Origin of the sequence: Halorarum halophilum (assembly GCF_013401515.1) — an archaeon.
Classification (GTDB): domain Archaea; phylum Halobacteriota; class Halobacteria; order Halobacteriales; family Haloferacaceae; genus Halorarum; species Halorarum halophilum.
This window is the reverse complement of record NZ_CP058529.1, coordinates 2779814-2834963: the sequence shown is the minus strand read 5'-3', so window position 1 is coordinate 2834963 and position 55150 is coordinate 2779814. Positions and strand designations below refer to the sequence as shown.

The 55150-nt window shown below is 67.5% G+C and carries 61 protein-coding genes (2 of these 61 cut by a window edge); 29 read left to right on the top strand and 32 right to left on the bottom strand.

Going from position 1 to position 55150, the window contains the following annotated elements:
- From HUG10_RS14315 to HUG10_RS14300, 4 genes are all read right to left on the bottom strand, one after another.
- Positions 1–494, bottom strand: partial view of an MFS transporter gene (locus tag HUG10_RS14315; RefSeq protein WP_179170220.1) — the beginning only. The gene continues 745 nt to the left of window position 1, outside the view; the window shows 494 of its 1239 coding nt (coding positions 1–494); it begins with the start codon at positions 492–494; its stop codon lies off the left edge, out of view.
- Between the two features lie 285 nt (positions 495–779).
- Positions 780–1178: a hypothetical protein gene (locus HUG10_RS14310; RefSeq protein ID WP_179170219.1), complete on the bottom strand. Its 399-nt coding sequence runs from the start codon at positions 1176–1178 to the stop codon at positions 780–782.
- 457 nt (positions 1179–1635) lie between these two features.
- Entirely contained in the window at positions 1636–2652 is a 1017-nt protein-coding gene (locus HUG10_RS14305; protein WP_179170218.1) for a hypothetical protein, read from the bottom strand.
- Between the two features lie 329 nt (positions 2653–2981).
- Positions 2982–3194, bottom strand: a complete 213-nt coding sequence (locus tag HUG10_RS14300; RefSeq protein ID WP_179170217.1) for a hypothetical protein — start codon at positions 3192–3194, stop codon at positions 2982–2984.
- A gap of 15 nt (positions 3195–3209) precedes the next feature.
- On the opposite strand from HUG10_RS14300, the gene HUG10_RS14295 reads away from it, so the two are divergent.
- Positions 3210–3389, top strand: a complete 180-nt coding sequence (locus tag HUG10_RS14295) for a hypothetical protein (RefSeq protein ID WP_179170216.1) — start codon at positions 3210–3212, stop codon at positions 3387–3389.
- 111 nt (positions 3390–3500) lie between these two features.
- Positions 3501–3701, top strand: a complete 201-nt coding sequence (locus tag HUG10_RS14290; RefSeq protein ID WP_179170215.1) for a hypothetical protein — start codon at positions 3501–3503, stop codon at positions 3699–3701.
- A 289-nt stretch (positions 3702–3990) separates the two neighbouring features.
- On the opposite strand, the gene HUG10_RS14285 is transcribed toward HUG10_RS14290, so the two are convergent.
- Positions 3991–4803, bottom strand: a complete 813-nt coding sequence (locus HUG10_RS14285) for an undecaprenyl-diphosphate phosphatase (RefSeq protein WP_179170214.1) — start codon at positions 4801–4803, stop codon at positions 3991–3993.
- A gap of 150 nt (positions 4804–4953) precedes the next feature.
- Here HUG10_RS14285 and HUG10_RS14280 point away from each other — a divergent pair, with 150 nt between their 5' ends.
- Together HUG10_RS14280 and fer are read left to right on the top strand one after the other, a co-directional pair.
- Positions 4954–6054, top strand: a complete 1101-nt coding sequence (locus tag HUG10_RS14280; protein WP_179170213.1) for an NAD(P)-dependent alcohol dehydrogenase — start codon at positions 4954–4956, stop codon at positions 6052–6054.
- A 74-nt stretch (positions 6055–6128) separates the two neighbouring features.
- Positions 6129–6779, top strand: a complete 651-nt coding sequence (fer, locus tag HUG10_RS14275) for a ferredoxin Fer (RefSeq protein ID WP_179170212.1) — start codon at positions 6129–6131, stop codon at positions 6777–6779.
- A gap of 4 nt (positions 6780–6783) precedes the next feature.
- Here fer and HUG10_RS14270 read toward each other — a convergent pair whose 3' ends face one another.
- Positions 6784–8043: an FG-GAP-like repeat-containing protein gene (locus tag HUG10_RS14270; protein ID WP_179170211.1), complete on the bottom strand. Its 1260-nt coding sequence runs from the start codon at positions 8041–8043 to the stop codon at positions 6784–6786.
- Positions 8044–8145: 102 nt separating this feature from the next.
- Here HUG10_RS14270 and HUG10_RS14265 point away from each other — a divergent pair, with 102 nt between their 5' ends.
- Positions 8146–9597, top strand: a complete 1452-nt coding sequence (locus HUG10_RS14265; protein WP_246310150.1) for a hypothetical protein — start codon at positions 8146–8148, stop codon at positions 9595–9597.
- A gap of 414 nt (positions 9598–10011) precedes the next feature.
- On the opposite strand, the gene HUG10_RS14260 is transcribed toward HUG10_RS14265, so the two are convergent.
- Entirely contained in the window at positions 10012–10761 is a 750-nt protein-coding gene (locus HUG10_RS14260) for a VOC family protein (RefSeq protein WP_179170210.1), read from the bottom strand.
- A gap of 264 nt (positions 10762–11025) precedes the next feature.
- Between HUG10_RS14260 and HUG10_RS14255 the strand changes: the two genes are divergently transcribed.
- On the top strand, positions 11026–11235 hold the full coding sequence (locus tag HUG10_RS14255) for a hypothetical protein (RefSeq protein ID WP_179170209.1): 210 nt from the start codon (positions 11026–11028) through the stop codon (positions 11233–11235).
- Positions 11236–11305: 70 nt separating this feature from the next.
- Here the strand turns inward: HUG10_RS14255 and HUG10_RS14250 are convergent, their stop codons facing one another.
- The 4 genes from HUG10_RS14250 to HUG10_RS14235 form a co-directional block, all read right to left on the bottom strand.
- Entirely contained in the window at positions 11306–12103 is a 798-nt protein-coding gene (locus tag HUG10_RS14250) for a maleate cis-trans isomerase family protein (protein ID WP_246310149.1), read from the bottom strand.
- A 76-nt stretch (positions 12104–12179) separates the two neighbouring features.
- Positions 12180–12353, bottom strand: a complete 174-nt coding sequence (locus HUG10_RS14245) for a hypothetical protein (protein WP_179170208.1) — start codon at positions 12351–12353, stop codon at positions 12180–12182.
- Between the two features lie 333 nt (positions 12354–12686).
- Positions 12687–13190: a TIGR04206 family protein gene (locus tag HUG10_RS14240; RefSeq protein WP_179170207.1), complete on the bottom strand. Its 504-nt coding sequence runs from the start codon at positions 13188–13190 to the stop codon at positions 12687–12689.
- Positions 13187–14296 (bottom strand): OBG GTPase family GTP-binding protein, encoded by a 1110-nt coding sequence (locus HUG10_RS14235; protein WP_179170206.1) that lies wholly within the window; start codon positions 14294–14296, stop codon positions 13187–13189. Before HUG10_RS14235 ends, HUG10_RS14240 begins: the two co-directional genes overlap by 4 nt.
- Before the next feature lie 222 nt (positions 14297–14518).
- Between HUG10_RS14235 and HUG10_RS14230 the strand changes: the two genes are divergently transcribed.
- From HUG10_RS14230 to HUG10_RS14210, 5 genes are all read left to right on the top strand, one after another.
- A complete protein-coding gene (locus tag HUG10_RS14230; protein WP_179170205.1) occupies positions 14519–14722 on the top strand; it encodes a VNG_1110C family protein in 204 nt (67 codons plus the stop codon).
- 86 nt (positions 14723–14808) lie between these two features.
- On the top strand, positions 14809–15186 hold the full coding sequence (locus HUG10_RS14225; protein ID WP_179170204.1) for a DUF7541 family protein: 378 nt from the start codon (positions 14809–14811) through the stop codon (positions 15184–15186).
- Positions 15187–15235: 49 nt separating this feature from the next.
- A complete protein-coding gene (locus HUG10_RS14220) occupies positions 15236–15667 on the top strand; it encodes a DUF6684 family protein (protein ID WP_179170203.1) in 432 nt (143 codons plus the stop codon).
- A 95-nt stretch (positions 15668–15762) separates the two neighbouring features.
- On the top strand, positions 15763–17496 hold the full coding sequence (locus HUG10_RS14215) for a cbb3-type cytochrome c oxidase subunit I (protein WP_179171092.1): 1734 nt from the start codon (positions 15763–15765) through the stop codon (positions 17494–17496).
- Between the two features lie 275 nt (positions 17497–17771).
- The gene (locus HUG10_RS14210; RefSeq protein WP_179170202.1) at positions 17772–19169 is read left to right on the top strand and encodes a right-handed parallel beta-helix repeat-containing protein; all 1398 of its coding nucleotides are present in this window, start codon (positions 17772–17774) and stop codon (positions 19167–19169) included.
- Between the two features lie 27 nt (positions 19170–19196).
- On the opposite strand, the gene HUG10_RS14205 is transcribed toward HUG10_RS14210, so the two are convergent.
- Complete coding sequence (locus tag HUG10_RS14205) at positions 19197–19793, bottom strand: hypothetical protein (RefSeq protein ID WP_179170201.1); 597 nt, start codon at positions 19791–19793, stop codon at positions 19197–19199.
- Positions 19794–19944: 151 nt separating this feature from the next.
- Between HUG10_RS14205 and HUG10_RS14200 the strand changes: the two genes are divergently transcribed.
- The 3 genes from HUG10_RS14200 to HUG10_RS14190 all read left to right on the top strand — a co-directional run bounded on the left by HUG10_RS14200 (position 19945) and on the right by HUG10_RS14190 (position 22045).
- Positions 19945–20241, top strand: a complete 297-nt coding sequence (locus tag HUG10_RS14200) for a DUF7520 family protein (protein ID WP_179170200.1) — start codon at positions 19945–19947, stop codon at positions 20239–20241.
- Positions 20242–20326: 85 nt separating this feature from the next.
- A complete protein-coding gene (locus HUG10_RS14195; protein ID WP_179170199.1) occupies positions 20327–20728 on the top strand; it encodes a universal stress protein in 402 nt (133 codons plus the stop codon).
- Positions 20729–20848: 120 nt separating this feature from the next.
- Entirely contained in the window at positions 20849–22045 is a 1197-nt protein-coding gene (locus tag HUG10_RS14190; RefSeq protein WP_179170198.1) for a sensor histidine kinase, read from the top strand.
- Between the two features lie 437 nt (positions 22046–22482).
- On the opposite strand, the gene HUG10_RS14185 is transcribed toward HUG10_RS14190, so the two are convergent.
- The 8 genes from HUG10_RS14185 to HUG10_RS14150 form a co-directional block, all read right to left on the bottom strand.
- A complete protein-coding gene (locus tag HUG10_RS14185; RefSeq protein ID WP_179170197.1) occupies positions 22483–23133 on the bottom strand; it encodes a helix-turn-helix domain-containing protein in 651 nt (216 codons plus the stop codon).
- 261 nt (positions 23134–23394) lie between these two features.
- Positions 23395–24087 carry a thioredoxin family protein gene (locus HUG10_RS14180; protein WP_179170196.1) on the bottom strand — a complete coding sequence of 231 codons (693 nt, stop codon included), beginning with the start codon at positions 24085–24087 and terminating at the stop codon, positions 23395–23397.
- The gene (locus HUG10_RS14175; RefSeq protein WP_246310261.1) at positions 24084–24812 is read right to left on the bottom strand and encodes an ABC transporter ATP-binding protein; all 729 of its coding nucleotides are present in this window, start codon (positions 24810–24812) and stop codon (positions 24084–24086) included. The genes HUG10_RS14180 and HUG10_RS14175 overlap by 4 nt, the downstream gene beginning before the upstream one ends.
- Before the next feature lie 80 nt (positions 24813–24892).
- Positions 24893–25651, bottom strand: a complete 759-nt coding sequence (locus HUG10_RS14170) for an ABC transporter ATP-binding protein (protein ID WP_179170195.1) — start codon at positions 25649–25651, stop codon at positions 24893–24895.
- Complete coding sequence (locus HUG10_RS14165) at positions 25651–26748, bottom strand: branched-chain amino acid ABC transporter permease (protein WP_179170194.1); 1098 nt, start codon at positions 26746–26748, stop codon at positions 25651–25653. Before HUG10_RS14165 ends, HUG10_RS14170 begins: the two co-directional genes overlap by 1 nt.
- Position 26749: 1 nt before the next feature.
- Positions 26750–27721: a branched-chain amino acid ABC transporter permease gene (locus HUG10_RS14160; protein ID WP_179170193.1), complete on the bottom strand. Its 972-nt coding sequence runs from the start codon at positions 27719–27721 to the stop codon at positions 26750–26752.
- Between the two features lie 91 nt (positions 27722–27812).
- Positions 27813–29192, bottom strand: coding sequence for a substrate-binding protein (locus HUG10_RS14155; protein ID WP_179170192.1), 1380 nt, complete (start codon positions 29190–29192; stop codon positions 27813–27815).
- Positions 29193–29434: 242 nt separating this feature from the next.
- The gene (locus tag HUG10_RS14150; protein ID WP_179170191.1) at positions 29435–30109 is read right to left on the bottom strand and encodes a haloacid dehalogenase type II; all 675 of its coding nucleotides are present in this window, start codon (positions 30107–30109) and stop codon (positions 29435–29437) included.
- Positions 30110–30207: 98 nt separating this feature from the next.
- On the opposite strand from HUG10_RS14150, the gene HUG10_RS14145 reads away from it, so the two are divergent.
- Together HUG10_RS14145 and HUG10_RS14140 are read left to right on the top strand one after the other, a co-directional pair.
- Positions 30208–30969, top strand: a complete 762-nt coding sequence (locus HUG10_RS14145) for a GNAT family N-acetyltransferase (protein ID WP_179170190.1) — start codon at positions 30208–30210, stop codon at positions 30967–30969.
- Positions 30970–31031: 62 nt separating this feature from the next.
- On the top strand, positions 31032–31835 hold the full coding sequence (locus tag HUG10_RS14140) for a P-loop NTPase (protein WP_179170189.1): 804 nt from the start codon (positions 31032–31034) through the stop codon (positions 31833–31835).
- Positions 31836–32025: 190 nt separating this feature from the next.
- Here HUG10_RS14140 and HUG10_RS14135 read toward each other — a convergent pair whose 3' ends face one another.
- The 6 genes from HUG10_RS14135 to HUG10_RS14110 form a co-directional block, all read right to left on the bottom strand.
- On the bottom strand, positions 32026–33636 hold the full coding sequence (locus HUG10_RS14135; protein WP_179170188.1) for a long-chain-fatty-acid--CoA ligase: 1611 nt from the start codon (positions 33634–33636) through the stop codon (positions 32026–32028).
- Between the two features lie 153 nt (positions 33637–33789).
- Positions 33790–34005, bottom strand: a complete 216-nt coding sequence (locus HUG10_RS14130) for a hypothetical protein (protein WP_179170187.1) — start codon at positions 34003–34005, stop codon at positions 33790–33792.
- 165 nt (positions 34006–34170) lie between these two features.
- Positions 34171–35847, bottom strand: a complete 1677-nt coding sequence (locus HUG10_RS14125) for a VC_2705 family sodium/solute symporter (protein ID WP_179170186.1) — start codon at positions 35845–35847, stop codon at positions 34171–34173.
- The gene (locus tag HUG10_RS14120; RefSeq protein WP_179170185.1) at positions 35844–36281 is read right to left on the bottom strand and encodes a DUF4212 domain-containing protein; all 438 of its coding nucleotides are present in this window, start codon (positions 36279–36281) and stop codon (positions 35844–35846) included. The genes HUG10_RS14125 and HUG10_RS14120 overlap by 4 nt, the downstream gene beginning before the upstream one ends.
- A 192-nt stretch (positions 36282–36473) precedes the next feature.
- Positions 36474–38471: an acetate--CoA ligase gene (acs, locus tag HUG10_RS14115; RefSeq protein WP_179170184.1), complete on the bottom strand. Its 1998-nt coding sequence runs from the start codon at positions 38469–38471 to the stop codon at positions 36474–36476.
- Between the two features lie 138 nt (positions 38472–38609).
- Positions 38610–40313 (bottom strand): acyl-CoA mutase large subunit family protein, encoded by a 1704-nt coding sequence (locus HUG10_RS14110; RefSeq protein ID WP_179170183.1) that lies wholly within the window; start codon positions 40311–40313, stop codon positions 38610–38612.
- Between the two features lie 752 nt (positions 40314–41065).
- Here HUG10_RS14110 and HUG10_RS14105 point away from each other — a divergent pair.
- From HUG10_RS14105 to HUG10_RS14095, 3 genes are all read left to right on the top strand, one after another.
- Positions 41066–41506 (top strand): DUF5788 family protein, encoded by a 441-nt coding sequence (locus HUG10_RS14105; RefSeq protein ID WP_179170182.1) that lies wholly within the window; start codon positions 41066–41068, stop codon positions 41504–41506.
- Between the two features lie 96 nt (positions 41507–41602).
- The gene (polX, locus tag HUG10_RS14100) at positions 41603–43345 is read left to right on the top strand and encodes a DNA polymerase/3'-5' exonuclease PolX (protein ID WP_179170181.1); all 1743 of its coding nucleotides are present in this window, start codon (positions 41603–41605) and stop codon (positions 43343–43345) included.
- Positions 43345–43809, top strand: a complete 465-nt coding sequence (locus HUG10_RS14095) for a Mut7-C RNAse domain-containing protein (protein ID WP_179170180.1) — start codon at positions 43345–43347, stop codon at positions 43807–43809. The genes polX and HUG10_RS14095 overlap by 1 nt, the downstream gene beginning before the upstream one ends.
- A gap of 12 nt (positions 43810–43821) precedes the next feature.
- On the opposite strand, the gene HUG10_RS14090 is transcribed toward HUG10_RS14095, so the two are convergent.
- Positions 43822–44871 carry a DUF7139 domain-containing protein gene (locus HUG10_RS14090; RefSeq protein WP_179170179.1) on the bottom strand — a complete coding sequence of 350 codons (1050 nt, stop codon included), beginning with the start codon at positions 44869–44871 and terminating at the stop codon, positions 43822–43824.
- A 185-nt stretch (positions 44872–45056) separates the two neighbouring features.
- Between HUG10_RS14090 and HUG10_RS14085 the strand changes: the two genes are divergently transcribed.
- Both HUG10_RS14085 and HUG10_RS14080 read left to right on the top strand, forming a co-directional pair.
- Positions 45057–45347, top strand: coding sequence for a DUF5789 family protein (locus HUG10_RS14085; protein ID WP_179170178.1), 291 nt, complete (start codon positions 45057–45059; stop codon positions 45345–45347).
- A 31-nt stretch (positions 45348–45378) separates the two neighbouring features.
- A complete protein-coding gene (locus HUG10_RS14080; protein ID WP_179170177.1) occupies positions 45379–45828 on the top strand; it encodes a DUF302 domain-containing protein in 450 nt (149 codons plus the stop codon).
- Here the strand turns inward: HUG10_RS14080 and HUG10_RS21820 are convergent.
- From HUG10_RS21820 to HUG10_RS14065, 3 genes are all read right to left on the bottom strand, one after another.
- On the bottom strand, positions 45804–46094 hold the full coding sequence (locus HUG10_RS21820; protein WP_246310148.1) for a preprotein translocase subunit TatA: 291 nt from the start codon (positions 46092–46094) through the stop codon (positions 45804–45806). The two genes, HUG10_RS14080 and HUG10_RS21820, sit on opposite strands and share 25 nt — an antisense overlap.
- 32 nt (positions 46095–46126) lie before the next feature.
- Positions 46127–47392, bottom strand: coding sequence for a DNA repair protein NreA (nreA, locus tag HUG10_RS14070; protein WP_179170176.1), 1266 nt, complete (start codon positions 47390–47392; stop codon positions 46127–46129).
- 303 nt (positions 47393–47695) lie between these two features.
- Positions 47696–48673, bottom strand: a complete 978-nt coding sequence (locus HUG10_RS14065) for a transcription initiation factor IIB (RefSeq protein WP_179170175.1) — start codon at positions 48671–48673, stop codon at positions 47696–47698.
- Positions 48674–48789: 116 nt separating this feature from the next.
- Here HUG10_RS14065 and rnhA point away from each other — a divergent pair, with 116 nt between their 5' ends.
- Together rnhA and HUG10_RS14055 are read left to right on the top strand one after the other, a co-directional pair.
- Positions 48790–49383, top strand: coding sequence for a ribonuclease HI (rnhA, locus tag HUG10_RS14060; RefSeq protein ID WP_179170174.1), 594 nt, complete (start codon positions 48790–48792; stop codon positions 49381–49383).
- The gene (locus HUG10_RS14055) at positions 49373–50011 is read left to right on the top strand and encodes a DUF7108 family protein (protein ID WP_246310147.1); all 639 of its coding nucleotides are present in this window, start codon (positions 49373–49375) and stop codon (positions 50009–50011) included. Before rnhA ends, HUG10_RS14055 begins: the two co-directional genes overlap by 11 nt.
- Positions 50012–50034: 23 nt before the next feature.
- Here the strand turns inward: HUG10_RS14055 and HUG10_RS14050 are convergent, their stop codons facing one another.
- Positions 50035–50391: a PadR family transcriptional regulator gene (locus tag HUG10_RS14050; protein WP_179170173.1), complete on the bottom strand. Its 357-nt coding sequence runs from the start codon at positions 50389–50391 to the stop codon at positions 50035–50037.
- 323 nt (positions 50392–50714) lie between these two features.
- Here HUG10_RS14050 and HUG10_RS14045 point away from each other — a divergent pair, with 323 nt between their 5' ends.
- The 6 genes from HUG10_RS14045 (at position 50715) to HUG10_RS14020 (ending at position 54825) form a co-directional block, all read left to right on the top strand.
- The gene (locus HUG10_RS14045) at positions 50715–51248 is read left to right on the top strand and encodes an inorganic diphosphatase (RefSeq protein WP_179170172.1); all 534 of its coding nucleotides are present in this window, start codon (positions 50715–50717) and stop codon (positions 51246–51248) included.
- A 188-nt stretch (positions 51249–51436) separates the two neighbouring features.
- On the top strand, positions 51437–51595 hold the full coding sequence (locus HUG10_RS14040) for a hypothetical protein (protein ID WP_179170171.1): 159 nt from the start codon (positions 51437–51439) through the stop codon (positions 51593–51595).
- A gap of 100 nt (positions 51596–51695) precedes the next feature.
- Positions 51696–52643, top strand: a complete 948-nt coding sequence (locus HUG10_RS14035) for a rhomboid family intramembrane serine protease (protein WP_179170170.1) — start codon at positions 51696–51698, stop codon at positions 52641–52643.
- Positions 52644–53450 carry an endonuclease V gene (locus HUG10_RS14030; protein WP_179170169.1) on the top strand — a complete coding sequence of 269 codons (807 nt, stop codon included), beginning with the start codon at positions 52644–52646 and terminating at the stop codon, positions 53448–53450.
- 245 nt (positions 53451–53695) lie between these two features.
- The gene (locus HUG10_RS14025) at positions 53696–54520 is read left to right on the top strand and encodes an SDR family oxidoreductase (RefSeq protein WP_179170168.1); all 825 of its coding nucleotides are present in this window, start codon (positions 53696–53698) and stop codon (positions 54518–54520) included.
- Between the two features lie 20 nt (positions 54521–54540).
- The gene (locus HUG10_RS14020; protein ID WP_179170167.1) at positions 54541–54825 is read left to right on the top strand and encodes a hypothetical protein; all 285 of its coding nucleotides are present in this window, start codon (positions 54541–54543) and stop codon (positions 54823–54825) included.
- 28 nt (positions 54826–54853) lie between these two features.
- Here the strand turns inward: HUG10_RS14020 and HUG10_RS14015 are convergent, their stop codons facing one another.
- Positions 54854–55150, bottom strand: the 3' end of a protein-coding gene (locus HUG10_RS14015) for an ArsA family ATPase (protein ID WP_179170166.1). Its footprint extends 864 nt past the window's final position; 297 of the gene's 1161 nt are visible here — the last part of the coding sequence; the start codon falls outside the window, past its right edge — the gene reads right to left on this strand; it ends in the stop codon at positions 54854–54856.

Sequence of the window (55150 nt, the reverse complement as noted above, 5' to 3'; positions counted from 1 at the left end):
CCAAGATACCCACCGAGAATCGCCGCAACGACTCCGACGGCTAACGCCGCCGACTCTCCGCGTCCCCGAACGTGGGCGAACTCGTCTTCCGAGAGGTCGTCGGTGAGCGTGTCGTAGAGCCACGCATCTTCGCTACCGGAGCGGAAGTTGTAGCCCAGCGACCAGCAGACGTAGAGGCCCGCCAGCGGAAGAAACGAGTTCGACAGGCCGATACCGAGGAGCGTCAGAGAGATGAGGGACGTTCCGATGAGGAGACTGTTGCGTCGGCCAACACGGTCGCCGATATACCCTGTCGGGATCTCCCCAAACAGCGTCGTCAGGTTGTAGAGTGCCTCCAGAATCGCGATCTGTGTGAACGATAGCCCCTGCGCCAGAAAGAAGAGGTACATAATCGGTCGATAGAACTCGACCGCTTTCGTCGACTTGTAGAGATAGTACTTCAGGATACTCCCGGAGAGTGTTCCCCGAACACCGTCACCCGTGCCTCCAGCCATACGTGTGCTGGCGAACGGAAAGTCGACGAGTATATCCTGTTATTACGGATTCACCACGGGGCGCATACCTCAGCCTAGCGAGGTGGTACGCTCGCTCGGTCTCTCGTTCTAAGTTGGGACCAGACGACTGGTAAGTGACCGATACGCGCTCTCTATTCAGCAACGCTCGATTGATCTGTCGAGCAGCAGGAACCAACCACCTGCTGCATACAGAGGATGTATGCAGTAGGCGGTCCTCGTTCGTTTCAGGCCATTTGCGATGAAACAGTAGCTACGTGGGCCTGCTTATCGAGTGACCTCACCCTCTACCGAGACCGTTTCCGAGTCTTCAATTTCAATTAGATACTGCCGCCACTCTTGCAAGGTGTGTTCCGTCGTAGACACCTCGTCACCATCGACAGTCACAATAATCGTGAACTGGTGATCGTAGTCAAGCCTCGGAATGAAATTCTCAAATAGAGTGTCCTCATCGGGACCGAGTACTGCTGACTCCGTTCGACTGCCGAAGTCACCGGTGGCGACAACTTTTGCCTCGTGTTGGGCTGTATCACCGTTGTGGAGTCGAACTTCAGGGTTACCGGAATTTCCGAGTCCATTTCCGAGTCCTCCCAGACACCCCGTAGTCAGGAGGGTCAAGGTCGCCACCCCCGAAGCAAGGGCTTCTCGACGCGAGAGCAAGGCCATATTTCACGATGTACTGGCACTCACATAAGTATCTTCTACAGGCTGACGACTTTTCGGGTGAGGTGATCTGCTCCTCACCTATACGGAGCAATGGGTCACGCGGCTGACTCGGGAGAGCCACTTGCTGACTATGCGCCCTGTATGCAGCATGCTCTTGACGATCTACTCAACATCTGTCAAAAGGGGCGTGCTGACTATAGAGTGTCCATCGGTCATTCCAGTGGATTAGGGGCGACGAATCGTTTCGGGCTATATTTTCGATGTTAGAGGCTGCAATGGGGTTGGGGAATTTCCCAAAGGCATTCAACAGCGCCTGTGTCGATCTCCTCGCGGAGGACGGTATTGGAATTGTGGCGGGACGCGAGCAATCGACGCCCGTTCAGAGGGTGACTAACCTCAGTACCTCACGAAGCGTCCACATCCAACCGTGTCTGAGGTTTGAGTTCTGCGTCGGATCTTAGCGTTGTGATTTGCGGAGGATCAGCGGCTCGATGGCAAGTGTCCGTTTTGCTATGGTGACGATGCGAAGGACGTACGAGACGAACAGCATGAATGGAACGAGCGTCACCGCAAACGCACCGCCCACGACGAGGATGATGTGGTCGAGACCGAGTGTGCTTCCTGGGAACGTCCCCGCATCGACGATTCCGACCATGATACCCGCAACGGCCAATGCCGGGACTGCAGCATAGAGAATCATCTGAGACAAGTCAATGAGTGCCCATTGGAAGTACAGCGTCTTGATGTGTTCGCGCGCCGGACCAAACAGAGACAGCGCTGTTTTGAGGTCGTCAAGCAAGCCGCGTTCTTCCTCATTGAGGCTCTCTTCGTATTCGTTCGCGAGACGTTCAACTTGGAAGATTTTCCAGCTATAATTGAAATTTAGTGCAGCGAATAACACATCGAACGAGCCGAACTGCGCATTCTCAAGTTGGTCACGCACCGTGTCAGCGTTCCCAGTGACGCTTTCAGCGAATTCATCGACCTCTTCTCGGAGGTTCTCGTTATCATTCTTGTCAATAGACTCTCGAAGAGCCGTCGTCCGTTGTGCCGTGATTCCGATGATCTGCCGGAGGAATTCGGATGGATCGGCAGGACTCGGAGATCCGATTAATTCTTCAGTATAATCCCGGAAATCCATTGAACTGGACATACGCTCGCGTTGATCGCCGAGCGGGCCGTTCTCTTGGGAGAGGACGAGCTGACCGATCGTGACGACGAGTGTCGTCCCAGTCACGATGACCGTGATCATCGTCGAGAACATCGTGTCGATCATGTCGCCGGACTCGATTTGCTGTGAAAACGGTGGATCGAGGACAGCGACGGCGAAGACGAATGCGACGAACACGGCACTGGTCAGGACGATGGAGACGAGAATGCGGTTCGCGCGCAGCAGCAACCAGAGTTTAATCCGACTCTCGCCTGAGCGCTCACGCATCGTGTTGGCCGTACTGATGTCGGTCTTGTCAGTCATACTGGCTCACCCGATTGGGCAGGTCACTTGAAAACGAGGTACTTGGTGCCGCCTCCCTCGTAGTCGATCGTCTCCACCCACTGTTTGGAGTATTCCTACAAGAGGTAATTACGAAAACTTGGTGACCGATACGCGCTCTGTATTCAGCAGCGCCTCGACAAACTACCAGAGTTCAGCCAGAAGCGGCGTGCGAGATACAGAGAGTGGATTCAGCGTTCCTTCGGAAGCAAGGATTCGTTCGGGCCAACGGGGTTGGCCACGTAATGCGAAACGGGGATTAACTGCCGAGACCTCATTTTCCAGCACCAGTTCAGGTGATGTGGTCGTCGTTATCGGCGAACGCTCCGCCGTTCGGTCTCTGAACGCTCCGGTGATTCCCGGTCTCCCCGATACCATCCGGCGATCCAAACCCCGGCAGCGAGGAGAACGAGAGCGATACCCAGGACCGATGTGATGGGTTCGGGAAAGAGGAAAAACAGCGTTCCAAGGATTAGCAGTTCGGCGACGCCGATCGCGGCCCAGTATTTTCTCCAGTTGACCATGGGAGGTCTCGGGTCGTGAACCGCATAGCGATTAGGCTTGCAAAAGTCGACGGCATCGATCCGGGGCCGGATTTCAGCGAGACATGCGCCCTGTATCTCGTATGGAGGGGGCCGACCTACGTGGCCACTGTCAGATGCAGCGTACTGACTACAGAGGGCGAGTTCAGCACAACGACTTCATCTGTTTCACGCTGAGCCTGGTGAACCGCCTGCTCGGTGGATCTGCGTATTTCGGAGGGCACACGCTGTGGAACGAGTAGTCGGATCACCCGGAACTACTTTATTGCGCTTGTCGAATGTGACAATATGGTTATCTCGACCGAATCACTTTGGGAGGAGTTCGCTGAAAACATCGTACAGGAGTACCAGAACGCGATCGTGTATGCCGACTTCGACCAGGAAACCGTCCTCCACGAAGGAGAACTTCGTGTGCTCGCAAACGGGTGGGTCGAACTCTCAACTGGTCGCCTCCTTTCCCCGGAGGCAGTACACCATATCGACACGTAGATCCCCAGTACTGACCGATTCGCTAACCCAGAAGCTGGAGGAGACACCGTCCAAGATACGCGCTATGTATTCAGCGTGGCTCGACGAACGTCATCTGTACCTGATAGAAATTCCGCCGATCAGTTCGCGGGTCTACGTAGCGACTGGTTCAGTTGGGTATCTCTGAATCAAATACTGGCGCTATGCTGAATACTTCTCTGTATCTACCACACGGTTCGTATCAGGTTCTGAGGGGCTCAACAGGGTAGAGTTTCCCGTTCGTCCTCGTGGGAGTTCGATCGGGTTCGACTCAGACGACCAGCAACCCGCCGAGCACCGCCAGCGCGCCGAGGCCGACACAGACCGCCCAGAAGGACACCCGCTCGACGACCCGCATCAGCGCGTCGATGGTGAGGAAGCCGACGGCGGCGGCGGCCCCCAGCGCGACGATCGCGGCAGTGGGCGAGAGGTCGCCGAGCCCCGCGTCGAGGTACGCGAGCAGCCCTCCACCCACTGCCGCGGGGATGGAGAGGAGGAACGAGAACCGGAACGCGTCGGGGCCGTCGTGACCCCTGAGCAGGAGCGCCCCTGCGGTCGTTCCCGAGCGAGAGACGCCGGGGAGGATGGCGACCCCCTGGGCGACGCCGACGAGAAGCGCGTCGAGGAGATCCGGGTCCTCGCGGCCGCCGAGCGAGACGGCGCTCGAGCGCCGCTGGAACAGGCCCGTGAGGACGAGCAGGACACCGACGAGGACGACGAACAGCCCCCCGGCCAGCTCCGAGACCACTGTAAGGAGCGTCGAGTAGGCGGCGATGCCGACGACGCCCGAGACGAGCGTCCCGACCGCGAGGAACGTGACGGTCGCCTGGTCGCCCTCGAACGCCGAACCTGGGCGCCAGGCGGGGAGGAGCGCCAGCACCTCGCGCAGTTCCGCGCGGTAGTAGACGGTCGCCGAGAGCGCGGTCCCGAGGTGGAGGAAGAGGGCGAACGCGACGGCGTCGGCGGGCGAACGCCCGAGCAGCGAGAGTGCGAGGGCGACGTTCCCCTCGCTGGAGATGGGGAGCCACTCGAAGACGCCCTGGAGGACGCCGACGACGAGCGCGACGACGAGCGACCGGTCCATACCCGGGGTGGGTGGGGCGACCCCGAAGGACCTTCCGATGCGTGTCGGGGCTGTCGGGGGTCGGGTGCCCGGGGGGGGGATGGCGGTCGGAACGCGGCGTTCGGCGACCCGGCACCAGCTATTATGCGGTATGCGGTCACACACTCGGACATGGAGATCGAGGCCGCGGTCGTCCGGGAGGAGGGCGGGCCGTTCGAACTCGAGACGGTGGAACTGGAGCGACCCCGGGCCGGCGAGGTGCTCGTCGAGATGGTCGGCGCGGGCGTCTGTCACACCGACCTCTCGGTGCGCGACCAGCACCTCCCGACCCCGCTTCCGGCGGTACTGGGCCACGAGGGGTCGGGGGTCGTTTGGGAGGTCGGCCCGGGCGTCACCGACGTCGAACCGGGCGACCACGTCGTCTGCTCGTTCGACTACGACGACAGCTGTCGGAACTGCCGGAGCGGCGACGTCGCCTACTGCGAGGAGTTCTTCTCCCACAACTTCGCGGCGAGCCGGACGACCGACGGCTCCTCGCCCCTCTCGAAGGGTGAGGAACGGCTCGGTGGGCTGTTCTTCGGCCAGTCGTCGTTCGCCACCCACGCCATCGCGACCGAGCGGAACGTCGTCCCCGTGTCGAAGGACGCCCCGCTCGAACTGCTCGGCCCCCTCGGCTGCGGCATCCAGACCGGCGCGGGCGGCGTCATCAACTCGCTTGACCCGCAGCCGGGCGCCTCGATCGCCATCTTCGGCGCGGGCTCGGTCGGCCTGAGCGGCCTGCTCGGCGCGGAGATCAAGGGGTGTAGCGACGTCGTCGTCGTCGACCTGCAGGAGAACCGACTGCAGAAGGCGGAGGAACTCGGCGCGACGAAGACGGTCAACCCCGAGAAGGTCGACGACGTGGTCGCGACGATCCGTGAGCACCTCGGCGGCAGGGCCGACTACTCGCTGGAGACGACCGGCAACCCGAAGGTCCTCCGCCAGTGCGCTGACGTGCTCCGGCAGACCGGGACGTGCGGCGTCATCGGCGCGCCGCCGCTCGGCACCGAGGCGAGCTTCGACGTCAACGACCTCCTGTTCGGCCGGTCGATCCGGGGGATCATCGAGGGCGACTCACACCCCAAGGAGTTCGTCCCCGACCTCGTGCGGCTCCACCAGCAGGGGAAACTCCCGTTCGAGGAGTTCGTCACGTTCTACGACTTCGAGGACATCGAGCAGGCCGTCGCCGACTCGGAGAGCGGGGAGGCCATCAAGCCGATCCTGCGGTTCTGAGCGGGGATGCAGTAGGAGGCCGAGCAGGGGCCCGGTCGGAGAAGTTTATCAACCTGAGTCGGTTACCGGTGGTCGTGGACTCCCCGTTCGACGTTCTGCGGATCGATGCGGATGCGGAGGAGTGGGAGGTCGACCAGGCGTACCGACGCCGGGTGCTGGAGACCCACCCCGACCAGGGCGGCTCCGCGGAGGAGTTCAGGCTCGTCAGGGCGGCCTACGAGGAGATCAGGTCGGGCGGCGGGGATGACTGGGACGGTGACGAGATCGAGCCCGAGGACCCGGAGGGCCACCGGGGGAGCGAGCAGTCCCGGGTCGAGTACCTCAACTACGAGGTGCTCGACGACTTCGGGTGGGACCTCGACGACCCGGACCTCTTCGAGAAGGCCTCGGCCGAGAGCCTCGACCCGGGCGACTACGGCCGGTTCGTCGTCGAGCCCCACGAGTCCCTCCTCCAGGCGGCCGAGAACCGCGGGTTCGCGTGGCCGTACGCCTGCCGGGGCGGGGCGTGCGCCAACTGCGCGGTCGCCGTCACGGAGGGGGAGCTGACGCAGCCGATCGACCACATCCTCCCGTCGGAGATGACCGACCGCGGCATCCGACTGTCCTGCAACGGGATGCCGACCACGGACGAGTTGCAGGTCGTCTACAACGTCAAACACCTCGCGGACCTCGACGACCTCCGGTTGCCGCCCCACCCGTTCGAGCGAGCCCACGCCAACGACTGACCGGTCAGAGCGCCCCGCTCGGATCGTCGGCAGTCCCCGCGCCGAGGGCGACGACGCGCCCGTCGCCGTAGATCACGTACGCCTCGACGGCGCCGTCACCGTCGGCGTCCGCGAGCGTCGGGTGCGTGTAGATCGGCTGCTCGCGGCTGTAGGTGGCGAGCACCTCGCCGGTCGACGGGTCCACGACCGACACCAGGCCGTCGTTGGTCGCGGCGACCAGTTCCGGGTCGCCGTCGCCGTCGAGGTCGCCGAGCAGCGGCGGGGGCATCATCTGGGTCCCCTCGGTCGTGAGCGTCGTCGTCCACTCGAGGTCGCCGGTCCGCGCGTCGAACGCCCGGAGGCCGCTGTCCCTGGCGCCGGCGTACACCTCCGGGTCGCCGTCGCCGTCCCCGTCGCCGAACGCGTGGACGGACGCCAGCGTCCCGAGGTCCCGGCGCCACTGCGTCTCGCCGGTCACCCCGTCGAGGACGCCGACCGTGCCGGCCGTCGTCGCGACGACGAACTCGGGGGCCGGGTCGGCGTCGGCCTGGCCGCTCGTTGTCCAGCCCACGGCCTCGTCCCAGGTGCTCCGGTTCCAGACGGTCGTCCCGTCGCCGTCGACCAGGACCGCCTCGCCTGCGCCGGTCCCGACCGCGAGTTCGAGCGTCCCGTCGCCGGTGAAGTCGCCTGCCTGCGGGGCGCCGTTCGTGATGCCGCCGAGGTCGCGCTCCCAGACGAGGGAGCCGTCGGGCGCGTAGACGAACAGCGTGCCGGAGACGTCGACGACCGCGATCTCCGACCGGCCGTCGCCGGTCAGGTCCGCGATCACCGGTTTGGTGTAGCCGTACTCCGAGAGGGTCACGCGGAACTCGACCGCGCCGGTATGGGCGTCGAACCCGAGCAGTTCCTCGGTCGTCGAGGCGGCGAACACCTCGGTCGTCCCGTCCCGGTCGGGGTCGGCGATCGCCGGGTCGGCGACCGCGTGGAGCGTGCAGTTCGCGGGCGGGACGGCGTGTGACCACCGGGTAGAGCCGTTGGACGCGTGGAGCCCGACGAGGCGGCAGTCGCTGGTTCCGCCGGGGGCGCTGACGGGGGCGTACACCATCCCCTCGCCGTCGATCCGGCCGGCCGCGACGGGGTGGTGGTTCCCCCGGATGTCGGTGCCCGTCTCGCTCACCCACCGCTCGGAGAGGGTGACCCCGCCGTCCTGGAGGAACACCGCGCCGACGCCGGCGAGGAGCACCCCGAGGAGCACTACGAGCACGGCGGCGGTCCGCGGGCGCATACCCGGCCGTTCGTGGGGAGACGCATAAGCCGTCCCACCGCGGGGCGACGTTCGAGAGTCGAACCACCGGGGCTTTTCGCGCGGTACGCGAACGCACCCACGATGCCGAACGACGGGGGGACGGAAACGACGTCGCGGGCGGTCGGAGCGACGCCGCCGGACTCGCGAACGGTCCGGGTTGCGGTCGCCGCTTTCGCTGCGGTACTCGCCGTGGCGACGCTGTCGGACCGGGCGGCCGCCCACGACGTCGGCGCCTCGCGGTTCGACGCGCCGCTCCCGTTCCCGCTGCTCGTCGCCGGCGCGGCGGCCACGATCCTCGCGACGGCCGCGCTGCTCTCGCGGTCGGGGGACGTGCCGACCCACGATTCGACCCGACGGGTGCGACTCCCGGAACGGCCAGTCGAAGCGGCCCGACACCTCGCGCGGGTCGGGTTCGCCCTGGCCGTCGCGCTCGCCGTGCTCGACGGCCTCCTCGGCCCCCGCGTCGCCGCGGAGAACGCCGTCACCGTGTTCGTCTGGCCGGTGTGGGTCAGGGGGCTCGCGCTGCTGGCCGTCGTCGTCGGCTCCGTCTGGCCGACGCTCTCCCCGTGGCGGGCCGCCTACGAGGGCCTCTGCCGGCTCGAGGGCGACGCCGTCGCCGTGCTCGGCGGGTACCCCGACCGACTCGCCCACTGGCCGGCGACGGCGGGGTTCGTCGCCGGGATCGGCGTCGTGGCCACGCTGACGCTCGTCCCGCGGTCGCCGCGCGGGACGGCGGGCGTCGTCGCGGGCTACGCCGCCGTCATGCTGGTCGGCGGCGTCTGCTTCGGTCGGGAGTGGTTCCGCCGCGCCGACACGCTCGCCGTGCTCTACCGGCTGTTCGGACGGGTGGCCGTCCTCGACCGCGAGGACGAGGGGCGAACGCTCTCGCTCCGCTTCCCGTGGACTGACTGCGTCCGTCCGGTCGCGGACGGGTCGCTCGTCGCGTTCGTCGTCGCCGCGGTGTACACCGTGAGCTTCGACGGCTTCACGAACACGCCGGAGTTCCAGACGCTCCTGTTCGCCGCGCGGCGGACGCTCGGGCTCGGCCCGGTCGCGAGCGTCGTGCTGTACGGGCTCGGACTGCTCGGCTTCCTCGCCGCCTTCGCCGTCGTCGCCGCGCTCGCCGACCGCCTCGGTCGCGGCGGGACGGCCGGAACCGTCCGGGGCGCGTCGCTCGCGTTCGCGCCGACGGTCCTCCCCATCGCGGCCGCCTACGAGGTGGCCCACAACTACCCGTACGTGGTCCGGAACCTCGGCCTGCTCGTCGCGATGGCGGCCCGGGCGGTCGGCGTCCCCCTCATCGCCCTCGACCCGCTCTGGTGGCTCCCGCTGCCGGCGTTCTGGGCCTCGCAGGTCGCCCTCGTCGTCCTCGGACACGCCGTCGCCGTTGTGGCCGCCCACGGGGTCGCAGTCCGGCGGTACGGCGATTCGAGAGCTTCGCGTCGGGGCCACGCGCCGCTGCTGGTGCTGATGGTCGGCTACACCGTGCTCTCGCTGTGGATCGTCTCTCGGCCGGTGGTTTCGTTCGGGTGACTGTGGAGCGCAGGCGGTTGAGGAGGGTGCATTGGCTGGTTTTCCGGCTGACGACCCCTGTCAAGGTCTGAGGAAGCGGACCACTACTGCCAAGCGTCATGAAAGCCACGCCCTCCCCAACCGCAGGACGTGCTCGCCGGATGGCCGCTAGCGATGCGGCCCGGAATGACACCGGGTGGGACTGAAAGGGGCCGCGACATTCACGGGCGCTTGCGCCCGTGAATTCGGGAGAGCTTGCTCTCCCGTAACTCGACGAACGCGGACGAAGCAAGCACCGCAGCCGAGGGAACGAAGTGACCGAGGCGAGGAGCACAGCGAGGCCCCGGAGTCGAGCGCCGCGGGGGCTTTCGCGGTCGTCACCGCGGTTTCCAACCGAACAACCGAACCATCAGACGCCGAAACGAGGTCGAAGACTCAGACCAGTTCGATCTCGTGCCCGTCCTGGTCCTTCGTGAACGCGTACCGGTTGTCGCACGACTCGGGGTCGCGGTAGTCCTCGGACCCGCGCTCGAGCACCGTCTCCCAGTCCTCCTGGAGGTCGTCGACGCGGGCCGCGAGGTGGCCCCACGCGTCGCCCATCTCGTAGGAGCGGCCGTCGTAGTTGTAGGTGAGTTCGACCGCCATCGCCTCGTCGGCGGCGCCCTCGGGCTTCATGAAGTAGTTCGCGAACGAGTCGGCCTCCCACCGGCCGGTGTGCTCGTACTCGAACGTTCGGAGCCAGTAGCCGAGCGCCTCGGTGGCGTCCTCGACGCGGATCATCGTGTGGTCGAGCGACCAGCGGGCGCCCTGGTCGCGCTCGACGATCTCGATCTCGTGGCCGTCGGGGTCCTTCACGAACGCGTAGCTGCCGCCACAGGAGTCCGGGTCGCGGTAGTCGTCGACGCCGGCGTCCATCAGTTCCTCATAGGCGTCGTACACGTCGTCGACGCGGACGGCGATGTGGCCCCACGCGTCGCCCATGTCGTACGTCCGGTCGTCGTGGTTGTACGTCAGTTCGAGCGTCGCGCTGTCCTCGTGCGCGTCCGCCGGGCCGAGGTGGACGTTGGTGAACGTGTCGGCGTCCCACCGGTCCTTCTCCTCGTAGCCGAAGTGACCGGTGTAGAACTCCATCGCCTCGTCCATGTCCTCGACGCGCATCATCACGTGGTCGAGCGTGAATGCCATACGCGAAGGCAAGGTCGCGCGGTCGAAAAGGGTACCGACGTCGCGTCGGGCGGAGCGGCGGGAACCGCCACCTTGCGGCGAGATGAGGACGATCGCCGGGTGGCGAGGTCGGGGCGACCCGTCGGTCGCCGGCGCCGAGTTGCGTGTGGATCGCGTCGGGCGAGGGCTCGGAATGCTCCCGGTGGGACCGGTTGCCACCGATACTCTGTCACGGTTTTCGGTCCCAAACAAGTCCTATCTTCACGGAGCACGTACCTAGGATCGATGACAGCTACTACCCAGCGAACCGACCAGAACGACGGTCGGCGGAAGACCGTCCTGTTCTGCCCCGAGTGCGGCTACGAGAGCCCGATCGCCGAGAACTGGCTCGAGACGACGACCGACGCGGCGCGCGTCCTCGTCTGTCCCGTCTGCGAAACGATCGTCGACAGGCGCGCGCGGGGGCCGCCGCCCGCCCACGCCGAGGCGGACTAACCAGCGCGAGCACCGGACTGCCACGATCGATAGAGAGACGAACGGATCGACGCGGAACGCCGACGGCGGTTCAGTCGTCCGCCGTCGGAACTGACTTCCCGACCCCTTCTCCCTCGTTCATCCCGCCGGCGAGCAGGCGGCCCGCGCCGGGGACCTGCGTGCTCAGGTCGAGCGCGTCGAGGATCTCGTAGGTCGTCGCCGTCGCGGCCGAGAACACCGGCAGGCCGAGTCGGTCCTCGGCGGACTGGATCGCCGCGAGCGACGGCATCTGGACGCACGATGAGAGGACGACCGCGTCGGCGTCGGCCGTGTCGAGCCCCTCGGCGATGTCGACGAGGTTTCGCTGGTCGAGCCGCGCGACCTCGAGGTTGTCCGGGCACTCGAGCGTCTCGTAGTCGACCACGTCGACGCCGCTACTCTCGAAGTAGTCGATCACCGTCCGCGTGAGTTCCTCCACGTACGGTGCGATGAGCGCGACCCGCTCGGCCTCCAGCCGGTCGAGCGCCCGGACGAGCGCCCCGGCGCTGGTCACGACCGGCGCGTCGCCGTCGTTCTCGACGGTCTTCTCGTGGAGCTTCGCCTCGCTGTCCTCGTGGTAGCCGGGGCCCTGCGCCATGATGCCGATGAGGCAGGCGTACGCGATGACGTCACAGCGCGCGTCCGACAGCAGCGTCGCGCAGTCCTCGGACTGGTCGTCCATCCGCTCCAGTTCCTCCTGGGTGACGCTCTGCATGCGCATCCGGCTGGAGTGGAACGTGAACGACTCGCCGTAGAGCTCCGGCCGCCCGTCCAGCATCGCCGGGATCTCCGTCTCCATTGTCACGTTCGAACTCGGGACGATCATGCCGATCCGGAAGTCGTCGGTCATCCTGGGGGCGTGTACGTCCCCGAGCGCATAGAGCGTTCGGACGGGACGGGTCGGCCCGGTTCGATCGGCCCGGACCTCACCGGCGGGTCGCGCGGCCGGCCAGGAGGCCGAACAGCAGCGCGACCGTCGCCGCGGGGTACGCGGCGGCGAGCAGTGCGGCGAGCGGGAGGGCCGCGAGGGCGAGCGTCGTCGAGAGCGCGGGTGCGTGTCGATACGTCCGGTGGTCGGAGGGGGGATAGTCTGCGTACATGAGTGGGGGGCCGTGTTCGTCAGCGGGAGTCGACGTGCTGTGCTTCGAGGCCGGGCGGCTATCGAGCGTCGAGTCGAGCGGCTGGGAAGGCTCCGCCGTCCGGTCGCTTCAGTCGCGATAAGGTGCGGCGGGCCGCCACGTCGGGATGACGACGCGTGCCTGCCGGGGAGCGTACCCCGCCATCGCGGCGGTCACGCGCCCGACGAGAAGCCGGCGAGTCTGGAGTGGGTTTGGCACGTCGTCGTCACCTCGAACTGATGGTGGATCGGTGACACAAAAAAGCCGGGTAGGGATTGGTACCAATGAACAAAGGACGTGGTCGGGGCGATTCGACTACTGCCGACCGCCCACTCGCCACGACCAGTACCGCCAGCCTGCGACGATCCACAGCGCGAGCGTCCCGACCGGGTACGCCGACCGCTCCGGCTGGACCCCGAACTCCAGCGCGACCGCGAGGTTCGAGACCCCCGCCAGCGCGAGGAGGCCCGCCGTGACGCGCGGGTCCTCGGCGTCGACGAGGCCGGTCGCGGCCGACCCCAGCGCGAGCGCCCAGAACAGCGCTGCGAGCGCCCACTGGAGGAGCAACGGCGGCCCGGCGAACAGCGGGTAGTCGGTGAGCACCGAGACGGAGAGTCGCAGTGCGGCGCTCACGCCGGCAGAGGGAACGAGTCCGCCCCCGGCGCTCACCGCGCCCCAGGGGAACCGCAGGAGCACCGTCCCGCCGACGAACGTCTGGACCGACCACGGTATTAGGCCGCAGAGGAGGACCGCGACGAGGACGCGCCGCCGAGTCGCACGCGGGACGGCTCCGACCGTCCGCGCGGGGGCCCGCGTCACTTCCGGGTGATCAGCCGGAGCACGTCCTCGTCCGCGAGTTCGTGGCCGGTGCCGACCTGCTGGTCGTCGTGTTTCGCGCTCGAGCCGGAGACTCGGGCGAACCGGAAGCGCTCCCCGAGCTCGCCGCCGAGCTTCTCGCAGGCGTCGCCGACCGTGTCGCCCTCGCGGAGCACCAGGGGCTCCTCGTAGTCGACGCCGCGGCCGGGCTTGTCCATGTAGATCCGGATGAGCCCGAGCGTCTCCCAGATGCGGTCCTTCAGGCCGTCGAGCCCCCGGCCCTCCTCGGCGGAGATGAACGTCACCTCGTCCGGGTCGAGGTCGTGTGCGCGGAGGTTCTCCTTCACCGTCGGGAGGTAGTCCTCGTCGATGAGGTCGGCCTTATTGACCGCGACCATCGAGGGGAGGTACACGCGGTTGTCCATCACGCCGTCGATGAGTTCGTCGATGGTGAGGTCGTGGGGGATGGTCACCGCGGCGTTGACGAAGCCGTGCTCCCGGAGGACGCTCTTCACGGTCTGCTCGTCCAGCGAGACGGCGTCGCCCATCGTCACCCGGATGCCGTCCTTGTGCGTCTTCCGGACGGAGATGTTCGGCGGCTCCGCGTCGAGGCGGATCTTGTTCAGGTACAGTTCCTCGCGCAGGCGCTCGTACTGGTCGATCTCGAACACCGAGAGGAGGAAGACGACGAGGTCGGCGGTGCGGACGACTGAGAGCACTTCCTTCCCGCCACCGCGGCCGCCCGCGGCACCCTCGATGAGCCCCGGCACGTCGAGGATCTGGATGTTGGCGCCGCGGTACTGGAGCATCCCCGGGTTCACGTCGAGGGTCGTGAACTCGTAGTCGCCCGTCTCGCTGTCGGCGTTCGTGATGGCGTTGATGAGGGTGGACTTGCCGACGGAGGGGAAGCCGACGAGCGCGACCGTCGCGTCGCCGGTCTTCTCGACGGCGTACCCCTGGCCGCCGCCGGAGGAGGACTGGTTCTCCAGTTTCTCCTTCTTCGCCGCGAGTTTCGCCTTCAGGCGGCCGACGTGCTCCTCGGTCGCCTTGTTGTACGGGGTCTCGGCGATCTCCTCGCGGAGGTCCTCGATCTCCTCCTCAAGTCCCATCACCACCGACTCGGCCGTGCGTGCGCCTAAACGCTTTCCTTCGGGGCGGTCGGCCCGCCGAGGAGGGCGTCGAACGCGGAACCGACCGCCGAACGTGTCCGCGGTCCGATACCAGTCCGAGGTTCCCGGTACGCGATGTATCGGCTCGTTCGGCGGCTGAGCCGCCCGTATTTTACTTCGACACGATTATACGTCACGCTCGTAACCTCCAACCACGACGAGATGCCGGATCCATCGCGTCTCCGTGACAGCACGCAGATCGTCCTCCCATGTGACGCGCTCGACCCCGTTCGTGCCGACGTGGAAGCGGAGTTTACGGTCACGGTGTTCCACGAGAGCGACGCGGAGTGCCGCATCATCGGCAGCCCCGTCGAGATCAAGGAGGTCTCGAACTACCTCACTCGCCACGGCGTCACGCTCCCCTGACGCGGGGGACGCCGTCTTCCCGGCCGTCCACGTTCCCGTCGGGCCGACATCGATAGCCTTTGAACCCGCGACCCCCTACGCCGGGTATGGACGAGAACCCCGGGCTGAGCGACCAGTACCGGATGGCCAGCCCGTGGCCGCTGTTCGTCGCGCTCGGACTCCCGATCGCCGAGCTCGGACTGCTGTTCGGCATCATCCCGCTCGCGGTCGGCGGGGTCATCCTCTTCGGCGGCAGCATCGCCGGGATGCTCGGGGAGTCGGGCTACGTGGAGACACCCTGGCGGGCGCTCGGCGTCATCGCGCTGCTCGCGGTCGTTCTCGGCGGCGCCCTCGTGTACGTCGACCCGATGACACCCGCCCCGCTGTCCCTCCGCGGGTACGCCACCGTCGGCGCCGGGCTGTTCATGCTGCTGGCGGGGATCGCCGGCGAACTGTTCGCCCGCGAGGCCGGCGTCCCCGCGTAGGGCGGACTGAATCGACAATGTATTTTGCCGGGCCGTCCAACGTCCGGCCATGACAACCATCTTCGACAGGGACACCCTGCTGGACCTGACGGTCAACGTCATCCCGCTGGGGATCATCCTGTTCTTCGGCGTCGGGTATGTCATCTTCAACCCGTGGCGGGAACTCGGGCTGTTCGGGGACCTCATCATGATCGGTCTGCACGCGGTCCCGTTCATCGGCCTCGCCATCCTGACGTACGTCTCCGGGAAGGCGATCGCCGGCGACGAGAAGCGCTCGGAGGTGTACTTCCAGGGCCAGGCCGCCGTGGAGGACTCGAGGACGAGGGAGGAAATCGAGGCGGACCTCCACGGCGAAGAGGAGGCTGAGCGGACCGACGACGGGGCGCGTGAGGAGGGAGCGGACGTCGAGGGCGGCGACGAGCGCGAGGAGGAGCCGACCCCCGAGATAGCCGCCGGGGACGACGAAACCGGCAACCCCTGACGCGCGGCCGCCGGACCCGACTCGAATCTTTCTTGTGCCTCCGAAACTGACTCGCTCGTATGCAGCTAACCGGCCAACTGTTGTTGACGGTCCTCATGGGCCTGTTCCTCGTGGGCGTGGCCGCCTTCCTCGCCCGGGTCGAGGACTGGCGGTCCTACACCCCGCTGGGGGCCGGCGGGGGCGTCGGTGAGTCCGGCTACGCGCACCGCGAGAAGCCCGCCGGCCTCATCCGATGGCTCACGACCGTCGACCACAAGGACATCGGCCTCCTGTACGGCCTGTACGGCGTCATCGCGTTCGTCGTCGGCGGACTGATGGCGATGCTCATGCGCGCGGAGCTCAGCACGCCCGACATCGCCCTCCTCGGCGCGCCGACGTTCTACAACTCGCTGATGACGAGCCACGGCATCACGATGCTGTTCCTGTTCGGGACGCCCATCATCGCGGCGTTCGCGAACTACCTCATCCCGCTGATCATCGGCGCGGACGACATGGCGTTCCCGCGCATCAACGCCATCGCGTTCTGGCTGCTCCCGCCGGGCGCGCTGCTCATCTGGGCGGGCTTCTTCCCGCTTCCCGAGGTCATCCCGGCCCAGACCGCCTGGACGATGTACACGCCGCTCTCGGCCGGCGTCGGCAACGGGAACCAGGCGAACGTCGGCGTCGACCTGATGCTGCTCGGTCTCCACCTGACCGGCGTCTCGGCGACGATGGGCGCGGTCAACTTCATCGCGACCATCTTCACCGAGCGCGGCGAGCGGGTGACTTGGGCGAACCTCGACATCTTCTCGTGGACCATCCTCACGCAGTCGGGGCTCATCCTGTTCGCGTTCCCGCTGCTCGGGAGCGCGCTCGTCATGCTGCTGCTCGACCGGAACTTCGGGACGACGTTCTTCGCGGTCGGCGGCGGCGACCCCATCCTCTGGCAGCACCTGTTCTGGTTCTTCGGCCACCCGGAGGTGTACATCCTCGTCCTGCCCCCGATGGGTATCGTCAGCTACGTGCTGCCCCGGTTCGCCGGGCGGAAGCTGTTCGGCTTCAAGTTCGTCGTCTACTCGACGCTGGCGATCGGGGTGCTCTCGTTCGGCGTCTGGGCCCACCACATGTTCGCGACGGGCATCGACCCGCGCCTGCGCGCGAGCTTCATGGCCGTCTCGCTCGCAATCGCCATCCCGAGCGCGGTGAAGACGTTCAACTGGATCACGACGATGTGGAACGGGAAGGTCCGGCTCACCGCGCCGATGCTGTTCTGCATCGGCTTCGTCTCCAACTTCATCATCGGCGGCGTCACCGGCGTGTTCCTCGCGTCGGTCCCCGTCGACCTCGTGCTCCACGACACGTACTACGTCGTCGGCCACTTCCACTACATCGTGATGGGCGCCATCGCGTTCGCCGGCTTCGCCGGGATCTACTACTGGTTCCCGCTCGTCACCGGCCGGTGGTACCAGCGCAGCCTCGCGAAGGCGCACTTCTGGCTGTTCATGATCGGCACCAACATCACGTTCTTCGCGATGGTGCTGCTCGGCTACGGCGGCATGCCGCGCCGGTACGCGACGTACCTGCCCCAGTTCGCCACGCTCCACCAGCTCGCCACGGTGGGCGCGGCGCTGCTGTTCGTCGGCGGGCTCATCTGGGCGTACAACCTGGTCGTCTCCTGGCTCGAGGGGGCGCGCGTCCAGAGCGGCGACCCGTGGAGGCTCGAGGAGCAGAACCTCAACACCGCCGAGTGGGACTGGTTCGACCGCAAGCGCCGGACGGCGATCGTCGACGGCGGCCGCGAGGAGGAGCCTGACGACCTCCGCACCGACGGCGGCGGCGACGAGAACTGACGGCCGCGACCGATTCGACTCACGGTTTTTCGTCCTTCCCGACCCCGAGCATCGCCGATGGGGAGGGAGGGTTCGGACTACACCAGTACCAGAACGAGACCGGTGGCGAACATCATGAACGCGATCCCCCCGAGGATGACGCCGAGGAGGTCCTTGTCGCTCATACTCGAAAACGGATCGCAGGGGGGAAAGACCCGTCGTTCTCGGTCGTCGGCCGGAGAACGGAGACCTTAGGGACCCGATAATAACACGGGGATGGACTAACGATCGTCCGAATGCAGACGAGCAGACAGGTGCTGTCGGTGGTGATGGCCGTCGCGCTCGTCGCGTCGGCTGGGGTAGTCGTGGGCGCACGACAGGCCGCCGCCGAACCGACGGAGATCGATTCGTGTACAGTCATCGACGAGTCCGGTGAGTACGTCCTGACGCGGGACGTCGCCCGCAACGGGACGGCAGGGGACGCGCCGATGCCGTGCATCGAGATCCGCGCGAGCGACGTCACCCTGGACGGCGACGGGTACGCCGTTCGGACGGACGGGGACACCTCCGACGCGGAGCGAACCGGCATCAGCGTCGGGGCGAACTCGACGCTCCATAACGTCAGCCTCCGCGACGTGACGGTCGGCGGCGAGGGCGGGGACAACGTCCGCTACGAGGGCGTGGTCGGGGGACAGCTCGTGAACGTGACGAGTTCCGAATCGGGAGGGACGACCAGCGGCGTCGTCGTGGCCGATTCGCGAGCGGTCCGGATTCGAAACAGCACGTTCTCCACTGACAGTTCGTTCGGGAACGGGATCGTTCTCAGCCGGTCCGAGGGAGTTTCCGTCGTGAACAACACGTTCACGGACGTGTCCACCGAGGGCGGAATCAGCCTGGATCGGACGAATGAATCCACGATACGCGGAAACGAGTTCGACGGAGGGCCCGCAGTGAAGGTCGAGAGCGGGTCGGACAACCTCGTGGCGGGGAACAGTGTCGACGCTCGGTCGTCGTTCGAAGGCGTCATCCAGGTCGGTGGGCACGACAACGTCGTCCGCGACAACTCGATCGACGCGCTCGAGGACGGCATACAGGTCCGGGGGGACAACAATACGATCGAGGGGAACCACGTCGAGGCCTATCCCATCGCAGTCGAACTCAGCGGGACCAATCACACCGTCACGAACAACGACCTCTGGGCCGGCGACGTGTCCTCCTACGAGGGCGGCGCCGTCTTCGTCGAGGGGGGCGGCCACGAGATCGCCCACAACCGGCTCGGATTCGGGCACGGCGTCTCGATCAGCGACCCGACCGCCACCATCTCGATCCACCACAACTACATCGATGCCTTCTACGATGTCAAGGTGGTCGAACACGACGAACAGCGCCTCTGCGGCCCGGACTCGAAGGGGGCAGACGCCGTCGAACTCCACTACAACACGTTCGAACCATGGGACCGACTCGGTGCCGCCAACGGCGTCTGGAACGACGGCGCGAACGGCACCCTCGACGCGACGCATAACTACTGGGGCACGGCCAACGGCCCGGCAGACCTCACCGGCGCGAACGTGTCCGATCCGGTCACCGGAGAACCCGCTGACGGGAGCGGAAGCAGCGTCTCCGAGGGCGTCCGCTTCGACCCGTGGCTCGACCGGCCGGCCAACGGGACCCGATCGTCCGAATCGAGCGACTGAGTCAGGCGAACAGGAATCGGGAGGGGTTCAGCCGTCGATGCTGGTGTCGCGGTAGGACTCCCCGTCCTCGTCGCCGAGCATGACGCCGGCGTCGGGGTGCTGATCGGCGTCCTCGACGAGTTCCCCGCGGTCGTGGAGGTCCTGGAGCACCGCCCTCGCCTCCTGCCGCTCGATCCGGCCGACGACGGAGACGACGTCGAGTAGCTGGTCCTGGGGGATGCCGGGGCCGGCCCCGCCGCGGCCCACGTCCTCTTTGAACTCCGGAGCCTCATCCTGGAGGAACACGACGTACGTCCGGACGTCGGTCTTCCCGCCGAGGCGGTCGTGCCACGTCGCGGGGTACGAACTGATCCGGTCGTCGCCGACGCGGTACAGGCGGTCGTCGTCCACCCAGGTGTCGCTGTCGGTGAGCCGCGAGTCGAGCTCCTCGTGGAACGTCTCCATGTCGAACTGCTGGTCTGGATCGGCCTCGAGCGCGTCCGCGTAGGCCTCGAGCGTCTCCCGCGAGACGCCGGGTCGGTCGTCGAGGTGGTTCCGCTCGATGATGGAGACGACGTCCTCGATGAGCAGGGAGCGCCCGCCGTGCTGGAGCTCCTCCAGGACGTCCTCGTCGAGTTCGACCATGTCCCCGGGTTGGGTCGGGAGCCCAATAAGGAGCAGGCCGGCGGACGAGCGGTCGCAGGCCGTCCCGACGACCAGCGGGCGACACCATCGGGACGCCCCACAACGCACTACCGAACACAAGTCCTATTCGCGGACCGTCCCAAATCCGGCCATGACCGAACCGCGCGACGGAGCCGGCACGCGGGCCGCAACGCAGGGGGCGCGACTCGTGCTGGTGCTGTACGTCCTGCTCGTCGGCGTTGGGGGCGCCGGGGGCGCGCTCGTCGCCGTGTTCGTCGACGATCTCTCCTCGCCGGCGCTGTTCGGGCTGTTCCCGATGCCGGTCTCCGTGCCCGGATTCGCCGCCTACGGCGCGATCACGGTCGCCGTCGTCCTCGGCGTCCCGCTGCTGCTCGTCGTCTACGTCTCCCGGCGAATCGAGGACCCCCACGCGACGGAGCGGCGCTGAGCGGGTCGGACGGCGGTCGATCGCTGGACGGCCCGGAACGGTCGCCGTCGAAAGGACTAATCCCCGTCCGTGAGAGTGTTCACCCATGTACCACGTCGTACTCGCGGTCGACGAGAACGAGGAGCGCGCGGAGTCGGCCGCCCGGGAGGTCGCGAACCTCCCCGGCGACCCCGACGAGAAGCGGGTGACGCTCGTCCACGTGTTCCAGGACAACCCCAGCGGCGCCTCGGCGACGCAGGTGGCGTCCGTGCGGGCGGCAGAAGACGTGCTCGATGCGGCGGGACTCGACGTGGAGATCAGCGAGGCGAGCGGCGATCCCGCGGACGTCATCCTCGACGTCGCGGCGGAGGCGGGGGCGGACCTCCTCGTCGTCGGCGGGCGCAAGCGCTCCCCGGCCGGCAAGGCGCTGTTCGGCAGCGTCACCCAGTCGGTCATCCTCAACGCCGACCGGCCGGTCATGGTTGCCGGCGTGGTCAGGCAAGCCTAGGCGGAACGGCGTCCGTCCGGATGGGGAGTCCTGCGAGGAACGTGCCGGCATCGTCCGCCTTCCCGCTCGGATAGCCGGGACGGGGCAGGCTTATACGCCCTCCCCGAGGTGAGCAGACGAATGGATCGACTCCGGAACGTCCTGGGACCGGCCGAGGAGCGCATCCCGCGCTACGTTCTGGCACTGGGAGCCCTCCTCACGCTCCTGCTCGTGGGGGAGTTCCTCTCGCTCCTCGTCCGCGGGACGGACGAAGTCTACCAGCCGGAGTTCCTGATCGGGGTGGTCAGCGCCGTCCCGTTCATCGTCGGAATCACGTACGGCGGATACTGGCTGCGACGCTCGACGCTCTCCCCGGACCGCTACCCGCGCATCGGGAGGTGGTGTGCCGGCGGCCTGGTCGTCTTCCTCCTCATCAACCTCGCGCTGATCGCCGTTATGGGCGGCGGTTCGCTGCCACTGGTTGTCGGATGGATCCGCTGGGCCGTGAGCCTCGGCGCCGGCGTCGGCCTGCTCGTCGGCATCGTGGAGGCCCGCGCCATCCAGGAGGCGCTCGCCGCCGAACGCGCCGCTCTCCGGGCGGAGAACCTCGAGAGCCAGCGCGACCTGCTCGACTACCTCAACAGCATCCTCCGTCACGAAGTGTTGAACTCCGCGGCCATCATCGGCGGGTACGCGTCGCTGCTCCAGGAGGAACACGACGAAGACGAGCAGGAGTGGCGGTACGCGCGGACCATCGACCGCCAGGCGGCGGACATGACGAAGGTCATCCGGGACGTCCGCGTGCTCCTCTCGACCACCAGCGGCGGTGAGAACCTCGAACGGATGGACCTCGCTCGGGTCCTGCGGGACGAGGTGCGAAAGCTCCACGACAGGTACCGGGTCGTCGAGGTCGAGACCTCGATCCCCGACGACGCGGCCGTCGCGGCCGACGACCTGCTCCCCCGCGTGTTCGCCAACGTCCTCTCGAACGCGGTCGAGCACAACGACGCGACGACCCCGCGGGTGACCGTGACCGTCGAACCCGGTCCCGAAACGGTCGTCGTCGAGATCGCGGACAACGGCCCGGGAATCCCCGAAGAGGACGTCGACACCCTGTTCGACCGAACCGAAGCCACGGGAGGGACCCATGGGATGGGGCTGTACCTCGTCGGGAGGATCCTCGACCGGTACGACGGATCGATCGAACTCGCGTCGACGGGGGCGGACGGGAGCACGTTCGTGATCGAACTCCCTCGCGCGTCCGAGGAGTCCGACGGTCACCACCCTGCCGAAGGGACAGCACCGTCGCTCCCGAACGAGCGGAGTGAGAGAGGGTGAGTGAACGAAACCCCGGGCCCCGTTGAAACCATCAACTGAAGATAGGTTTCAGCAGCCTCGCTGAATACAGGGCGCGTATCGGGCACGAGGGCGAGCTGATGTGCTGGGTGAATGTGTCGCTGAGTACAGGGGTTTCTAGATATCGGTGCATGGGAGAAACTCCGTATTTCCACAATCGCACCTGCCGTCTACCCCAATCGGGCGAAGTCCTCCATGTTCGGTCCTCTGAACCGGGTATATCTCCCCGCAGTCCACGCACCTCCCAACCCCATCGGGGTCCCCACCCGACGTTGGCTCAATCGCTTCGGCTGCGTCCGGCTTTTCGCGTTTCGGTGATTCGAACCCCCGTGCCATGGTCTCATCCGAAACCAATGCGTCGGTTCAGGTTCAGCCTTGGTTTTGGCTATACAACTGGTTTTTATACTGGCAGACTCGGCTCAAGCTTCCAGCGCGGAGAGGGTACTTCCAAGGATTCGATTGGTGCCACGCCTGAGTCGGGAGGCGATCGCCTGCTGTGAGATGCCGAGTTCGTCGCCGAGGTCTTCCATCGTCACCTCCCGTGGTGAATCGAAATACCCTCGCTCGTAGGCCAGGACCAACGCTTCCTGTTGTGCATCGGTGAGTGCCGCTTCGGTCGCGGTTTCGACCGGCGTCAGGGCGTGTAGCGCCGAGAGCGTGATCGGAATGTCCAGCTCGATGCAGCGGCTCTGGAACGCGGCGATGTCGCTTCGGTCGTCACCGCGTATGTCGAACGTCCACTGGTCGTCCGTCCCGACGGCTTCGATCAACGGAACTCGTGTCTCACCCAGCGTACTCAGAACTCCTTCGTATTCCGTGACCCACTCGGCACGCATGAGATACTCATCTTCGACGGAATCGATCTGGTGAATGTTCTGTACGCCCGGATGGTCACTGAACGCTGCGACGATGTCGTCCGAGTGACTTCCACGAACCCAGAAGTACGGAATCACAACGTCGGTGCCCGGAACGATTCGCTCCAATTTGACCATGGCTCCCGGTAGTTGGTTGAATATGGTTCCGAGAGGAAATTCGTCGGAAGGAACGGTAAACGTCGCCTCTGTTGCCATCGCTGGCCGCCACGTCTTCCAGTGGGAAAGGGGTATTCATGGGACCTGGCGTGGCCGGAGTGGAGGAAGCAGGTGATGTGCCGCATCTGCTTGTCTCGACGTGCCACTGCATCGTTTGCAGGACCTCCGTAGCGGCTGCACGTTCAACGAACCGAAGCAGATCGGCTTCCGGAAGGTCATCCATCACCCGAAATTCGTCAGTGAAACCAGTTGCTCTCCGAGGATTTCAATGAGGCCAAACCCCGAAAATCGAACCCGGACTCAGTCCGCGCCGTCGGCGCCCTCGACGAGGTCGGCGAAGCCCGCGACCCGCAGGCGACCCGTCGCGCGGTCGGCGAGTTCGCCGTCACGGAACACCAGCGTCGTCGGCGCCGAGGTCACGTCGTACGCGGCCCGGAACGCCTCGACAGCGTCGCCGTCGACGCCGGCGGTCCCGTAGTCCGCCGGCACGGTCGAGAGGAGCGCCTCGAGGTCGCCCTTCATCCGCTCGCAGGGGAGGCAGTCCCGCTTCCAGATGAACACCACGGCGTCCGGGTGCTCGGCGAGGAACGACTCGTAGCTCCCGTCGTCGAGCTCCGTCTGGGAGTCGGGGACCGGTGACGGCGGCGCCACCTCGACGACCATGGCGGCCATCGTCGCCAGTTCGACGGGAGCGGGGGGGTCATCGAGGAACGATCGGAGCGCGAGGTAGGCGGCGATCTCCGCGCGGGTCACGCCGAGCTCCTCGATGCGGGCGGCCGCCTCGGACTCGTCGATGCCGAACAGCTCCGTGACCGTCCCGCGGAACTCGTCGTCGCCGATCTCGAGGTAGGTGTCCCTGTACACCGCGTGGGTCGACTCGAACGCCTCGGTCGCGACGAGTTCGCCCTCCGCCGTCTCGTCGACGGCGCCCTCCTCGACGAGTCGATCGAGCAGCGACTCGGGGTCGACGTCCGCTGTCGGGTCCGCGCTCATACGCCGAGGTACTGCTCCCGGGTCTCCTCGTCGGCGCGGAGCTCCTCGGCGCCGCCCGCGAAGACGACCTCGCCCTGGTCGAGCACGTACGCCCGGTCCGCGATGTTCATCGCGGCGACGGCGTTCTGTTCGACCAGCAGGATGGTCTTGCCGGAGTCGGCGATGCGCTGGATCGCGCTCTCGACGGACCTGATGATCTGCGGGGCGAGCCCCTCGTAGGGCTCGTCCAGCATCAGCAGGTCAGTATGCTGTTTCAGCGCGCGGGCGATGGCGAGCATCTGCTGTTCGCCGCCCGAGAGCGTGCCGGCCCGCTGGTCGGCCCGCTCCTCGAGTCGGGGGAACTCCTCGTACACCTCCTCGGTGGTCATCCCCCCCTCGCCCATCGTGACGCTCCGCCTGACGCTGTTCGACCAGTTGCGTGCCACGTCCGCGAGGTGGAGGTTCTCCTCGACGGAGAGGTTCGGGAAGATGCGCCGCTCCTCGGGCACCAGGCCGATGCCCATCGAGGAGATGTCCTCGGTGGGCGCGGCCGTGATGTCGTCGTCGCGGAAGCGGATCCGGCCGTCGCGGACGTCCGGCGGGCGGGCGCCCGCGATGCAGCGGAGCGTCGTCGTCTTCCCGGCGCCGTTGCGCCCGAGCAGCGTGCACACCTCGCCCTCCTTCACGTGCATGGAGAGGTCGCGCAGGATGTGGCTCTGGCCGTAGTAGGCGTCGACGTCCTCCAGACTGAGGAGGGCGTCGCCGTTGGTCGCCGCCTCGGTGGCGGCCGCGCTCTCGACGTCCGCGTCGTTCGACTCGGGGGAGCTCACAGCTCCACCCCCCCGAGGTACGCCTCCTGGACGGCGGCGTTGTTCTGGACCTGCGAGGGCGTGCCGTCGGCGATGATCTCGCCCCGATTCAACACGAGGATGCGGTCGGAGATGCTGAAGATGACTTCCATGTCGTGTTCGACGAGGATGAACGTGAGTCCGAGTTCCTCCTTGACCCTCTCGATGAGTTCGACAGTGTCGCTCGTCTCGTCGGGCGACATCCCGGCGGTCGGCTCGTCCATCAGGAGGAGGTCGGGTTCGCTCGCCAGCGCGATGCCGATCTCGAGGCGGCGCTTGTCGCCGTACGGGAGGTCCTCCGCGGTCACGTCACGCTGACCGTGGAGACCCACCGCCTCGAGCGTCTCGCGCGTCCGGTCCTGGACCGCCGGGTAGCGGTCCCGGTGGCGCAGGAAGTTGAACCGGAACGCGCCGTGCTCGGCCGCGAGCGCGGCGATCTCCGCGTTCTCCCGGACGCTGAGCTCCGGGAAGATGGAGGCGGTCTGGAACGACTTGCTGATGCCGCGCTGGACCACCTCGTGGGGCTTCTTCCCGAGGATCGACTCGCCCTTGAACCGGATGTCGCCGCGCGTCGGCTCGAGCCGACGGGTGATGAGGTTGATGAGCGTCGACTTCCCGGCCCCGTTCGGGCCGATGATGGAGACGCGTTCGCCCTGCTCGACGTCGAAGTTCACGTCGTCCGTGGCCACGAGGCCGCCGAACTCCTTGACGAGGCCGTCGAGTTCGAGGAGCGCCATCAGCGATCACCCCCCATGCGGTCGCCGATCAGGTCGCGGACGTCCGAGACGATCCCCCAGATACCCCGGGGGAACAGCCAGATGACGCCGACGAAGATGATCCCGAGGATGAGGTGCCACAGCGTCCCGATGGTCCCGAAGCCACTGACCACGTTCGCGACGTAGAGGTACAGCCCCGCCCCGAGGATCGGCCCGAACAGCGAGCCGGCACCGCCCAGCACGGTGATGATGACGATCTCGCCGCTCTCGGTCCAGTACAGCGACTGGAGCGGCACGTAGTTGCCGTGGATGGTGAACAGGCTGCCGGCGACCCCGGCGAACGCGCCGGAGATGATGAACGCCATCAGCTTGTAGCGCCAGACGTTCAGCCCGACGAACTCCGCGCGCTGCTCGTTCTCGCGGATGGCGTTGAGGACGATGCCGTACGGCGAGTTGAGGATCCGGTAGGCGCCCATCACGGCCAGCACGAAGAACGCCGCGATGAACACGTACAGCATCTCGCCGAGCAGTATCGAGGCCGGCCAGAACACGTGCGCGCCGAGGTCGATGGCGCCGAACAGCGGTTCGACGTTCACGCTCGTGAACCCGTTCTCCCCGTTCGTGAACGAGGACAGCGGCGCGGCCGCCATGTAGTACAGCATCTGGGCGAACGCGAGCGTCAGGATGGAGAAGTAGATGCCACCCCGCCTCAGCGAGAGGAATCCGAGCACCCACGCGAACAGGACCGCGAACACCGTGCCCGCCAGCACGACGAGCAGCGGGAGCCCCGAGACCTCGGCGCTGAAGATGCCGGCCACGTAGGCGCCACCGCCCCAGAAGGCCGCGTGTCCGAACGACAGCAGGCCGGTGTACCCCAGCAGGAGGTCGAAGCCGATGGCGAAGATCCCCCAGATGAGGATGAGCGACGCCAGGCCGCGGTACCCCTGCAGGAAGTCCCCGAGGAACGGTGCGTCGGCGAACAGCCACGGGAAGATCGCGACCGCCACGATGGTGATGACGGCGACCGTGAGCTCGTTGTCCTTGATCGCCAGCCAGCGCTCGTACAGTCCCTCGTCGCCGAACCCCTGCTCCGTGGACGTTCCGACTTCGTCGGCCATTTCAGGACACCTCCTCGCTCCCGAACAGCCCCTCGGGACGCAGGAGCAGGATGAGCGCAGCGAGTGCGTAGATGCCGACCTGCGACCAGGCCGACCAGGAGATGGCGCCGCCGATGACGGGGATGCTCGCCAGCGGTGCACCCACCAGGATGGCGTACACCATCCCGACGAGCACGCCGCCGACGACGGCCCCACGGATGGAGCCGACACCGCCGATGACGACCACGAGGAACGCCGGGACCAGCGTCTCCATCCCGATGCTCGGGTTGACGTTCTCGAGCGGCGCGCCGACGACGCCCGCGACGCCGGCCAGCGCGGCGCCGATGGCGAACATGACGATGTACGGGCGGGTCAGTTTGATGCCGAGCAGTTCGACCATCTCGGGGTCGCGGGTGCCCGCGCGGACGATGAGCCCGAAGTCCGTGTACTCAACCAGGAGGTACACGAGGAGCACCAGCACCGCGGTGATGGCGATGACGGCAAGCCGCCACCTGGGGAAGTTTCCGATGGCGGGCAACATGACGGGCCCGCGCGCCCAGCCCGGGCGGGCGAAGTTGATGCTCTGCCCGCCGAACAGGACACGGAACGCCTCCTGGGCGATAATCGCGAGCCCGAAGGTGACGAGGATCTGGTCGATGTCGGGACGGTCGTAGAACGCTCGTGCGAGGTACCGTTCCATCAGGAGCCCGATGACGAACACGAACACCGGGACGAGTATCAGTGCAGCGAGGAACCCGAGATCGAGTCCCACCGTCTCGTAGCCGTACTGCTGGAGCAGCCCGTTGCTGAGCCGCACCTCGTTCGCGATGAGGAGGCCGGCGTAAGCCCCGATGAGATACAGCGCACCGTGCGCGAAGTTGACGAACTTGAGTGTCCCCAGGATGATCGAGAGCCCCATGGCCACCAGGATGTAGATGGCGCCGGCCTGGAGCCCGTTGAGGAACACTCCGAGGAGGTCTGCGAACAAGCTCACGCCGTCGCTCCCCCGTGGCGTCTGTGAATTTCAGTCATGCTAATGGGTGTGTCACAATCGAATATTAATGTGGCGAGTCTGTCGCTGTGGACTATTCGTCGCCGTACTCGCCGAGTTCGCACTCGGCTGCCGGGCCTTCGTCGCACGCGTAGCCCACGTCGTCGCGGGAGGTGACGTTGACCAGTTCGAAGAACTGGCCCTGACCCTGTTCGGACTCGGGCAGCCCCCGGACGACCGGGATGTCCCGCTGCGCCTGGTGGTCGCACTTGCGCATCGTCTCCTGGCCCATCCCGATGTTGTCGTACTCGTAGTCCTCGAGCTGGCGGATGACCTCCGGCGGGTAGAACGTCCCCGCGCGCTCGGCGGCCGCCGCGTACTGCAGCGTCTGGGCGTACGCCAGCTGGGCCGGCCCGGACGGTACCCGACCGTTGTACTCGTCGCCGAAGAACTGGGTGAAGGAGTTCGACGGCTCGTTGTCGATCTGGGAGTCCCACGCGATGGTGCCGAAGATACCCTCGATGGCGCCGCCGGCCGCCTGGGCCATCGGGCGGTTGTACAGCGGCATCACGATCTCCATGTTCTGGTCGAGGCCGGCTTCGATGGCCTGCTGGAGGGAGTTCGCGCCGTCCAGCCCGTAGTGGTTGAGGAACAGCGCCTCCGCGCCGGAGTTGGCCGCCTCCGAGAGGTACGACTGGTAGTCGCTCTCGCCGAGCGGCGTCGCGACGCTGTCGACCTGCGACCAGCCGGCCTCCTCGAAGAACTGCTTCATCGACTCCTGCTGGGTCTGCCCCCAGCTGTAGTCGGCGTACAGCTGGTAGAAGGAGAGGTCGTCCCCGTACTCCCCCGTGACGACGGGCGCCAGCGCCTGCCCGGTCATGTACGCGTTGAACATCTCCCGGAAGCTGTACCGAACGCAGTCCTTCCCGGTCGTGTCGTTCGAGTGGGTCAGACAGCACATGAACAGGACCTTCTGACTCTGTGCAAGGCCCTGCTGTGCGATGGCGGTCGCGCTCGAGGAGCCGCCCGAGAACATGATGACGTTGTCACGCTGGACCATGCGGGAGGCGGACTCGCGCGCGGTGTCGGCGTCCGTCGCCGTGTCGCCCTCGACGAAGTCGATCTCGTATCCGAGCACGCCATCGCCGGAGAGGTCGCCGAAGTCGTCTACCCAGCCCCCGCCGTTGTTGAGGTGCTTGACCGCGAGCTTGTAGGCGCGGAGTTCGTCCTCGCCCTCCGAGGAGTACGGGCCGGACGTCGGCACGTTGAAGCCGAACGTCGCGGTGTCGCCCTCGATGGGGAAGTTGCCGAGCGACGGGTAGTCCTCCCCGTCGCCGCCACCGTTGCCGCCGCCGTTACCGCCGCCGTTGCCGTCCTGCGTACAGCCGGCCAGTCCGGCGAGTCCGGCCACGCCAGCGGCACCTGAGGCCTTCAGCACGTCACGCCTGTTCAGCGAGTTGGTATCTCGAGCCATGCAACTACGCGTGAGAAGGTTGTTAATGAACGTTCCGGGTATATTCCCTTAGTGTATGTTAATATTGGTAATATGTGATTCCCATATCCACTATGATAATGGTTATCACACTGATGCCGTTTCAGTCACGCCATTGGGGAAAGAAACTCACGAACCGTTTCCGGTGACGGCGGAGAACGTGGACGTGATCGGCCGAAATAGGCGGATATGTTGGGGTTCGATTGCCAGGTTCGCCGGGTCCGTCAGGCGAGTTCGTCCGCGACGCCCGCGAGCGAGGCGACCCTGATCGAGGGTTCGACGCCGATCCGTTCGAACGGGTCGTTGCCCCGGTTCACCCAGGCGGTCATGAGCCCGGCGTTCCCGGCGCCCGCGACGTCCCAGGCGTTGCCGGAGACGAGGCGGCACTCCCCGACGTCGCTGCCGGTGCGCGCGGCCGCGTTCTCGTACACCGTCGGGTTCGGTTTGAACGTGGACACCTCGTCGGCGCTGACGACGTCGTCGAGGTGGGCCGACAGGCCGGCGTTCTCCGCCAGCGTTTCGAGCATCTCCGGGTTCCCGTTCGAGAGCACCGTCACGGTGTGGCCCACCTCCGAGAGCCTGGTCAGCGTCTCCACGGCGTCGGGGAACGGGTCGAGGTGCTCGTAGGCGCCGAGGAGTCGCTCGCGGATCGGCTCGTCGGCCTCGACGTCCCACTGGTCGAGCGCGAACGCCAGCGCGTCCCGCGTCACTTCCCAGAACGGCCGGTAGTCGTCCATCAGGGCGGCCTGGTAGGAGTACTGGAGCTGTTTCGCCCGCCAGGTGGCGTCGAGTTCCGCGACCAGCGCCTCCGGCACGGCGAGTTCCGCCGCGAGCGTCTCCCGGACGCTGCTCGTGTCACACAGCGTCCCGTACATGTCGAAGCAGAGCGTCTCGGCCATACCCATGACATCGGCCTCTTGGTACTAAGTGGCACGGCTCGCGGCAGCGTCGGAAACTGCCGCATACTTTAGGCCCCTTCCGTGCTAACGACCCCCACATGGATCTGCGTGATGCAACCCCCGACGACGTGGAGGACGTCCGTGCGGTCGCCAACGCGTCGCTGGAGGCGTCCTACGGTCACGTCCTCTCGGAGGGGGCTATCGAGGACGCCGTCGAGTCGTGGTACGAGACCGAGGAACTCTCGAGGGAGCTGGACGACGACGACGCGGTGTTCGTCGTCGCCGAGGAGGACGGCGAGGTCGTCGGCTTCGTTCAGAGCTACTTCGTCGACCGACGCGAGCGGATCGGCCAGCTGGACTGGCTCCACGTCCACCCCGACCACCGCGGGCACGGCGTCGGGAGCGACCTGCTCCGTCGGGTGGAGGCCGAACTCCTCGAACGGGGCGCGACCCGGATCGAGGGTCGCGTGCTCGTCGCGAACGAGTCGGGGACGGAGTTCTACGCGGAGGAGGGGTTCACGGCCGGCCCCGAGCGCGAGGTGGAGATCGGTGGCGAGACGTTCAGCGAGCGCCTGTACACCAAGTTCCCGGACGAGGACGCCGCCGGGGAGACGGTGACCACGGAGGAACGCGTCACCGCCGACGGCCGGTCGCTGTTCGTCGCCTACGACGAGGCCGAGCGGGCCTCCAAGGCGCCGTTCTACCCGTCCTACTCCGACAGCGACCGGACGACGCGGGAGGGGTACTTCTGCGGGAACTGCGAGAGCTTCTCCCCGCTCGTGGACTCGATGGGGACCGTGGAGTGTCCCGAGTGCGGCAACCGCCGGAAGCCGACCCGGTGGGACGCAGCCTACCTCTGAGACGGTATCAGTTCGGATACTCGGGGCACCGTAATTAAGTTCGGACCTCGCGCCGTGGTGGCATGGACGGACGAGTGCTCGCCGTCGTCGGCGCGAAGGGCGGCGTTGGGAAGACGACGACGAGCCTCAACCTCGCTGCCGCGCTGGCCGAGGACGGCCGGGCGGTCGTCGTCGTTGAGGCGGACCTCGCGATGGCGAACGCGGTCGACTTCCTCGACGTCGACACCGGGGGCGGCAGGACGTTCCACGACGTGCTCGCGGGCGGCGCGGGCGTCGGCGACGCCACCTACCCCGCGCCCGGCGGCTTCGACGTCGTGCCGAGCGGGACGGAACTCGACGGGTTCGTGAACTCGGACCTCGACCGCTTCCCCGGCGCGCTCGACGCGCTGAAGGCGCGGTACGACACCGTCATCGTCGACACGGGTGCCGGCGTGAGCCGCGAGACGGTCGTGCCGATGGGGCTCGCGGACGCCTCGGTGCTCGTCTCGACGCCACGGGTCGCGTCGGTGCGCGACGCGGACAAGACGATGACCGTCGCCGAGCGCGCCGACGCGCCCGTGGGCGGGGTCGTGCTGACCAAGTCGGGCACCGGCCGCTCGCCGCCGGCGAACCGCATCGCGAACTTCCTCGAGACGCCGCTGCTCGGCCACGTCCCGCACGACGAGGTCATCCCCGAGTCGCAGGACGCCGGCCAGCCGGCGGTGGCGTACGCGCCGAACTCCGGGGCCGCCGCCGCCTACCGCGAGGTCGCCGACTCGCTGCGCCGTCGCCCCGACGTGCTCGGCATGACGGTCGGGAACGACCAGGGCGGCTTCCGCTTCGGCGACGGCGCGAGCGCCGGCGGCGGGACCGACGTGTTCCGGTAGCCGACCGCCGTCGGTACGGGAGGCGAAACCCGCCGTCGTAGCTACAAGTAGCAGTTCGGTAGGATAGCGTTAGATAGTGTTTTCTCCGCGCGCGAGGACGGGCGACGATGAGCCGAGCGAGGTCGTTCAGCGATCTTCGATTCGGACGTTCGACGTCGAAAAACCGGACACCTGCGTCAGAAGTGCCGGATCATCCCTCGCCGACCATCCGCTCCTCGCCCTCCCACTCCTGCTGGCGCAGTTCGTACTTCTGGACCTTCCCCGTCGCCGTCTTCGGGAGCTGTTTCACGAACTCGACGTGCTTTGGCACCTTGAACGAGGCGAGGCGCTCGCGGCAGAAGTCGATCAGGTCGGCCTCGCTCGTCCCCGGGTCGCCGACGTCGCCGTTCGCGGGGACGACGAACGCCTTGGGCGTCTCGCCCCACTCCTCGCTCGGCACGGGAATGACCGCGACGTCGCCGACCGCGTCGTGGTCGAACAGCGCGTCCTCCAGTTCGATGGAGGAGATGTTCTCCCCGCCGGAGATGATGATGTCCTTCTTGCGGTCCTGGATGACGAGCATCCCGTTCCCGTCGACGGCCGCGAGGTCGCCCAGGTGGTAGTACCCCTCCACGCGGTCGTTGAACGCCTCCTCGGTCGCCTCGGGCTTCTCCCAGTAGCCGTCCATTACCTGGTTGCCGCGGACGACGATCTCCCCGATCGACTCGCCGTCCTCGGGCACGTCCTCGCCGTCCTCGTCGACGACGCGGATCTCCGTGCCGAGGTAGCCGAAGCCCTGCGTCTTCTTCACCGCGAAGCGGTCGTCCGAGCCGTCCTCGAAGTACCGCCGGGCGTCCGAGGTGGTGATGAGCGGGCCGGTCTCGGTGGCGCCGTACACGTGCTTGAGGTACCAGCCGAACTCGTCCTCGACGGTACGGATGGTCGCCTCCGGCGGGGCGGCGCCGGCGGTAGCGACGCGGACGTCCTGCCCGCCGTCGACGGGGCCGCCGTGCTCGTCGTGGTGGTCGCCGAGCATCTTCAGCACCGTCGGCGCCGCACAGAAGTACGACACGTCCTCGTTCCGGAGGCGGTCGAACACCTCGCCGGCGTCGACGCCGCGGGTGCAGACGTGCCGGGCGCCCATCCCCGTGACGGCGTAGAGGTGGCCCCAGCCGTTCACGTGGAACATCGGGAGCGTCCAGAGGTAGGTGTCGTCGTCGCGGAGCTCCTGGTGGACCGAGATGAGGTAGGCGTGGAGCGTCTCGGTCCGGTGGGTCCGACAGACGCCCTTCGGGTCGCCGGTGGTGCCCGAGGTGTAGTTGATGGTGATCACCTCGTCCTCGTGCATCTCGGGGCGGTCGTACTCGCCCGCCTCCTCGATGATCGCGTCGAACTCCTCCCAGTCGCCCTCGACGGCGTCGGCGTCGTTCGTGACGAACGTCTCCGTCGGGATGGTGTCGCGGACGGACTCGATGCGGTCGGCGTACTCGGCGTCGGCGTATATTGCGGTCACCCCGGCGTCGTTCAAGATGTACTCGAAGTCGGACTCCACGAGCCGGTAGTTCAGCGGCGTGTGGACCGCGCCGACCTGGAAGTTCCCGTAGGCCGCCTCCAGGTGGTAGTGCGTGTTCGGGTCGAGGACCGCGACGCGGTCCCCCTTCTCGACGCCGCGTTCCTGCAGCGCCGCGGCGAACCCGTCGGCGCGCGCTCCCAGTTCCTCGTAGGTGTAGCGCGTCCCGTCGACGGCGAGGACGGCCTCGTGGTCCCCGTAGTTCCGGCGGGCGCGGTCGAGGAAGTCCGTAGCCAGCAGCGGTTTCTCCATGCTCGCCCGGAAGTTCCGGTACATTCGTGATAATCGTTGCGGGGTGGTACCACCGGTCAAGTGTGAAGAAAAGTCGATGACGCACTCAACGGACGGATCTTCCCCATTTTCGGGTTGGTTCCCTCGCTCGGGAATCGGGTCGGCGAGGGGGACTCAGCCCGAACCCCTCGCGGCCTCCAGTGACCAGAAGAAACCGTAGTAGGCGAGGACGCCCGCGAGCATCGCGAGGTAGTAGGCCCAGCGCGGCCCCTCGAGCCACTCGAAGACGACGGAGACTGCCGTCACCCACGTCATGGCGAACACGAGGTCGACGAACATGCCCGACCGGTTCTCCCGGACGTGTTCGCCGATCGCTTCGAGCCGGCTCATCGCCGGCACTCGCGACGGGTGACGCTCATCGTCGACCGTGGTGTGGCGTGCACCCCCGAGGCTCTCCCGACCTCGCTCGTCGACGGCGAGCGCAGGTCGCCCCGGCGACCGCCAGTTCCGCGACGACGTTCCCGTCGGTCGGAACGGAAGCGGGTTCGGACACGGTCAGTCGTCCCCCGGTTCGCCGCCGTCGGTCGCCGCGATGTCCTCGGCGGACTGCATCCTCGTCATCGGCTCCGGGCTGTGACACTGCCGGACCAGCCGCTTGGTCTCCATATCGGGTTCGCCCGTCAGCAGCGAGACGCCGATGGTGACGGCGAACACGACGGGAACGGCGATCAGCGCCGACCCGATCGCGGGCACCACCGCCGCCAGCGTCGCCGAGTAGGGCTCGCCGGAGCCGACGTAGGTCGGCAGCACCTCGTTGATCATCGGGACGGTCCAGATGACCAGGCCGGTCGTCATGCCCGCCAGCGCGCCCTGCCGGTTCGTGTTCTCCCACCAGAGTCCGAGGAAGAACATCGGGAACAGGACCGCGCCGGCGAGCGAGAACGCGTACGAGACCAGCGCGGCGATGGGCGCCGCGGGGTCCAGCGCGGCCAGCGTCGTGACGACGCCGAGCGCGACGATGCTCAGACGGCCGACCAGCACCTGCTGGCGCTGGCTCGCGTCCTCGTTGACGATGGTCGCGTAGATGTCGTGGGAGATGGCCGACGAGCCGGCGATGAACAGGCCGGACACCGTCGCGATGGCCGCGGCGATGCCGCCCGCCGCGACGATGCCGACGAACCACTGGGGCAGTCCCGCCAACTGCGTCGCCAGCACGACGATGACGTCGCCGGCGGCGCTGGTCATCCCGGGGTCACCGAACGTCGGGCCGATGTTCTTCGTGTACAGGTCGGTCCCGAAGGCGGCGAACGCCGGCGCCGAGAGGTACAGCAGGCAGATGAAGAACAGGCCCCAGACGGTCGACCAGCGGGCGGTCCGCTCGCTCTCGACCGTGTAGAACCGCACGAGCACGTGCGGCAGCCCGCAGGTCCCGACGACCAGCGAGAACGCCGTCGCGATCCAGAGGTAGTAGCTCTCGTTGACGAACGGCTCGCTGAACTCCGAACTGAGCGAGCCGATCATCGCCCCGTACTCGATCTGGGGCAGGACCGTCGAGTACCCCTGCGTGTAGCCGACCGCGTACAGGCCGACGAGGAACGCGACGATGAGGATGACGAACTGGACGGCCATGTTCTTCGTCGCGCCCAGCATCCCCGAGAGCGTCAGGTAGCCGACGGTGATCGTCATCATCAGGACGACCATCGACTGGTAGCCGCTCAGCCCGGGGATACCGATGTCGCCGAAGATGTAGAGCCCGACCAGGCCCATGCCGCGCGCCTGCCCGATGGCGTATACGAAGCCGATGAGGAACGTCGTGACCGCCGCGATGGCCCGGGCGGCGTCGGAGTTGAAGCGATCGCCGACGAAATCTGGGGCGGTGTACTTCCCGAACCGGCGCATCTGCGCGGCCAGGAAGATGAGGAGGATGAAGTAGCCCGCCGACCAGCCGACGACGAACGCGAGGCCGTAGAACCCTGACAGCGCGATGAGCGCCGCCATCCCGAGGTACGACGCGGCCGACATCCAGTTCGCGCCGATGGCCATCCCGTTCTCGACGTTCCCGATGGAGCGACCGGCGACCCACATCTCCTCGGTGTCGGCGACGCGGAACGCGTATCCGATGCCCAGGAACAGGGTCAGCATGGCGACGACCAGGATAGCCGGCGCGAGTTTGAACGAGACGTTCAGCCCCTCCGGGAGGAGGCCGCTCTGGAGGAAGACGCCGGCGATCATTCGTCGGTTCCCCCGTCCGCGGCGACGGCGCTCCCGTCGCCGGCCGCCGTCCCGGTTCCCTGCCGGTGGTCGATGCCGTACTTCTCGTCCAGCCGGTCACGCTTTCGCGCGTACCAGAACGACAACACCAGCGCGCCGCCCGGCGCCCCGATCGCGACCAGGAAGTAGTGCAGCGGGAAGCCGAGCACCGGCATCCGGGCGGTCATGGGGCCGGGTGCGACGAACGTCAGCGTCACCGGGCCGAAGACGACGAGCGCCCAGGCGACGAAACCCGTCCAGACCACGCGGAGGTGGTCCCGCATGAATGGCGTGCTCGGGTTCAGGAGGTTCACCTCCCGCTCGAGGTAGTTCGTCTCCCGGTGGTCCCGGGCGTGCTGTGAAACCGTTCCCCCGTCCGCTTCGGTCGATTCGTCTCCCCCGTCTCTGTCGACCATCCGCTGGACAATCGCAATTGTTCATAATAATTTCTCTGGCTCGTACATATGTTATAATATTTGAAATTCCGAATAAAACTGTTGGGAACCGAACCGGTCCTCGCGGAAACGCGCTGGTCACGGACTCGGTCGACGGCTGCAGCTCACCGAGCACGGACAATGGGCCGAAGACGGGCCGGCCCGGTCGGTCGCCTACTCCTCCTGCACCTTCACCCGGATGTCCTCCACGACGTCCGGGTTCCGCAGCGTCGACGTGTCGCCGAGTTCGTCCTCGTTGGCGATGTCCTCCAGCAGGCGGCGCATGATCTTCCCGGAGCGGGTCTTCGGGAGTTCAGGCGTGAAGACGACGCCCTCGGGCCGCGCGATGGGGCCGATGGCGTCCTCGACGCCGGCGACGATGCGGTCGTGCATCTCGTCGTCGCCCTCGTAGCCGTCCTCGAGGATAACGTAGGCGTAGACGGCCTCGCCCTTCACGTCGTGGTCGCCGCCGACGACCGCGGCCTCGGCGACGCCCTCGACGCCGACGATGGCCGACTCGATCTCCATCGTTCCCAGCCGGTGGCCGGAGACGTTGATGACGTCGTCGACGCGGCCGAGGACGGTGATGTACCCGTCATCGTCGATCTTCGCGCCGTCCTCGGGGAAGTACACCCAGTCGTCGGGGTCGTCCGAGTCGACGTCGGAGTACTCCTTCCAGTACTCCTCGATGAAGCGCTCGTCGTTGTTGTACAGCGTCCGCAACATCCCGGGCCAGGGCTTGTTGACGGTCAGGTAACCCGCGCGGCCGGCCTCCACCTCCTCGCCGTTCGTGTCGACGATCCGCGCGTCGATGCCCGGCAGCGGCGGCCCCGCGGAGCCGGGCTTCATGTTCTTGACGCCCGGCAGGGTGGTAACCATCATGCCGCCCGTCTCGGTCTGCCACCACGTGTCCACGACGGGGCAGGACTCGTCGCCGATGTGCTTGTAGTACCACTTCCACGCGCGCGGGTTGATGGGCTCGCCGACGGTGCCCAGCAGGCGGAGGCTGGAGAGGTCGTGCCGGTCGGGGTACTCCCCGCCCCACTTCATGAACGCGCGGATGGCGGTCGGCGCGGTGTACAGCTGGTTCACCTCGTACTCCTCGATGATCTCCCAGAGGCGGTCGCGCTCGGGGTAGTCCGGGGTTCCCTCGTACATCACCGACGTCGTGCCGAGCGCGAGCGGCCCGTACACGATGTACGAGTGGCCCGTGATCCAGCCGATGTCGGCCGCGCAGAAGTACGTGTCATCCGGCTTCACGTCGAGCACGGAGTGGGAGGTCCAGGCGGCCCACGCCAGGTAGCCGGCGGTGGTGTGCTTCACGCCCTTCGGCTGGCCCGTGGTCCCCGAGGTGTACATGAGGAACAGCATGTCCTCGGCGTCCCGTCCCACCGGGTCGACGGTCTCGCCCGACTGCTCCTCGACGAGTTCGCCGTAGTCGCTCTGGTTGTCCGCGAGGTCGTGGCCGAAGCCGTCGCCGTTCGGTCCCAGGCGGTCGACGACGACGACGTCGGACACCTCGTGGTCGACCATCGAGAGCCCCTCGTTGGCCTTGTCGAGGTGGTCGAGCGGGTCGCCGCGGCGGTAGTAGCCGTCGCAGGTGACGAGGTACTCCGAGTCGGCCGAGTTCATCCGCGTGGCGAGCGCCTCCGCGGAGAAGCCGGCGAAGACGACCGAGTGGGGCGCGCCGATACGGGCGCACGCCAGCATGGCGATGGGCAGTTCGGGCACCATCGGCATGTACATCGTCACGATATCGCCCTCGCCGACGCCCATCTCCCGCAGCGACGCGGCGAACTCGTTCACCTCGCGGTGGAGCTCCTCGTAGGTGAACGTCCGATTCTCCTCGTCGGTGGGTTCGCCGATCCACTCGATGGCGACCTCGTCCCCGCGCTCCTCGAGGTGCCGATCGAGACAGTTCGCCGAGGCGTTCAGCGTGCCGTCGGTGAACCACTCGTAGAACGGCGGGTTGGAGTCGTCGAGTACCTGATCGTACTCCTCGTCCCAGTCGAGCATCTCGGCCGCGCTCTCCCAGCACTCCGGCCAGTTCTCCTCGAACTCGTCGTAGATTCCGGCGTCGGAGACGTTCGCCTGCTCGACGAACTCGGCAGGCGGCTCGAACTCCTCCTGCTCCGCGAGCCGCGCCTCCAGTTGCACGTCATCGTCGGACATACTCACCGGAAAAGTCGGAATCGACCGTGATAAACCTACCTCACTGCGCGATTGTATCCGCTTGCTTGCGATTTTCCCGGCCGTGAAACGAGGGCGCGTGGTCCGGCGCTTCCGCCGGGAGTCGACGGGGTGGCCCGGCTACGACGCCAGCCCGATCTTCTCGCGGTACGCGCCGTAGTGGCGTTCGAACACGTCCATGATCTCGCCCATCGTCGCGTACGTCTTCACCGCGTCCACGAGCACCGGCATGACGTTCTCGCCGTTCTCGATGGCCTCGTCGAGCGAGTCGAGCGCCGCCTCGACCGCCTCGTCGTCGCGCTCGGCCTTGACCTCGGCGAGCCGGGCGAGCTGGCGCTCCTGGGTCTCCTCGTCGACGTGGAGCAGGTCCGTGTCGGGGTCGTCCTCGACCGCGTACTTGTTGACGCCGACGACGACCTCCTCGCCCTCCTCGACGCGCTCCTGGTACTCGTAGGACGCCTCCTGGATCTCGCGGTGGAAGTAGCCCTGCTCGATGCCCTCCAGCACGCCGTCGCGGACCGAGCCGTCGCCCATCTCCCTGATCTCCTCAAGGTACGCCATCGTCTTCTCCTCGACCTCGTCGGTCAGACTCTCGACCATGAACGAGCCGGCGAGCGGGTCCACGCTGTCGGCCGCGCCGGACTCCTCGGCGATGATCTGCTGGGTGCGGAGCGCCACGCGGACCGCCTCCTCGCCGGGGAGTGCGAGCGCCTCGTCGAAGGAGTTGGTGTGGAGGCTCTGGGTGCCGCCGAGCACGCCCGCGAGCGCCTGGATCGTCACGCGGACGATGTTGTTGAGGGGTTGCTGGGCCGTGAGCGACTGGCCGGCGGTCTGCGTGTGGAACTTCAGGCGCTTCGCGGCGTCGGCCTCGGCGCCGTACCACTCGTCCATCACGTTCGCGTACACGCGACGGGCGGCGCGGAACTTCGCCACCTCCTCGAAGATGGAGTTGTGCGAGTTGAAGAAGAAGGAGAGCTGCGGGGCGACCACGTCCGCGACCATCCCGCGCTCGGCGGCGTCCTCGACGTAGGCGAAGCCGTCGGCGAGGGTGAACGCGAGCTCCTGGATGGCGGTCGATCCGGCCTCGCGGATGTGGTAGCCCGACACCGAGATGGGGTAGATCCCCGGCGTCTCGTCGATGGCGAACTCGACGGTGTCGGTGACCAGATCGAGGGAGGGCTCCGGCGGGATGACCCACTCCTTCTGCGCGATGAACTCCTTCAGCATGTCGTTCTGGAAGGTGCCCCGGAGCTGCTCGCGCGGGACGCCCTTCCGGTCCGCGAGCGCGACGTACATCGCGAAGATCACGGGCGCGGAGGGGTTGATGGTGAACGAGGTGGACACCTCGCCGACGTCGATGCCGTCGAAGAGGATCTCCATGTCCCGGAGGGTGTCGACGGCGACGCCCTCCTTGCCGACCTCGCCGTCCGAGAGCGGGTCGTCGGAGTCCTTGCCCATCAGGCTGGGCATGTCGAACGCCGTCGAGAGCCCGGTCTGGCCGTTCTCGATGAGGTAGTGGAAGCGCTCGTTCGTCTCCTCGGCGGTGCCGAAGCCAGCGAACTGGCGCATCGTCCAGGTACGGCCGCGGTACATCGTCGGGTACGGGCCGCGGGTGTACGGCTCCTCGCCGGGGAAGCCGAGGTCCTCCTCGTAGTCGAGGTCCGCGACGTCCTCCGGGGTGTACAGGTCGTCGATCTCCAGGTTCGAGACGGTCGCGAACCGCTCCTTGCGCTCGCCGTGGGCGTCGACGGCCGGGTCCCGGCTCTCGGTCTCCCACTCCTCGCGGGCCTCGCGGATGTCGGCGAGGTCCTCGTCGTCGTACATGCACGAAAGAATTGCCGGAGCGCTCATTAAGGGTTCGGCTGTGGGAAGCCTGATGTGGGTTGTTTTCGGGGTGTTTACTCGATGTCGAGGTAGTCGTCCGTTCCGAGTTCGGGTGGCATGTGTCGGAGAGGGCTGTCCGAGAGGCGTCGAGTCGTATCGTAGTGACGACAGCGGAAGCCCCGTGGGTCTCGGCTCCCGCGACCCGCGCTGCGCTCCTCGGCTCGGTCACTGGCGCTCCCTCGCCTGCGGTGCTTGCGGGGTCGGGGTTCGCCGAGACCCACGGCCCCTTCCATTCCCACCCTGGCGGAGTTTGGACGAGCGACGTGGCTACGATTCCAGACGTTTCGCGGGGGAATCCACCGCTTGGCGCGTGCCGCCGGACCTCCGTGTCCGGCGGATGCGCGCGAGGGATTAGCGAGCCGAAGGCGAGCGAATCGGCTGGGGAGGGGGTGGTGACAGCCGGGAGGGACTGAAAGGGGCCGCAGTTCTAGGGGAAGCCCTCGTGAGCAAAGCGAACGAGGGCTCGGAAGACGAGCGGAGCGAGTCTTCCGTAGGCGCGGACCGACAAGCACCGCAGTGGGAACGAGCGAAGCGAGTGAGCACGAGGAGCACAGCGGCCGCACCGACCCGAGAACCGTGGGGGCTGTCGAGGCATCCGTCACCGGTGAAGCGCCGCTGACTCAACTGAAGAGTACGACCGAGACGCGCCAACGACAGACAAAAGAGCGCCACACACCAACGTACACGCATAAGTGCAGCCGTACGAACAGAAGCAACTCCTCGAGCGCGTCAACCGCGAGAGCGCGACCATCGGCGCGGCCATCCCCGAGCAGATCACCGTACAGGGCGAGGAGATCGACCTCCGGGAGTTCGTCTTCGAGATCAAGCGCCGGGACACCGTTCCCGCGGGCGAGCGCGACCGGGTCGAACGGGCCAAGCGGAACCTCCGACGCGAACGGCTCGACCGGCTCGAGCCCATCGAGGAGAACGAGGTGGACTTCGCGACCGGCGAGGACCTCGCCGCGAGCATCATCGGCATCGACCGGGCGCTGGAGGCGCTCGAACAGCTCGAGCCGGCCGACATCGAATCCGAGGCGGAGCGCCAGGAGGCGATGGACCAGAAGCGATGGATGAGCTTCCTGAAGAAGGCGCTCGGCCACGAGGACGCGAGCCGGCGGCGCGGCGGTCGGTAGCGTCCGCCGGTCAGGTCGAGCCGTCGGCGACCGTAACGTCCGAGTCTCCCGCGTCGGCCCGTCGTTCTAAGTCGCCCCGCCTCCACGTTTCGGGCGATGAGGAACGCGGAAGTCGCCGATCTGCTGGTGGAGTTCGCCGACCTGCTGGAGGCCAGGGACGTCGAGTACAAGCCGAACGCCTACCGGCGGGCCGCCGAGAACGTCCGGGACCACCCGCGCGCGGTCGAGGACATGGCCGCCGAAGGCGAGGACGCCGTCGCGGAGATCGACCAGGTGGGCGACGCCATCGCGAGCAAGATCGTGGAGTACGTCGAGACCGGCGAGATCGAGGAGCTGGAGGAGCTCCGCACGGAGCTTCCCGTGGACATGGCGGCGCTGACGCGCGTCGAGGGGGTCGGCCCGAAGACCGTGGCCACGCTGTACGAGGAACTCGGGATCACGACACTCGACGAACTGGAGGAGGCCGCGGAGGAGGGGCGGATCCGCGAGATCAGCGGGTTCGGCGCGAAGACCGAGGAGAACATCCGCGAGAACGTCGCGTTCGCACGAGAGGCCGGCGAGCGACAGCGCCTGGGCCACGCGCGCCCGCTGGCGGACGACGTGCTCGCGTTCGTCCGCGACGTCGACGCGGTCGGTCGGGCCGAGGTCGCCGGCTCCATCCGCCGGTGGAAGGACACCATCGGCGACGTGGACGTGCTTGTCGCGAGCGAGGACGGGCCGACCGTCGTCGACGCCTTCACCGACTGGCCCCGGGCCGACGACGTCATCGAGGCCGGCGAGCAGAAGGCGAGCGTCCGCGCGAACGGCGTCCGGATCGACCTCCGGGTCGTCGTCCCCGCCGAGTTCGGCGCCGCCCTCCAGTACTTCACCGGGTCGAAGGACCACAACCTCCGGGTCCGGAACCTGGCCATCGACGAGGGGCTGAAGATGAACGAGTACGGCATCTTCGACATTTCCGACGTCGAGGACCCGGACGCGGACCAGCGCGCCGGCGAACGGCTCGGCGGCGCGACCGAGGCGGAGATGTACGAACCGCTCGGCCTCCCGGTGTTCGCCCCGGAGATCCGCAGGGACACCGGTGAGGTCCAGGCCGCCCTCGACGGCGAACTGCCCGACCTGCTCGAACGGGAGGACGTCCGTGGCGACCTCCACACGCACACCGAGTGGTCCGACGGGGGTTACACCATCGAGGAGATGGTCGCCGCGGCGGCCGAATGCGGCTACGACTACCACTGCGTGACCGACCACGCGGCGGGGCCGGGCGTCTTCGGCGACGCCGGGCTCTCGGACGACGACGTGCGCGAGCAGGCCGAGGCGGTCGAGCGCGTCCGCGAGGAGGCAGACATCGCGGTGTTCCACGGCGTCGAGGCGAACATCGACGCCGACGGCGACGTGACCACGAGCGACGACCTGCTCGCCGAACTGGATATCGTCATCGCCTCCCCGCACGCCGCGCTCGACCAGGGCGAGGCGACCGACCGACTCGTCCGGGCGGTCGAACACCCCCACGTCGACGTCCTCGGTCACCCCACGGGCCGGCTCATCAACCAGCGAGCGGGGCTCGACGTCGACTTCGAGCGACTGGCCGAGGCGGCCACCGACGCCGGGACCGCTATCGAGGTGAACGCCAACCCCGCGCGGCTGGACGCCAGCGGCGACGGCGTCCGCGCCGCGGTCGACGCCGGCGCCCCCATCGCCATCGACACGGACGCGCACTCGCCCTCGGAGTTCGAGTACGTGCGGTACGGCGTCCACACCGCCCGTCGCGGCTGGGCCGAGCCGGCCGACGTGGTGAACACGCGCGACGCGGACGGGCTCAGGTCGTTCCTGGACGGCTGATGGCTCCCGCCGACCGCGACCCTCTCCTCCTCGACGCGATGCTCGGCACGCTGGCGACGTATCTCAGGATGTGTGGCTACGATACGGCGTACGCGCTCGACCGCGGCGTCGAGGACGACGACCGACTCCGCGAACTAGCGAACGAAGAGGGTCGCCGGTTGCTCACCCGCGACGCCTCCCTCGCTGGGCGCACCGACGGGGCGGTGCTTCTGGAATCGCGCGAGGTGACCGACCAGCTCCGCGAGCTACGGGGGGCCGGGTTCGACCTCGGCCTCCCGGATCGACCGCGCCGCTGCGGGAACTGCAACGGCCCCCTCCGGCCGTTCGCCGACGGCGAGCGGCGGCCCGACTACGTCCCCGACGACCTGACCGACGTCGACGTCTGGCGGTGTCGCGACTGCGGGCAGTGCTTCTGGAGGGGGAGTCACTGGGACGACGTCCGGGAGCGGATCGAGAGCCTGTGATCGCCCGCGCGGTTACCGCGGGTTCCACTCCTCGCAGGCCTCCATGTCGTCCATGAGGTCGTCGTGGAGGCCGCAGTACGGCTGCATGCCGTTCTCCGTGCGGACGTACTGGAAGTGACCGCAGGAGCCGCAGTAGGCGTCGCCGGCGTTCTTCGCCCGGCCGTCGGCACCTCCCCCGGCGTTACCGGTGCGACCGGACGCGGAGGCGGCCGACCCGCCGGCCGAGGACGACGCAGGTTCGGTCGGCGACGGTCGGGGGTTCGAGGGTGACGACGGCGCCGATGGCGACCGCGTGCTCGTCGTGGACTCGGTGGAGGCCGACGGACTCGTGTCGTCCCGAAGCGACCGGATGTCCTGCGTCGAGGCGCCGCCGTCGCTCGCGGCCGGGTCGGCGCCCGTCGCGGGGCCTGCTCGGCGCGTGCCTCCCCGGTTGGTCTGCGTCTCGACGTCGCCGTCGGGGGTGTTGCCCATGAATCCGATGCCGCCGAGCCCGCCCATGGCGCCCTTCGCGCCCTGGACCTCGGAGACCTGCGAACGCGGCACCTCGATGATCTCCGTCTCGCCCTCGCGGGTGACCTGGAGGCGGACGGTGCCGCCGGGGTCGTTGCGCGACTTGAAGTTCGCGACCCCGACGAACAGGCACCAGAACGTGGTCATGCTGCCGAGGAAGTAGACGGCCGCGGTCGGGATTGTGAGGTCCACGAGGCCGGCGCCGCAGTTCGACCCGGACCACTGGCAGGGGTACGCGTGGGCGAACAGCGCGACGCCGAGGACGGCGACGCCGGCGCCGACGACCGCCGCAGCGCGCGTCCGGCGTTCCGCGGGCAGCACGGTGAAGATGCCGAGGAACACGGCCGGGACACCCAGGCCGCCGAGCACGCCGCCGTACTGCCGGGCTTCGGTGAGTCCGAGCGCGTCGATGGCGGGGTCCGTCCCCGCCACGACGATACCGCAGACGACGAGGAGCGCGCCGAGAAGGAACAACCCCACCCCGAGATACAGCCGCCGGAGGCTGGCGTACTCGCCGACCTTGCCCTCGTACACCTCCGCGAGACTGGTCATGAGGCGCCCTATGAGACCATCACACAAAACAGTATGTCAGACGCGTGTTGCGCGGAGTGAAAGTGGTCGCCGGCTCGGTATCCCTCCGCTTGCACGAACCCGTTGAAGAGTTTCCCGTCTCCCACTCGAGGGGGGAGACGCCGCGAACGGAAAGGATTACACCCGACGCTGTCGAACCCGCGTGCATGGCCGACGACGAATCCGAGGAAGCCGAAGAGCCCGCCGTCGAACTCGGCGAGGGGCCCGACGTCGAGGGCGCCCCCCTGGCGCGGGTCGCCTCGCGGCTCACCTGGCCCCAGGAGAAGTCCCGTATCGTCGAGAAGGAGGGCGACGCGGTCATCCGGACGCCCGACGGCCCTCGCGAACTCCGCGGCGTGCTCGACTCCATCGACGTGACGTACTTCGATCGGCGCCAGACGTTCGTCTCCGCCGTGGGCGACGTCATCGGCCGCGGCCCAGTCGAGACGGCCGAGTAAGCTTTTCCTCCCCAGCCCCGAACCGCTGGGTATGAAGCTCCCGTTAGACCCGGAAGCGATATCTTCGGGCGACATCGGCGAGAAGCGGGCGACGCTGGAGATGGACCACGAGCAGGCCGTCGAGCACGTCCGTGAGACGTTCCTCGAACACGGGTTCGGCGTGCCGGTCGAGTTCTCCCCTTCCGAGCTACTCAACGAGAAGGTGGGCGCGGACCGCGACCCGTACTACGTCCTGGGGGCGTGCAACCCCGAGATGGCGGACCGCGTGCTCGACGCGACGGACAAACGGCTCGGCGCACTGTTCCCGTGTAACGTCGTCGTCTGGCAGGAGGAACCGGGCGTCCAGACGGTGTACCACGTGAGTATCATGCGCATCGGACGACTGCTCGGCCTCGACGCCGACGCCGACGCGATGGACGAGATCGTCGCCGAGACCGGCCGGATGGTCGACGCCGCTTACGACGACCTCGACTCCGTCTGATCGGTCGAATCGGGGACGTCGTCCGTCCCGTCAGGACCGCCCTCCTGTCGCTCGCGGAGTTCCCGGAGTTCGGCCTTCGTCTCCGCCAGTTCCTCCGCGAGTCGGTCGACGCGCTCGTCGTCCGCGCCGGAGTCGGCGAACAGTTTCGCGCCGAGCGCCGCGCCGCCGAGCAGCAGCACGAGCGGAACGCCGAACAGGAACACGAGCACGAGGAGGATGATGAGCATCTCCGGGCCGCCGGGGACCGCGCCGAACAGTGGGACCATAGCTCCCCCGTGAAGGGGCGGTACAGTAAGTCCTACGCACCGAAGTCGGCGAGGTTCGACTGGAGCCCGGCGGCCATCGTGGACTTCGACCGGAGGCGACCCAGCGGCACCGGCAGGTGGTCGGTCACCGATCTGACCGCCGCCTCGAACGTCTCCGCCTCGCCGTACTCGCCCTCGAAGGCGTTCCGGACGGCCTCGCGGATCTGCCAGACGCCGACCGGTCCCCAGTACTCGTCGGAGACGTGCCGGAGGACGAGCACCTTCGCCTGCCGGCCGACCGACGAGAGGTGTTCGAGGACGCCGAGGCGTGCGGCGTAGTAGGCGCCGGCGGTCTCCTCGACGTAGGCCGTCCGGCCCTCGCGGTTCTCGTGGGCGCTCGACATCGCGACGCCCGCGGCCGGGTCCGGGTTCCAGATGCTCCCGGGCGCCTTCATCTCGACGAGTTCGTACTCCCAGTCGCCGGGTGCGAGCACGACCCAGAACGCGTTCCCCAGGTACTCGTTTCGCCACACCTGGACGGAGTCGACGCTGGGCGCGTCCCGGACCGTGCCCCGGAGGTACTCGCTCACGGTGTCGTCGACGGCGGTGATGGACCACCTGGTCGGGACGAGCCGACGGTTCTCGCCCCGGCCGAGCGCGCCGGCCGAGAGCACCGTGTTGATGTCGTACACGTCGAGGCCGCGGCGGTAGAGGTAGGTGATCGCGCCCTGGGCGTTCCAGTCGTCGTCCTCGAGCGTCTTCTTCACCGGACGGGGGACGTGCGGGTTCTCCGTGAGTTCGGCCGACTGGGCGCGCGCCCGCGGACCGGTCGGGGTGGCGATGTCGTCGGCGGTGACGTCGAAATCGAGGTTGGGGCCGTCGTCGAGGCCGATCTCGACGTCCACCGGGCGGTCGGCGATGGCGACCTCGCGCTGGGTGCCGAGGAAGCCGTCCCAGGCGTCGTGGACGCTCGTCACGTCGGCCGCCCGGTTCGAGTTGAGCAGCGAGGTGCGCCGCTCGAACACGTCCGAGATGGAGACGCCCTCCTCGTACCAGCCGGCGTTCGTCTCGAAGCGCGCGGCGTCCGCCTCGTGGCCCACGGGCGAGAGGATGCCCGTCGAGACCTTCGGGTAGTTCGAACGCCCGACGAAGATCGACGGCGAGACGGAGCCGAACATGGAGTCGCCGCTCGTCGCCTCGTCGAAGCGGTGCTGGAACGACTCCATGTGGTCGAGGAGTTCGTAGGACTTCTCCGCGGCGAGGCGGCGGCGCTCGGCGCGCTCGTTGACCTCGAACTCCATGAAGTCGTCCAGTTTCATACGGGAGAGCCTAGCCGCCGCGAGGGCTTGAACGTTCCCCGTCGCGGGGATACGGCGGTCCGGAGGGCCGGCGATTCGGGTCGGAAGCGGGGGCTGACAGGCGACGCGAAGGGACGTCCGCGCGGCAGGTCGTCGCAGGCCTCGAACGACTCCCGGTTCGGTACGAGGCGACTCCCGCGGACCGCCGCGCGGCGGGGGTCAGGTCACGGGCGTGCTGGTCCCGTGTTCGTATTTGAAGTTCCGCGTCGCTACCGGTGTGAGCGAGCGATCGGAGTGGACGAAAAGGCGTGGTCGGGCCGGCGATCAGGCGTGGATGCCCATCGCCTCGATCTGCTCCTGGTAGCGGTTGCGGATGGTGACCTCGGTCACCTGGGCGACGTCGGCGACCTCGCGCTGGGTCTTCTTCTCGTTGCACAGCAGCGACGCCGCATAGATCGCCGCCGCTGCGTATCCCGTCGGGGACTTGCCGGAGAGCAGGCCCTGCTCGGCCGTCGTCTCGATGATGTCGTTCGCCTTGTTCTGGACCTCCTCGCTCAGTTCCAGTTCGGAACTGAACCGGGGGACGTACTTCTTCGGGTCGACGGGTTTCATCTCGAGGCCGAGCTCCTGGGAGATGTACCGGTAGGTCCGGCCGATCTCCTTGCGCTCGACGCGCGACACCTCGGAGATCTCCTCGAGCGAGCGCGGGATGCCCTCCTTCCGGCAGGCGGCGTACAGCGCGGACGTGGAGACGCCCTCGATGGAGCGGCCGCGGATGAGGTCCTCCTTCAGCGCGCGCCGGTAGATGACCGAGGCGACCTCGCGCACCGAGCGCGGCACGCCCAGCGCCGAGGCCATACGGTCGATCTCCGAAAGCGCGAACTGGAGGTTCCGCTCGCCGGCGTCCTTGGTCCGGATGCGCTCCTGCCACTTGCGCAGGCGGTGCATCTGGGACCGCTTCTTCGAGGAGATGGACCGGCCGTAGGCGTCCTGGTCCTTCCAGTCGATGGTCGTCGTCAGACCCTTGTCGTGCATCGTCTTCGTCGTCGGCGCGCCGACGCGGGACTTCGACTGGCGCTCGGAGTGGTTGAACGCGCGCCACTCCGGGCCGGGGTCGATCCGATCCTCCTCGAGGATGAGCCCCGTCGGCTCGTGCATCAACTCGCCGTCCCCGGTCCGGACGAGTTCGTCCTCGTCGATGTCGTCCACGTCGAGATCAGCCTCCTCCGTCGTCTCCGACTCCCCGCTGTCCTCCCACTGTCGTCGCCCTCGCTCCTCCCGCTGGCGGGTTGGCCGTGTCATCGCGTTTTTATATTATCCCCCGGGATTCACTTGAAAGTTAGTGTGGCGGATGCAGGGAACGACGCGACGCGAGCGCGAACGGAACCCTTTCGCCGGGAGGGGCCGGAGGGGGGCGTATGCCGGTCATCGAGTGCGACCCCGACGCCGCGAGGAGTCGGCTGGAGGAGGCCGGGGTCGCCGTTTCGGGCGGGAACACGGACCACGAACGCTGGCGCGCCGAGCGCGACGGCGCGACCGCCGTCGCCTACAACGACAAGGTCGTCGTCCAGGGGAGCGACCCGGCGGGACTGACGACGCTGCTCCGCGAGGGGGGCGGCCGCGGCCACGTCTACTTCGACGGCGCCTCGCGCGGCAATCCCGGCCCGGCGGCCATCGGGTGGGCGATCGTCACCGGCGACGGCGTCGTCGCCGAGGGCTCCGAGCGCATCGGGCGGACGACGAACAACAAGGCGGAGTACGCCGCGCTGGTCAGGGCGCTCGAAGGCGCACGCGATTACGGCCTGGACGAGGTCGACGTGCGGGGCGACTCCCAGCTCGTCGTCAAGCAGGTCCGCGGGGAGTGGAACGTGAACGAACCGACGCTCCGCGAGCGGCGGGTCCGAGCCCGCGAGTTGCTCGACGGGTTCGACCGCTGGTCGATCGACCACGTGCCGCGGGAGATAAACGAGCGCGCCGACGACCTGGCGAACGAGGCGTTCGATGGCTCCTGAGAACGAGAGAACCGCGGACGGGACGGACGGGGACGCCGAACCGGGCCCTGAGGAGGGTGAGGAGATCGGGAAGGAGGAGGAGACCGAGGAGCTTCCCGAGCGCGTCGTCGACGAGGCGGAGCGGCTCACCCGACTCGCCCGGGAGGCCGTCGGCGAGGCGGAAGCGGAAGCCTACCGTGAGGACCGGAGCGAACGGCTCGCCGAACACGAGTTCACGGCGCGCGTCCGCGAGCCGGACGACACGCTCGTCCTCCACCCGGAGGAGTGGCTGGAGGACGGCGTCGTCCGCATCGAGCGGATCGAGGACACCTCGCGGGCCGTCGAACGCACCCTCTCCGGCCCCGAGGATCCGGACGACTGGGCGGCCGTCGAGGCTCACAATGCAGCTGTAGTCGAGCGCGTCGCCGCCGAGCACGGCGAGCCGCACCGCGCGAACGCCCGCGCGTTCGCGGACTTCATGGGTAACCACTACGCGAAGCGCGTCGAGGACGCGACGGCCGACGAGGTGGCGGAGTTCCTCGAGGAGTACTTCCCGCGCAACGCCTGGCCGTCAGAAGAACAGCGGGACGCCGTAACGGCGTCCGTCCGACTCGTGACCGAGTCGGCCGACGACTTCCCCCCTTCGTAAGTCGGTCGTCGGTCCGTGTCCGATTATTCGACGTCGATTCGCTCGCGGATGTCGCCCGCACGGTCCTCGTCGGTGACGTACTTCGAGAGCACCCAGTCGAGCCGGTCGAGGACCGCGAGGCGGCCCTCCTCGGTGAGCGCGTACTGGTTCGTCCGCTTGTCCAGTTCGCTCTTCTCGACGAGGTCCATCTCGACGAGGTCGTCCAGGTTCGGGTAGAGCCGACCGTGGTTCACCTCGGCGTCGTAGTACGACTCGAGCTCCCGCTTGATCGCCAGGCCGTACATCGGTTCCTCGGAGAGGATGACGAGGATGTTCTGTTGGAACGCGGTCAGGTCGCGAGCGATGCCCGCACTGTCGCTCTGGGTTTGTGCCTCTGACATGCGATACCAGGAGAGATGTCACCTGGCTATTTAATGCTTGGCAACTTGGGTCGCCGATTCCGGCGGTAGAAGGCCGTACGCACCGCTCTTCGGGACTTCCGACGGACCGTTCCCCCGCAGTCGTCGGACCGAGCGTGCGCCTCGGCCGGCAAGACAACAGGCTGGCGGTTAAAGGCTCGGCCGGGAATCGCAGGTGTGGCCTACCTGTCAGGCCGCGCGCGACACGGTTCTCCGACCTCGCGCGCGACAGGCGCAATCGAGTACGGCGTCGCTCCGAGGCGTGTCGAAAGGACTTTGCCCGTTTTCGGGGAATCCGTAGGTGCATGACGAACCTCTGGGAAGACCTCGAGACGGGGCCGAACGCCCCCGAGGAGATCTACGCCGTCGTCGAGTGTCTGAAGGGCGAGCGCAACAAGTACGAGTACGACAAAGACATCCCCGGCGTCGTCCTCGACCGCGTGCTCCACTCGAACGTCCACTACCCCTCCGACTACGGGTTCATCCCGCAGTCGTACTACGACGACGAGGATCCCTTCGACGTGCTCGTGCTCGTCGAGGACGCGACGTTCCCGGGCTGCATCATCGAGGCCCGCCCCGTCGCACTGATGAAGATGGACGACGACGGCGAGCAGGACGACAAGGTCATCGCGGTGCCGAGCGAGGACCCGCGCTACGACCACATCGAGGACCTGGAGGACATTACCCAGCAGACCCGCGACGAGATCGACGAGTTCTTCTCGACCTACAAGAACCTCGAGGCCGGTAAGGAGGTCGAGACGCTCGGCTGGGAGGACCAACAGGCCGCCTACGATGCGATCGAACACGCGCAGGACCTCTACGAGGAACACTTCGGCTGACAGGGCGGCACGCTCGCCCGCGGCACGATTTCTTCCGTGAACTGTCGGATCGGCAGCCCTCTGGTCGTCGTTCATCCAATCGCGAGCAGGGAAGCCGACTCATGACCGGGAGACATGGACGTCGAGGGGCGAATGTGTTATAATTATGAGTAATCTTTTGGGTGCGGGGCGCCACGTTCCGAACAAGCATGGCAGCCAAACGCCCGACCGTCGGCCTGGATCACCCGACCGTGGTGCCCGCGAACTTCGACCCCGACGGACGCGGCGCCGGGGAAGCGGATGCGGGCGACGAGGGAACGGATGGGGGCGACCAGGACGAGGACGCCGAGGCGACGGACGACGACTGAGCCGACCAGAGCCGGCCGAGCCGACGAATCGGACGGCGTCCGCGCGTAGAACCGGCCCTCGGAGGCAACTCCTATTACCGGCCCCCGGTAAGGGCGGGTAATGGCGAGATGCGACGCGTGCGGCGAGTACGAGAGTATGCCGTACCAGTGTCGTCGCTGCGGACGGACGTTCTGCTCGGAACACCGCCTCCCGGAGAACCACGACTGCCCGGGGCTCGGCGACTGGAACGACCCCGGCGGCGTCTTCGACTCCGGCTTCGACGACTCGGTAGACGAACGCGGTCGAGAGTCGGGCGGCGTGACCTCGCGCGTGAGTTCCTACGTGGACCGACAGACCTCCACCGGCGGGAGCATCGGCTTCTTCCGGGGGAACATGACGTACGTGTTCCTGGGCCTGATGTGGGTCACGTTCCTGCTGCAGTTCGTCGTCTTCCCGTTCCTGCTCGGCATCCCCACCCCGACCCCGGGACGACCGTCCCCACTGTGGGACGCGGCCTTCGTCCTCTCCAGCACGCACGTCGAGTACGTCTGGACCTGGGTCACGTCTGTCTTCGCCCACGGCGGGTTCACTCACATCGTCTTCAACAGCATCGCGCTGTACTTCTTCGGCCCGGTCGTGGAGCGCCGGCTCGGCTTCAAGCGCTTCACGGCCCTGTTCCTCGTCTCCGGCGTGCTGGCCGGCCTCGCCCAGATCGGCGCGAGCATGGTGCTCGATCCGGGGTCGGTGACCGGCGTCGTCGGCGCCTCGGGCGCCATCATGGCCATCATGGGCCTGCTGACGGTGCTCCGCCCGAACCTGAAGGTGTACCTCTACTTCGTCATCCCGATGCCGCTGTGGGTGCTCACCATCGGGTTCGCGGTGATCTCCGTCCTCTGGGGGTTCTCGGTCGCACCCGGTGGCGGCAACTCGGCGAACTGGGCGCACCTCGCCGGCCTGGTCATCGGCTTCGCGTACGGCGCGATGGTGAAGGGCGACCGGAGCGCGCCCGAACAGATCCAGTTCGGCGGACCTGGCGGCCCGGGCGGACCGGGGCGCGGGCGCTTCTGAATGCCCACGATCGTCCGTCCGGAGTTCCGGCCCGACCCCGCGCTCTCCCGCGAGGAGATGGAGGCGCTCCAGCGGGAGGTGGCCGGGGCGGCGACGTTCACGGACGACCTCCCGTTCGACCCAGACGTGGTAGGCCTCGCCGACGCCCAGCGCTCGCTCGGTGACCGGCTCGGCGCCGACGCCGCGGTCGACGCCGACCGCCCCCTCGTCGCCGGCGTCGACCAGGCGTTCCTCGACGACTGGGCGATCTCTGCGGTCGTGGTGATGCGTGGCGGCGAGGTCGTCGAACGCACCTACGCCGTCTCCCCGCTCGACATCCCCTACATCCCCGGCCTGCTCTCGTTCCGCGAGGGCGGGCCCATCCTCGACGCGCTCGCCACGCTCGACTCGGAGCCGGACCTGTACGCCCTCGACGGCAGCGGACGGGTCCACTTCCGGGAGGCCGGCATCGCCACCCACATGGGCGTCATGCTCGACGCGCCGGCCGTCGGCGTCGCCAAGAGCCTCCTCTGTGGCACGCTCACAGCGGACCCGGACGGGCGACCACAGGGCTGGCGGGCCTCCATTGAATCGAACGGCTGCGTGACGGCGCCCGAGGGCACCGTCATCGGCTACGCCTACCAGTCCCGGCAGTACGAGAACAACCCCGTCATCAACCCGCTGTACGTGAGCCCGGGCCACCGCGTGAGCGCCGAGACGACCGTCGACCTCGTCGCGTCGCTGTGCGACGGGTACAAGCTCCCGGAGCCGACGCGTCTGGCGGATTCGTACGCCGACGAAGTGAAGCGCGAAGTTCAGGGAGAGTAGTTCGTCAGAGAGTACCGCATCACCACAGTAGGGTTCGCTGGAGCTGAACCAGTGGTCTCTGGGAAGCGGACGATCTCGGGATCCCCCGCGGCTCTCGACTCGGTGCGGCCGCCGCACGCCAACACAGTAGTTCCACCTTTCGGCGAGGAGGAGTACCTCCGAGCACCCCACCGAACCGTCGTGCGTGCCGAACCGCCGGCGACCGAGAGGCCGAAAGTTAACATCCCCGCCGCCGACGTGTGGATATGGAACGGACGGTCCTCATCACAGGTTGTTCGTCGGGCATCGGTCGCGCGTCGGCCGAGGCCTTCCTCGACGAGGAGTGGACGGTGTACGCGACGGCCCGGAACACCGCCGACATCGAGACGCTCGGCGAGCGTGAGGGCTGCCGCATCGCGACCCTCGACGTGACCGACGGTGACGACGTCGAGCGCGTCGTGGACCGGATGCTCGACGAGGAGGGACGCATCGACTGCCTCGTGAACAACGCCGGCTACGGCCAGCTCGGTCCCGTCGAGGACGTGTCGAGCGACGCCGTCCGGGAGCAGTTCGACGTGAACGTCTTCGGCCCCCACCGGCTCATCAAGGCGGTCCTACCGGCGATGCGCCGCCGCGAGGACGGCACCATCGTGAACGTCTCGAGCGTGCTCGGGCGCATCGCCGTCCCGGGGACCGGCGTCTACTCCGGGTCGAAGTTCGCGATGGAGGGAATGTCCGACGCGCTGCGGAACGAGGTGCGCGAGTACGGCATCGACGTGGCGCTGATCGAACCCGGCCCGGTCGACAGCATGTTCGAGGACCGCGTCGAGTCGGAACTCGGCGGACTCGACCGCTCTGGCGCCTACGAGTCGTTCTACTCGCTCTACGAGGACTACGACGCCGTCGGCGGGGGCGGCGTCGGCGCCATCGCGCCCGAGGAGGTCGCAGCCGACGTGGTCAACGCCGCGAGTTCGACCGAGCCCGCGGCGCGCTATCCGGTCGGCCCGATCGCCAAGGCCGGCGAACTCGGACGCTACCTGCCCACGTGGCTCGCCGACGGCGTCTGGTCGCTGGCGAAGAAACTGGGGTAGCTTCGAGTGATGGGTGAACGATGACGGACGAGCGCGTCCGCCGGCTACACGACCACCTCGAAGCCACGGCCGAACTCCCGGTCGAGCGCGAAGTCGGCGCCTACCTCGGGGAGGCCGAGGCGGTCGCACGCGACCTCGCCGAGCGACCGGCCGAGCCGGCCGTCGTCAGCGAGCGCGCCGAACACGTCCGCGACCTGCTCGCGGAGGTCGAGGGGACGGGGAACGACGAGGCCGACGAGCACGTCGCCGCCGCCCGCGACCTCGCGAGGGAACTGGTCGAGGAACCGGCCGAGTGCGACGGGTAGCGCGACGACGGGTCGGTGAGATCCGGGCTCAGGCCAGACAGGCCGCGACGACGCGGAGCGCGTCCTCGCCGCGCACCTCGTCTGCCAGCAGGGGGACCCGTTTCACGTCGCGCCCGCGGAACAGTTCCGTCGCCCGGGAGAGGGAGTTCTGCTGCACCTCCCAGCGGCGCTGGCAGAACTCGCAGGTGTCGAGGTTCGGCGTGACGACCCAGTCGTCGTCGACGGCCGCGCCGGCCACGTCGCCCGGGTCCTCCATCACGCGGTTCACCACGAGCGTCGACACGGGGATGTCGAACTCGTCGAGCCGCTCGACGAGACGCTCGGA

Coding starts and splice junctions, on each gene's coding strand:
- HUG10_RS14310 (WP_179170219.1), bottom strand. CDS start 1,178: ATGGCCTTGCTCTCGCGTCGAGAAGCCCTTGCTTCGGGGGTGGCGACC.
- HUG10_RS14305 (WP_179170218.1), bottom strand. CDS start 2,652: ATGACTGACAAGACCGACATCAGTACGGCCAACACGATGCGTGAGCGC.
- HUG10_RS14300 (WP_179170217.1), bottom strand. CDS start 3,194: ATGGTCAACTGGAGAAAATACTGGGCCGCGATCGGCGTCGCCGAACTG.
- HUG10_RS14290 (WP_179170215.1), top strand. CDS start 3,501: ATGGTTATCTCGACCGAATCACTTTGGGAGGAGTTCGCTGAAAACATC.
- HUG10_RS14285 (WP_179170214.1), bottom strand. CDS start 4,803: ATGGACCGGTCGCTCGTCGTCGCGCTCGTCGTCGGCGTCCTCCAGGGC.
- HUG10_RS14280 (WP_179170213.1), top strand. CDS start 4,954: ATGGAGATCGAGGCCGCGGTCGTCCGGGAGGAGGGCGGGCCGTTCGAA.
- HUG10_RS14270 (WP_179170211.1), bottom strand. CDS start 8,043: ATGCGCCCGCGGACCGCCGCCGTGCTCGTAGTGCTCCTCGGGGTGCTC.
- HUG10_RS14265 (WP_246310150.1), top strand. CDS start 8,146: ATGCCGAACGACGGGGGGACGGAAACGACGTCGCGGGCGGTCGGAGCG.
- HUG10_RS14260 (WP_179170210.1), bottom strand. CDS start 10,761: ATGGCATTCACGCTCGACCACGTGATGATGCGCGTCGAGGACATGGAC.
- HUG10_RS14255 (WP_179170209.1), top strand. CDS start 11,026: ATGACAGCTACTACCCAGCGAACCGACCAGAACGACGGTCGGCGGAAG.
- HUG10_RS14250 (WP_246310149.1), bottom strand. CDS start 12,103: ATGACCGACGACTTCCGGATCGGCATGATCGTCCCGAGTTCGAACGTG.
- HUG10_RS14245 (WP_179170208.1), bottom strand. CDS start 12,353: ATGTACGCAGACTATCCCCCCTCCGACCACCGGACGTATCGACACGCA.
- HUG10_RS14235 (WP_179170206.1), bottom strand. CDS start 14,296: ATGGGACTTGAGGAGGAGATCGAGGACCTCCGCGAGGAGATCGCCGAG.
- HUG10_RS14230 (WP_179170205.1), top strand. CDS start 14,519: ATGCCGGATCCATCGCGTCTCCGTGACAGCACGCAGATCGTCCTCCCA.
- HUG10_RS14225 (WP_179170204.1), top strand. CDS start 14,809: ATGGACGAGAACCCCGGGCTGAGCGACCAGTACCGGATGGCCAGCCCG.
- HUG10_RS14220 (WP_179170203.1), top strand. CDS start 15,236: ATGACAACCATCTTCGACAGGGACACCCTGCTGGACCTGACGGTCAAC.
- HUG10_RS14215 (WP_179171092.1), top strand. CDS start 15,763: ATGGGCCTGTTCCTCGTGGGCGTGGCCGCCTTCCTCGCCCGGGTCGAG.
- HUG10_RS14210 (WP_179170202.1), top strand. CDS start 17,772: ATGCAGACGAGCAGACAGGTGCTGTCGGTGGTGATGGCCGTCGCGCTC.
- HUG10_RS14205 (WP_179170201.1), bottom strand. CDS start 19,793: ATGGTCGAACTCGACGAGGACGTCCTGGAGGAGCTCCAGCACGGCGGG.
- HUG10_RS14200 (WP_179170200.1), top strand. CDS start 19,945: ATGACCGAACCGCGCGACGGAGCCGGCACGCGGGCCGCAACGCAGGGG.
- HUG10_RS14195 (WP_179170199.1), top strand. CDS start 20,327: ATGTACCACGTCGTACTCGCGGTCGACGAGAACGAGGAGCGCGCGGAG.
- HUG10_RS14190 (WP_179170198.1), top strand. CDS start 20,849: ATGGATCGACTCCGGAACGTCCTGGGACCGGCCGAGGAGCGCATCCCG.
- HUG10_RS14185 (WP_179170197.1), bottom strand. CDS start 23,133: ATGGCAACAGAGGCGACGTTTACCGTTCCTTCCGACGAATTTCCTCTC.
- HUG10_RS14180 (WP_179170196.1), bottom strand. CDS start 24,087: ATGAGCGCGGACCCGACAGCGGACGTCGACCCCGAGTCGCTGCTCGAT.
- HUG10_RS14170 (WP_179170195.1), bottom strand. CDS start 25,651: ATGGCGCTCCTCGAACTCGACGGCCTCGTCAAGGAGTTCGGCGGCCTC.
- HUG10_RS14165 (WP_179170194.1), bottom strand. CDS start 26,748: ATGGCCGACGAAGTCGGAACGTCCACGGAGCAGGGGTTCGGCGACGAG.
- HUG10_RS14155 (WP_179170192.1), bottom strand. CDS start 29,192: ATGGCTCGAGATACCAACTCGCTGAACAGGCGTGACGTGCTGAAGGCC.
- HUG10_RS14150 (WP_179170191.1), bottom strand. CDS start 30,109: ATGGCCGAGACGCTCTGCTTCGACATGTACGGGACGCTGTGTGACACG.
- HUG10_RS14145 (WP_179170190.1), top strand. CDS start 30,208: ATGGATCTGCGTGATGCAACCCCCGACGACGTGGAGGACGTCCGTGCG.
- HUG10_RS14140 (WP_179170189.1), top strand. CDS start 31,032: ATGGACGGACGAGTGCTCGCCGTCGTCGGCGCGAAGGGCGGCGTTGGG.
- HUG10_RS14135 (WP_179170188.1), bottom strand. CDS start 33,636: ATGGAGAAACCGCTGCTGGCTACGGACTTCCTCGACCGCGCCCGCCGG.
- HUG10_RS14130 (WP_179170187.1), bottom strand. CDS start 34,005: ATGAGCCGGCTCGAAGCGATCGGCGAACACGTCCGGGAGAACCGGTCG.
- HUG10_RS14125 (WP_179170186.1), bottom strand. CDS start 35,847: ATGATCGCCGGCGTCTTCCTCCAGAGCGGCCTCCTCCCGGAGGGGCTG.
- HUG10_RS14120 (WP_179170185.1), bottom strand. CDS start 36,281: ATGGTCGACAGAGACGGGGGAGACGAATCGACCGAAGCGGACGGGGGA.
- acs (WP_179170184.1), bottom strand. CDS start 38,471: ATGTCCGACGATGACGTGCAACTGGAGGCGCGGCTCGCGGAGCAGGAG.
- HUG10_RS14110 (WP_179170183.1), bottom strand. CDS start 40,313: ATGTACGACGACGAGGACCTCGCCGACATCCGCGAGGCCCGCGAGGAG.
- polX (WP_179170181.1), top strand. CDS start 41,603: ATGAGGAACGCGGAAGTCGCCGATCTGCTGGTGGAGTTCGCCGACCTG.
- HUG10_RS14095 (WP_179170180.1), top strand. CDS start 43,345: ATGGCTCCCGCCGACCGCGACCCTCTCCTCCTCGACGCGATGCTCGGC.
- HUG10_RS14090 (WP_179170179.1), bottom strand. CDS start 44,871: ATGACCAGTCTCGCGGAGGTGTACGAGGGCAAGGTCGGCGAGTACGCC.
- HUG10_RS14085 (WP_179170178.1), top strand. CDS start 45,057: ATGGCCGACGACGAATCCGAGGAAGCCGAAGAGCCCGCCGTCGAACTC.
- HUG10_RS14080 (WP_179170177.1), top strand. CDS start 45,379: ATGAAGCTCCCGTTAGACCCGGAAGCGATATCTTCGGGCGACATCGGC.
- HUG10_RS21820 (WP_246310148.1), bottom strand. CDS start 46,094: ATGGTCCCACTGTTCGGCGCGGTCCCCGGCGGCCCGGAGATGCTCATC.
- nreA (WP_179170176.1), bottom strand. CDS start 47,392: ATGAAACTGGACGACTTCATGGAGTTCGAGGTCAACGAGCGCGCCGAG.
- HUG10_RS14065 (WP_179170175.1), bottom strand. CDS start 48,673: ATGACACGGCCAACCCGCCAGCGGGAGGAGCGAGGGCGACGACAGTGG.
- rnhA (WP_179170174.1), top strand. CDS start 48,790: ATGCCGGTCATCGAGTGCGACCCCGACGCCGCGAGGAGTCGGCTGGAG.
- HUG10_RS14055 (WP_246310147.1), top strand. CDS start 49,373: ATGGCTCCTGAGAACGAGAGAACCGCGGACGGGACGGACGGGGACGCC.
- HUG10_RS14050 (WP_179170173.1), bottom strand. CDS start 50,391: ATGTCAGAGGCACAAACCCAGAGCGACAGTGCGGGCATCGCTCGCGAC.
- HUG10_RS14045 (WP_179170172.1), top strand. CDS start 50,715: ATGACGAACCTCTGGGAAGACCTCGAGACGGGGCCGAACGCCCCCGAG.
- HUG10_RS14040 (WP_179170171.1), top strand. CDS start 51,437: ATGGCAGCCAAACGCCCGACCGTCGGCCTGGATCACCCGACCGTGGTG.
- HUG10_RS14035 (WP_179170170.1), top strand. CDS start 51,696: ATGGCGAGATGCGACGCGTGCGGCGAGTACGAGAGTATGCCGTACCAG.
- HUG10_RS14030 (WP_179170169.1), top strand. CDS start 52,644: ATGCCCACGATCGTCCGTCCGGAGTTCCGGCCCGACCCCGCGCTCTCC.
- HUG10_RS14025 (WP_179170168.1), top strand. CDS start 53,696: ATGGAACGGACGGTCCTCATCACAGGTTGTTCGTCGGGCATCGGTCGC.
- HUG10_RS14020 (WP_179170167.1), top strand. CDS start 54,541: ATGACGGACGAGCGCGTCCGCCGGCTACACGACCACCTCGAAGCCACG.